At 61.6% G+C, this 49,088-nt stretch carries 46 protein-coding genes (1 of these 46 only partly in view); 26 read left to right on the top strand and 20 right to left on the bottom strand.

Features of this window, described 5'->3' with window-relative positions; translation table 11 throughout:
- Positions 1 to 543 (top strand): cobalamin-dependent protein (locus AC13QO_RS21875; protein WP_488541790.1); only part of this gene is annotated, 543 nt, incomplete at its 5' end.
- Positions 544 to 588: 45 nt separating this feature from the next.
- Here the strand turns inward: AC13QO_RS21875 and AC13QO_RS21870 are convergent.
- Positions 589 to 1,749 (bottom strand): fumarylacetoacetate hydrolase family protein, encoded by a 1,161-nt coding sequence (locus AC13QO_RS21870; RefSeq protein WP_085781584.1) that lies wholly within the window; start codon positions 1,747 to 1,749, stop codon positions 589 to 591.
- Positions 1,750 to 2,117: 368 nt separating this feature from the next.
- Between AC13QO_RS21870 and AC13QO_RS21865 the strand changes: the two genes are divergently transcribed.
- The gene (locus AC13QO_RS21865; protein WP_085781583.1) at positions 2,118 to 3,128 is read left to right on the top strand and encodes a Gfo/Idh/MocA family protein; all 1,011 of its coding nucleotides are present in this window, start codon (positions 2,118 to 2,120) and stop codon (positions 3,126 to 3,128) included.
- Positions 3,129 to 3,138: 10 nt separating this feature from the next.
- Entirely contained in the window at positions 3,139 to 4,233 is a 1,095-nt protein-coding gene (locus AC13QO_RS21860) for a Gfo/Idh/MocA family protein (RefSeq protein WP_085781582.1), read from the top strand.
- A gap of 4 nt (positions 4,234 to 4,237) precedes the next feature.
- Here the strand turns inward: AC13QO_RS21860 and AC13QO_RS21855 are convergent, their stop codons facing one another.
- A complete protein-coding gene (locus AC13QO_RS21855; protein ID WP_085781581.1) occupies positions 4,238 to 4,747 on the bottom strand; it encodes a GNAT family N-acetyltransferase in 510 nt (169 codons plus the stop codon).
- Positions 4,748 to 4,888: 141 nt separating this feature from the next.
- On the opposite strand from AC13QO_RS21855, the gene AC13QO_RS21850 reads away from it, so the two are divergent.
- On the top strand, positions 4,889 to 5,281 hold the full coding sequence (locus AC13QO_RS21850; protein WP_085781580.1) for a VOC family protein: 393 nt from the start codon (positions 4,889 to 4,891) through the stop codon (positions 5,279 to 5,281).
- Positions 5,282 to 5,328: 47 nt separating this feature from the next.
- Here the strand turns inward: AC13QO_RS21850 and AC13QO_RS21845 are convergent, their stop codons facing one another.
- Positions 5,329 to 6,249: a helix-turn-helix domain-containing protein gene (locus tag AC13QO_RS21845; RefSeq protein ID WP_183698295.1), complete on the bottom strand. Its 921-nt coding sequence runs from the start codon at positions 6,247 to 6,249 to the stop codon at positions 5,329 to 5,331.
- A gap of 86 nt (positions 6,250 to 6,335) precedes the next feature.
- On the opposite strand from AC13QO_RS21845, the gene AC13QO_RS21840 reads away from it, so the two are divergent.
- From AC13QO_RS21840 to AC13QO_RS21820, 5 genes are all read left to right on the top strand, one after another.
- Positions 6,336 to 7,610: an extracellular solute-binding protein gene (locus AC13QO_RS21840; RefSeq protein ID WP_097599593.1), complete on the top strand. Its 1,275-nt coding sequence runs from the start codon at positions 6,336 to 6,338 to the stop codon at positions 7,608 to 7,610.
- Between the two features lie 86 nt (positions 7,611 to 7,696).
- A complete protein-coding gene (locus tag AC13QO_RS21835) occupies positions 7,697 to 8,557 on the top strand; it encodes a carbohydrate ABC transporter permease (RefSeq protein ID WP_085781577.1) in 861 nt (286 codons plus the stop codon).
- Positions 8,554 to 9,390, top strand: a complete 837-nt coding sequence (locus AC13QO_RS21830) for a carbohydrate ABC transporter permease (protein ID WP_085781576.1) — start codon at positions 8,554 to 8,556, stop codon at positions 9,388 to 9,390. Before AC13QO_RS21835 ends, AC13QO_RS21830 begins: the two co-directional genes overlap by 4 nt.
- A gap of 25 nt (positions 9,391 to 9,415) precedes the next feature.
- The gene (locus AC13QO_RS21825; protein WP_488541789.1) at positions 9,416 to 10,498 is read left to right on the top strand and encodes an ABC transporter ATP-binding protein; all 1,083 of its coding nucleotides are present in this window, start codon (positions 9,416 to 9,418) and stop codon (positions 10,496 to 10,498) included.
- A gap of 36 nt (positions 10,499 to 10,534) precedes the next feature.
- A complete protein-coding gene (locus tag AC13QO_RS21820) occupies positions 10,535 to 12,538 on the top strand; it encodes an aldo/keto reductase (protein WP_488541788.1) in 2,004 nt (667 codons plus the stop codon).
- A gap of 45 nt (positions 12,539 to 12,583) precedes the next feature.
- On the opposite strand, the gene cydX is transcribed toward AC13QO_RS21820, so the two are convergent.
- From cydX to AC13QO_RS21785, 7 genes are all read right to left on the bottom strand, one after another.
- Entirely contained in the window at positions 12,584 to 12,706 is a 123-nt protein-coding gene (cydX, locus tag AC13QO_RS21815; protein ID WP_085781573.1) for a cytochrome bd-I oxidase subunit CydX, read from the bottom strand.
- 12 nt (positions 12,707 to 12,718) lie between these two features.
- Entirely contained in the window at positions 12,719 to 13,873 is a 1,155-nt protein-coding gene (gene cydB, locus AC13QO_RS21810) for a cytochrome d ubiquinol oxidase subunit II (protein WP_488541787.1), read from the bottom strand.
- A gap of 6 nt (positions 13,874 to 13,879) precedes the next feature.
- The gene (locus AC13QO_RS21805; RefSeq protein WP_488541786.1) at positions 13,880 to 15,460 is read right to left on the bottom strand and encodes a cytochrome ubiquinol oxidase subunit I; all 1,581 of its coding nucleotides are present in this window, start codon (positions 15,458 to 15,460) and stop codon (positions 13,880 to 13,882) included.
- A 77-nt stretch (positions 15,461 to 15,537) separates the two neighbouring features.
- Positions 15,538 to 17,229 carry an amino acid ABC transporter ATP-binding/permease protein gene (locus tag AC13QO_RS21800; RefSeq protein WP_488541785.1) on the bottom strand — a complete coding sequence of 564 codons (1,692 nt, stop codon included), beginning with the start codon at positions 17,227 to 17,229 and terminating at the stop codon, positions 15,538 to 15,540.
- On the bottom strand, positions 17,226 to 18,953 hold the full coding sequence (gene cydD / locus AC13QO_RS21795; protein WP_488541784.1) for a thiol reductant ABC exporter subunit CydD: 1,728 nt from the start codon (positions 18,951 to 18,953) through the stop codon (positions 17,226 to 17,228). The genes AC13QO_RS21800 and cydD overlap by 4 nt, the downstream gene beginning before the upstream one ends.
- Before the next feature lie 4 nt (positions 18,954 to 18,957).
- Entirely contained in the window at positions 18,958 to 19,536 is a 579-nt protein-coding gene (locus AC13QO_RS21790; protein WP_488541783.1) for a GbsR/MarR family transcriptional regulator, read from the bottom strand.
- A gap of 288 nt (positions 19,537 to 19,824) precedes the next feature.
- Complete coding sequence (locus AC13QO_RS21785; RefSeq protein ID WP_488541782.1) at positions 19,825 to 20,424, bottom strand: HupE/UreJ family protein; 600 nt, start codon at positions 20,422 to 20,424, stop codon at positions 19,825 to 19,827.
- 269 nt (positions 20,425 to 20,693) lie between these two features.
- On the opposite strand from AC13QO_RS21785, the gene AC13QO_RS21780 reads away from it, so the two are divergent.
- Complete coding sequence (locus AC13QO_RS21780) at positions 20,694 to 21,725, top strand: hydroxyacid dehydrogenase (protein WP_488541781.1); 1,032 nt, start codon at positions 20,694 to 20,696, stop codon at positions 21,723 to 21,725.
- Between the two features lie 54 nt (positions 21,726 to 21,779).
- Here the strand turns inward: AC13QO_RS21780 and AC13QO_RS21775 are convergent, their stop codons facing one another.
- Together AC13QO_RS21775 and AC13QO_RS21770 are read right to left on the bottom strand one after the other, a co-directional pair.
- Positions 21,780 to 22,793: a Tim44 domain-containing protein gene (locus AC13QO_RS21775; protein WP_085781565.1), complete on the bottom strand. Its 1,014-nt coding sequence runs from the start codon at positions 22,791 to 22,793 to the stop codon at positions 21,780 to 21,782.
- An 84-nt stretch (positions 22,794 to 22,877) separates the two neighbouring features.
- Positions 22,878 to 23,336 carry a YbaK/EbsC family protein gene (locus AC13QO_RS21770; protein ID WP_085781564.1) on the bottom strand — a complete coding sequence of 153 codons (459 nt, stop codon included), beginning with the start codon at positions 23,334 to 23,336 and terminating at the stop codon, positions 22,878 to 22,880.
- A 249-nt stretch (positions 23,337 to 23,585) separates the two neighbouring features.
- On the opposite strand from AC13QO_RS21770, the gene AC13QO_RS21765 reads away from it, so the two are divergent.
- The 7 genes from AC13QO_RS21765 to AC13QO_RS21735 all read left to right on the top strand — a co-directional run bounded on the left by AC13QO_RS21765 (position 23,586) and on the right by AC13QO_RS21735 (position 30,786).
- Positions 23,586 to 24,932 (top strand): extracellular solute-binding protein, encoded by a 1,347-nt coding sequence (locus AC13QO_RS21765; protein ID WP_488541780.1) that lies wholly within the window; start codon positions 23,586 to 23,588, stop codon positions 24,930 to 24,932.
- Positions 24,933 to 24,996: 64 nt separating this feature from the next.
- Positions 24,997 to 26,298, top strand: a complete 1,302-nt coding sequence (locus tag AC13QO_RS21760; RefSeq protein WP_488541779.1) for a carbohydrate ABC transporter permease — start codon at positions 24,997 to 24,999, stop codon at positions 26,296 to 26,298.
- A gap of 2 nt (positions 26,299 to 26,300) precedes the next feature.
- The gene (locus AC13QO_RS21755) at positions 26,301 to 27,143 is read left to right on the top strand and encodes a carbohydrate ABC transporter permease (protein WP_085781561.1); all 843 of its coding nucleotides are present in this window, start codon (positions 26,301 to 26,303) and stop codon (positions 27,141 to 27,143) included.
- Complete coding sequence (locus AC13QO_RS21750) at positions 27,143 to 28,198, top strand: ABC transporter ATP-binding protein (protein ID WP_285194396.1); 1,056 nt, start codon at positions 27,143 to 27,145, stop codon at positions 28,196 to 28,198. Before AC13QO_RS21755 ends, AC13QO_RS21750 begins: the two co-directional genes overlap by 1 nt.
- Complete coding sequence (locus AC13QO_RS21745) at positions 28,198 to 28,968, top strand: glycerophosphodiester phosphodiesterase (RefSeq protein ID WP_285194394.1); 771 nt, start codon at positions 28,198 to 28,200, stop codon at positions 28,966 to 28,968. The genes AC13QO_RS21750 and AC13QO_RS21745 overlap by 1 nt, the downstream gene beginning before the upstream one ends.
- Positions 28,961 to 29,965 carry a LacI family DNA-binding transcriptional regulator gene (locus AC13QO_RS21740; RefSeq protein ID WP_488541778.1) on the top strand — a complete coding sequence of 335 codons (1,005 nt, stop codon included), beginning with the start codon at positions 28,961 to 28,963 and terminating at the stop codon, positions 29,963 to 29,965. Before AC13QO_RS21745 ends, AC13QO_RS21740 begins: the two co-directional genes overlap by 8 nt.
- Entirely contained in the window at positions 29,965 to 30,786 is an 822-nt protein-coding gene (locus tag AC13QO_RS21735; protein ID WP_488541777.1) for an inositol monophosphatase family protein, read from the top strand. The genes AC13QO_RS21740 and AC13QO_RS21735 overlap by 1 nt, the downstream gene beginning before the upstream one ends.
- Here the strand turns inward: AC13QO_RS21735 and AC13QO_RS21730 are convergent.
- The 4 genes from AC13QO_RS21730 to AC13QO_RS21715 all read right to left on the bottom strand — a co-directional run bounded on the left by AC13QO_RS21730 (position 30,783) and on the right by AC13QO_RS21715 (position 35,825).
- Positions 30,783 to 31,652: a glycerophosphodiester phosphodiesterase gene (locus tag AC13QO_RS21730; protein ID WP_488541776.1), complete on the bottom strand. Its 870-nt coding sequence runs from the start codon at positions 31,650 to 31,652 to the stop codon at positions 30,783 to 30,785. The genes AC13QO_RS21735 and AC13QO_RS21730 overlap by 4 nt on opposite strands.
- A gap of 226 nt (positions 31,653 to 31,878) precedes the next feature.
- On the bottom strand, positions 31,879 to 33,276 hold the full coding sequence (locus AC13QO_RS21725) for an LLM class flavin-dependent oxidoreductase (RefSeq protein ID WP_488541775.1): 1,398 nt from the start codon (positions 33,274 to 33,276) through the stop codon (positions 31,879 to 31,881).
- 18 nt (positions 33,277 to 33,294) lie between these two features.
- Complete coding sequence (locus AC13QO_RS21720) at positions 33,295 to 34,344, bottom strand: ABC transporter permease (RefSeq protein ID WP_085781554.1); 1,050 nt, start codon at positions 34,342 to 34,344, stop codon at positions 33,295 to 33,297.
- Positions 34,341 to 35,825 carry a sugar ABC transporter ATP-binding protein gene (locus AC13QO_RS21715; protein WP_085782047.1) on the bottom strand — a complete coding sequence of 495 codons (1,485 nt, stop codon included), beginning with the start codon at positions 35,823 to 35,825 and terminating at the stop codon, positions 34,341 to 34,343. The genes AC13QO_RS21720 and AC13QO_RS21715 overlap by 4 nt, the downstream gene beginning before the upstream one ends.
- Before the next feature lie 232 nt (positions 35,826 to 36,057).
- On the opposite strand from AC13QO_RS21715, the gene AC13QO_RS21710 reads away from it, so the two are divergent.
- Positions 36,058 to 37,104: a substrate-binding domain-containing protein gene (locus AC13QO_RS21710; RefSeq protein WP_085781553.1), complete on the top strand. Its 1,047-nt coding sequence runs from the start codon at positions 36,058 to 36,060 to the stop codon at positions 37,102 to 37,104.
- A 78-nt stretch (positions 37,105 to 37,182) separates the two neighbouring features.
- Complete coding sequence (locus AC13QO_RS21705) at positions 37,183 to 38,391, top strand: acyl-CoA dehydrogenase family protein (RefSeq protein WP_488541774.1); 1,209 nt, start codon at positions 37,183 to 37,185, stop codon at positions 38,389 to 38,391.
- A gap of 72 nt (positions 38,392 to 38,463) precedes the next feature.
- On the opposite strand, the gene AC13QO_RS21700 is transcribed toward AC13QO_RS21705, so the two are convergent.
- Positions 38,464 to 39,681 (bottom strand): SfnB family sulfur acquisition oxidoreductase, encoded by a 1,218-nt coding sequence (locus AC13QO_RS21700; protein ID WP_285192448.1) that lies wholly within the window; start codon positions 39,679 to 39,681, stop codon positions 38,464 to 38,466.
- A 282-nt stretch (positions 39,682 to 39,963) separates the two neighbouring features.
- Between AC13QO_RS21700 and AC13QO_RS21695 the strand changes: the two genes are divergently transcribed.
- Positions 39,964 to 41,298, top strand: a complete 1,335-nt coding sequence (locus AC13QO_RS21695; protein ID WP_488541773.1) for an LLM class flavin-dependent oxidoreductase — start codon at positions 39,964 to 39,966, stop codon at positions 41,296 to 41,298.
- Between the two features lie 18 nt (positions 41,299 to 41,316).
- Here the strand turns inward: AC13QO_RS21695 and AC13QO_RS21690 are convergent, their stop codons facing one another.
- The 3 genes from AC13QO_RS21690 to AC13QO_RS21680 form a co-directional block, all read right to left on the bottom strand.
- A complete protein-coding gene (locus AC13QO_RS21690) occupies positions 41,317 to 41,748 on the bottom strand; it encodes a type II toxin-antitoxin system VapC family toxin (protein WP_085781549.1) in 432 nt (143 codons plus the stop codon).
- Positions 41,748 to 41,999 carry a type II toxin-antitoxin system Phd/YefM family antitoxin gene (locus AC13QO_RS21685; RefSeq protein ID WP_198175596.1) on the bottom strand — a complete coding sequence of 84 codons (252 nt, stop codon included), beginning with the start codon at positions 41,997 to 41,999 and terminating at the stop codon, positions 41,748 to 41,750. Before AC13QO_RS21685 ends, AC13QO_RS21690 begins: the two co-directional genes overlap by 1 nt.
- A 61-nt stretch (positions 42,000 to 42,060) precedes the next feature.
- Positions 42,061 to 43,131: a substrate-binding domain-containing protein gene (locus AC13QO_RS21680; protein WP_488541772.1), complete on the bottom strand. Its 1,071-nt coding sequence runs from the start codon at positions 43,129 to 43,131 to the stop codon at positions 42,061 to 42,063.
- A 110-nt stretch (positions 43,132 to 43,241) separates the two neighbouring features.
- Between AC13QO_RS21680 and AC13QO_RS21675 the strand changes: the two genes are divergently transcribed.
- The 6 genes from AC13QO_RS21675 to AC13QO_RS21650 all read left to right on the top strand — a co-directional run.
- Positions 43,242 to 44,276 carry a Gfo/Idh/MocA family protein gene (locus AC13QO_RS21675; protein ID WP_488541771.1) on the top strand — a complete coding sequence of 345 codons (1,035 nt, stop codon included), beginning with the start codon at positions 43,242 to 43,244 and terminating at the stop codon, positions 44,274 to 44,276.
- A gap of 11 nt (positions 44,277 to 44,287) precedes the next feature.
- Complete coding sequence (locus AC13QO_RS21670; protein WP_285192443.1) at positions 44,288 to 45,187, top strand: sugar phosphate isomerase/epimerase family protein; 900 nt, start codon at positions 44,288 to 44,290, stop codon at positions 45,185 to 45,187.
- A gap of 105 nt (positions 45,188 to 45,292) precedes the next feature.
- Positions 45,293 to 46,555 (top strand): ABC transporter substrate-binding protein, encoded by a 1,263-nt coding sequence (locus tag AC13QO_RS21665; RefSeq protein WP_221127040.1) that lies wholly within the window; start codon positions 45,293 to 45,295, stop codon positions 46,553 to 46,555.
- A gap of 65 nt (positions 46,556 to 46,620) precedes the next feature.
- A complete protein-coding gene (locus tag AC13QO_RS21660) occupies positions 46,621 to 47,529 on the top strand; it encodes a carbohydrate ABC transporter permease (protein WP_488541770.1) in 909 nt (302 codons plus the stop codon).
- A gap of 3 nt (positions 47,530 to 47,532) precedes the next feature.
- Entirely contained in the window at positions 47,533 to 48,420 is an 888-nt protein-coding gene (locus tag AC13QO_RS21655; RefSeq protein ID WP_285192441.1) for a carbohydrate ABC transporter permease, read from the top strand.
- Positions 48,421 to 48,481: 61 nt separating this feature from the next.
- Positions 48,482 to 49,088, top strand: partial view of an ABC transporter ATP-binding protein gene (locus AC13QO_RS21650; protein WP_285192440.1) — the 5' portion only. 470 nt of this gene lie beyond the right edge of the window; only the first 607 of its 1,077 coding nucleotides appear in the window; its start codon is at positions 48,482 to 48,484; the stop codon falls past the right edge of the window.

Here is a 49,088-nt window from a genome sequence, read left to right as displayed (position 1 = left end):
GATGCGATGCGCGCTGCCTTTGGTGATCATGCCGCGACACCTGATGTCATCAGGGGAGTCTATGGCGAAGCCTATGACAATGAGCCGGAACTTGCCGTCCTGAGGGAGCGTATGGCAGGGGTGACGGAAGCGATGGGGTACCGGCCGAAAATCATGGTCGCCAAGCTTGGTCAGGACGGGCACGACCGGGGCGCTAAAGTGATCGCCTCGGCCTTCGGCGACATCGGCTTCGACGTGCTCGCCGGTCCGCTGTTTCAGACGCCTGACGAGGCTGTCGAGTTGGCGCTTGATCGAAAGGTCAATGTCGTCGGCGTCTCGTCGCTCGCCGCAGGCCACAGGACGCTGCTGCCGCAGTTGGTCGAGAGGCTCAGGGAAAAGGGTGGCGACGATGTCATCGTCGTCTGCGGCGGCGTCATCCCACGACAGGACTATGAATTCCTTCATGAACACGGCGTTGCGGCCGTGTTCGGCCCGGGCACGAACGTTCTGGAAGCGGCAAACTCCGTTCTCGACCTGCTAGAGGGCAAACGGCGAAACCAGTAGTTCATAAAATCTGCGCAGCCGGAGGCAAACCGCTGCGCACTTTGCTTAGAGCAACCCGCGCGTCGCAAGGTTGCGCATCAGTGCCGATATGCCGAAGGTCCACGGCGGGCATTCGGTGGAGAGGCGCACGGTATTGACGAGCGTGCCGAGCCCGGCCGAGGAAATCTCGACGACATCGCCGATCTTGTGCGTAAAGCCTTGCTTCGGCGCATCACGGTCCTGCGTTGGCGCAAACAGCGTTCCGAGAAAGAGCATGAAACCATCGGGGTATTGATGATGAGGGCCAAGCGTCTGTTTGACGAGATCGGTCGGGTCGCGGCTGATCTGTGACATCGAGCTTTTCCCATGCATCACGAAGCCGTCCTGACCCGTTACCTTCAGATCGAGTTCGGCCTTGCGCACGTCATCCAGTCCATACCCGTCATCAAACAGACGGACGAAAGGTCCGATCGAGCAGGAGGCGTTGTTGTCCTTGGCCTTGCCGAGCAGGAGCGCCGAGCGCCCTTCGACATCGCGAAGGTTGACGTCATTGCCGAGCGTCGCACCCTTGATTTCACCGCGGCTGTTGACCGCGAGCACGATTTCCGGCTCCGGATTGTTCCATGTCGAGATCGGATGCAGGCCGACATCGGCACCCCAGCCGACCGAAGAGAGCACCGGCGCCTTGGTGAAGACCTCGGCATCGGGGCCGATGCCGACCTCAAGATATTGCGACCACATGCCCTCGTCGATCAGCGCTTGCTTGACCTTGGCGGCCTCGGGCGAGCCGGCCTTGAGGTTGGTGAGACTGCCGCCGATCAGCGCGCTAACGCGCTCACGGATCGAGGCGGCACGATCGGGATTGCCGGCCGCCTTCTCCTCGATGACGCGTTCGATCATCGACTGGGCAAAGGTGACGCCGCAGGCCTTGACCGCCTGCAGGTCGGCGGGCGCTAAGAGGTAGGGTCGTCCGGCATCCGGCTTTCCGGTGCTGTTGGCGGCAATCTCCTCCAGAGGACCGATCTCCTTGCCACTTGCGGCTCGGACGAAGCCCGCGGCATTCTGGCTCTCGACCAGGGCGCTCAGCGTCGGCGCCTCGTGCGAGGTGATGTCGATGAGCATTCCGTCACGAAGCGTCACGATGCTCGGGCCGGCAACTTCGGGATTCCAGACGCGCCCGACAAAAATTCCGCCGGAAGCGGCAGCATCGAGAAGGGGATGAGACATGGTGATCCTCCGTTACAGGCAGCGGCGAGCGCTCTTGAAAGAATTCCGAGATTGTTGCCGCCCTCCAGCCCGGCGGCCGGCGAAATCGATCACATTCGGCCGAGCGGAGCAAGATAGGCGGGGGAAAAAGACTTTTGCCGGATCGGATTGAAAAGCGGATCTGCTGCCTGCATCAAGTCGAATGAAGGTCACAAATAACTATTTAGATACATAATAAGCTTTATTTTTCAGATGGTTGAATACGAACACTGGCGATTTCACCCCCCAGCTTGCCTTGACAGGAGCCTGCTTTCGTTATCTGTTTTGGCCGATATGGAGGATGCCGGCACCAGCCGGCCGCACGAAAATCCCGGGAGGATATTGCAGCGATGTTGAGATTTGCCGTCGTCGGAATCGACCATGGGCATACGTTCGATCACGTGAAGGGACTGCTCGCCGCAGGCGGCGAGTTCGTTGGCTATTGCCCGCAGACCTCCGTGCCGGCATTGCGGGAAGCCTTCGAGAAGACCTATCCCGATGCGCCGCAGATCGACCGGGAGAAACTGTTCGACGATCCCTCGATTGATGTCATCTGCATTTCCGCCATTCCGCGTGACCGGGCCGGACTCGCCATCCGCGCGATGAAAGCGGGCAAGGACGTGATGACCGACAAGCCGGGTGTGACGACCTTTGCCCAGCTCGAGGAGGTTAAGCGCACCGTTGCCGAGACCGGCAAGATCTTCTCCATCTGCTTTTCCGAGCGCCATTGTGTGCGCTCCGCCGTCAAGGCCGGCAAGCTGGTTAAGGAAGGTGCGATCGGCAAGGTCATTCAGACCCTCGGCGTCGGTCCGCACCGGCTGCAGCTGCCGACCCGACCCGATTGGTTCTTCGATCCGGAATATTTCGGCGGCATCATCGTCGACATCGCCTCGCACCAGGTCGATCAGTTCCTGTTCTATACCGGCTCGACCTCGGGCGAAGTCATCGCCAGCTCGATCGGTAATTTCGGCATGCCCGATAAACCCGCCTTCCAGGATTTCGGGGAGGTGCTGCTGCGCTCCGACAAGGCGGCCGGCTATGTCCGCGTCGACTGGTTCACCCCGGAGGCGCTGCCGACCTGGGGCGACGGCCGCCTCACCATCCTCGGTACGGAGGGTTATATCGAGCTGCGCAAATATATCGATATTGCCGGTAGGCCGGGCAAGGATCACCTCTTCCTCGTCAATGGCAAGGAAATGACCCATATCGATTGCAGCAGTGAGAAGCTCGATTATTTCGACGCGTTCACCGCCGATGTCGCAAACCGCACGCAAACGGCGATGACGCAGGATCACGTTTTCGAAGTCTGCCGGCTTTCGCTCGAAGCCCAGACGAAAGCCGCGCGCATCGGCGCTCGCTGAGGAGGATATCATGGCCAGAAAATTACGCGTCGGCGTTATCGGCGCGGGTATTGCCGCGCGGCACCTGACGGGCTTCGGCTGGAACAAAGATCTTTTCGAGGTTCCCGTCCTTTGCTCGCTGGACGAGGATCGCGGCCGGGCGCTGTGCGACGAATTCGCCATTGCGGAATATACGCAGGATGCGGATTCGCTGTTTGCCCGGAACGATCTCGACATCATCGACATTTCGACGCCACCGAGCTCGCATTTCGAACTCTGCCGCAAGGGAATCGAATCCGGCAAGCATGTGATTTGCGAGAAGCCGCTCTTCGGCTCGATTGCCGAAGTCGATGAGATGGGCCGCATCCTCGCCCGCTTCCCGGGCAGGAAGCTGATGCCGATCTTTCAGTATCGCTACGGCTCCGGCCTGCAGAAGCTGAAACTGCTGATCGAGCAGGGCCTTGCCGGCAAGCCGTTCCTGACGACGATCGAGACCCATTGGTGGCGCGGGCCGGATTATTACGCCGTGCCGTGGCGCGGCAAATGGGCGAGCGAACTCGGCGGCGGCCTTCTCGGCCACGCGATCCATGCCCATGACATGCTGAATTATGTGCACGGTCCCTGCGCCGAAGTATTTTCCTATGGGGCGACGCTGGTCAATCCGATCGAGGTCGAGGATACGGCCGCCCTCTCGGTGAGAATGCAGAATGGCTCGCTGGCGACGCTGTCGATGACGCTCGGCTCGCGCAAGGAAATCTCACGGCTGCGTTTCTGCTTCAGCGATCTCGTCGCCGAGAGCATCCTCGAACCCTATACGATGGGCCGCGATCCCTGGGTCTTTACCGCCGGAACCGAAGAGCACCAGGCGCGGGTCGATGCGGCGCTCGCCGCCTATGTGCCGGGCGAGGATGGTTATACCCGCCAGTTCGAGCTTTTCCACAGGGCGATCGTCGAGGACACGGAACCGCCGGTGACGTTGCAGGATGCCCGCAATTCGCTGGAGCTGGTGACGGCCGCTTATTTCTCCCAGCGCACCGGCCGGCCGACGCCGATGCCGATTGCCGCCGATCATCCGCTCTATCGCTCCTGGCTCCCGGAAGAACAGCGTAGGTCCGACGGCCTCTGAACGATTACGCGGTGGATGCCGGGCGGCGCTTGGCATCCACCCTGAAACGCTTCTTGATCCGATCGACCGGCGTTCCGTCCAAAAGCGGGACCTGAATGAGCCGGTCATAAGGCTCAAAGCCCATCTTTGTGTAATAGGCAAGACCTCCGACATTGTCGGCACGAATGGTCGCATTGATGAATTCAAGCCCGAGTTCCTCGGCTGCTGCCAGCGTCGCCGGAAAAAGGGCGCTGCCGACGCCGGAAATTTTGGGGTTCATGCGGGCAAATGTCGCGATATCGGCATAACCTCTCGGTGGATCGCCATAGAGACTCAACGACTGGAAGCCGGCAAGCGACCGATCATGCTCCGCGACATGACAGATAAGGGGGAACTCGCCGTCGATGAACCAATCCGCGAATTCCGCAGCCGTCAACGGCGTCTCGAGTGCGGTTGTTCCGCCGGCCAGAATGAGTTTGTTCAGGAGACTGCACAGTTCCTCCGAGTCGGCGGATACCGCCCTTCGAATATGCATATGGTTCTGACCCGTTTTTACTCCCACCGTACAGGTGACGTCCACAAAGCACAACCGACTGCCTCGTCGACTGCCGTCAACGCCCTTCGATCCTCCTTGAAAGCCTTGGACCTTTTGCAATCCTAACCGAGAGAAGCACCCATGCTGAAATCCTTCGAACATGTCGGCATGACGGTCAGTGACATGGACCGCTCCGTCGATTTTTACTGCAGTCTGCTCGGCCTGCGCCTGCATCTGCGCAAGAGGATGGCCGATGGCGCCGAGATCGCCTTTCTCGATGCCGGCGGCGGCATGCTGGAAATTTTCGCGCCGGCAGAAGGCGCGGCGAGGGCGGTCGACGTGCCGGACGGTGCGGCCGGCCTGCGCCACCTGACCTTCCTGTTCGAAAATGTCGAGGGGACCTTCGCTCGTCTGGAAAAGGCCGGCGTCGCGATCAAGGAGCGGCCGCGTCTGGCAATCAACACCGAGGTTCTGCACAAAGTCGCCTTCGTTCGTGATCCCGATGGCATCCAGATAGAGCTCGCCGAGAGGTAGCTCAGCGTTTGGAGCCGCCGATTACGATCACCGAGGCGAAACATGCGTTAGTTGCGGAAGGCGCCGGCGGGCATCGTCGTCACCAGGCGGATGTCGCGACGGAAATCGGACGGCGACATGCCTGCGATGTGGCGGAAGGATTTGTTGAAGGCGCTGATCGAGCCGAAACCGCTGTCCATCGCCACCTGCAGAACATTGGCGCCTTCGCTCATCAGCATTGCCTGGGCGCGAGAGAGCCTGAGCAGCGTCACATATTTGCTGAGCGTCATGCCTGTCGATCGCTTGAAAAGATTCATGGCATATTTCGGATGCAGATCCGCGGCGCGAGCGATATCGACCGAATCGATGTCCTGGAGGAAATTGGCGGCGATGAAATCGCACATGCGCGCGACGCTTCGCGAGGAGTTGGGATGCAGCTGATCGCCGTCCAGGCTGGCGGTCGTCTTCGATGTCGTCATCGAATAGGGTTCGAATGCGATACGCTCGATGCGCAGCAGCAATTCGTCGACAGCGTGCTGGGCCTTGGCGGAATCACCGGAATTGGCATAGCGAAACCAGCGAGCGAAGTTTTCGTTATCAGCAGCGTCCGTTGCCGAGGTCAGCAACGTCTCACCTTTCATAAGACGACTGGAAATGCTGATCGGCAGGCGCAGCCGGAAGAAATAGACAAGCGGCAGGTGAGCACCGGCATAGAGCGAATCATCTGACGATTCGTCCATCTGATGCGGCTGCCCACCCCAAAACAGGCACATATCACCGGCGTTCAGCCGAAACGCGTGATCGTTCATGCGGTAATGCACACTTCCGCGCATGACATAGTTGATCTCGACCTGCGCGTGCCAGTGCGGCATGGCCATGACGGGCGGGTGCGCGTGAAACATCTGCAGTGCCGTCGGCGAACCCTCGATGCTGCTAGCGCCGGGCTGATAGATTGCGCGCGTGCCGACCTTACTTTCCGCCAAATCAATATTCCCTTTTTAGGAGACAGCCGCTCCCTTGCGGATAGTCTAACCGCGTTCGTGAAAGATCGGCAATTGAAAAGGGAGGATTTTCAATGCGCTTCAAACTTCTCGCTGCGACCGCAGCTGTCGCACTGCTTGCTTCCGGCTCGGCCTTCGCTGAGTCGGCCAATCTCACAATCTGGAGCTGGAATGTCGCCGCATCGGCGTTGAAATCCACGCTTCCCGGCTTCAACAAACAATTTCCCGATATCAAGGTCACCGTCGAAGATCTTGGCAACAGCCAGGTTTTCGACAAGACGCTCGCAGCCTGCGCTGCCGGCGGCGACGGCTTGCCCGACATTGTCAGCATCGAAAATTTCGAGGCTGAAATCTTCTGGAGCCGTTTTCCGGATTGCTTCGCCAATCTGAAGGAGCTCGGCTACACGGCCGATATCCAGGCGAAGTTCCCCGACTTCAAGCGCACCGAACTTGAGGTCGGCGATGTCGCCTATGCCATGCCGTGGGATTCCGGTCCCGTCGCCGTATTCTACCGCCGCGACATGTACGAAAAGGCCGGCGTCGATCCGAGCACGATCAGCACCTGGGACGATTTCATCGCCGCCGGCAAGAAGATTTCTGCCGCCAATCCCGGCGTCGTCATGGCACAGGCCGATTTCAACGGCGACAGCGAATGGTTCCGCATGATCGCCAATGAACAGGGCTGCGGTTATTTCTCGACCGACGGCCAGAACATCACCATCAACCAGCCGGCCTGCGTCGCCGCGCTGCAGAAGGTGAAGGAGATGAAGGACGCAGGCACGCTGACCGCAGCCAACTGGGACGAGAAGATTCAGGCCAACACCGCCGGCAAGGCCGCAAGCCAGCTCTATGGCGGCTGGTATGAAGGCACGGTGCGCTCGACCTCACCCGATCTCAAGGGCAAGTGGGGCGTCTACAGAATGCCGAGCCTAACGGCCGACGGCCCGCATGCCGCCAATCTCGGCGGCTCATCGCTCGCCATTTCAGCGACCTCCGCCAACAAGGAAGCCGCCTGGAAGTTCGTCAACTACGCCCTCGGGACGAATGAAGGCCAGGTCACCATGCTGAAGGAATTCGGTCTGGTCCCGTCGCTGCTGTCTGCCGAGAAGGATCCTTTCGTCAACGAGCCGCAGCCCTATTGGGGCGGCCAGAAGGTCTGGGCCGACATTCTCGCGACCCTGCCGAAGATCGTGCCGAGCCGCGGCACCGCCTTCCAAAGTGATGCCGAAGGCATCTTCAAGGCAACGCAGGCGAAATTCTTCGCCGGCGGCTATCCCGATGCGAAGGCGGCTCTCGACGATGCCGCCAAGCAGATCGCTTCCGCAACCGGACTTCCGATCGCGCAATGAATGACGATGCCGGGCGCTTCCCGCGCCCGGCATTCACCCGCCTGCAGCGCGGCCCGTCATTCATTCGTTCGTGAGGAGGAGGCTCGATGCCGTTCAGAACCCGGAGCGCCTATGCGTTCCTCGCCCCCTATCTGCTTGTTTTCGCCACCTTCTGGGTCTGGCCGATCATCGACTCGTTCCTGATTTCCTTTCAGAACACGCGCATCAATCCGTGGAAATACAGTTTCCAGGCCAATTGGGGCCGGCTCTTCTACGACCCTGCCTTCTATAACGCTCTCTACAACACGCTGATCATCCTGGTGATCCAGGTGCCTGTGATGATCGCGCTGGCGACCGTCATGGCCGTGCTGCTCAATTCGCCGCTTCTGAAAGCGCGCCCGCTTTTCCGTTTCGCCTTCTTTGCCCCCGTCGTCGTCGGCGAGGTCGCCTACGCAGCCGTGTTCCGGCTGATGTTCAGCCTTGATTTCGGCATCATCAACAAGATGATTTCAGCGGTCGGCTTCAGCCCGATCTCCTGGTTCGACAACGCCAATGCCGCGATGGCGGTGATCATCCTCGCCGTCACATGGCGCTGGGCCGGCTATAACGCCATCATCATCCTGGCCGGCCTGCAGGCCATCCCCGACGATGTCTACGAGGCCGCGACGCTCGACCGGGTGAGCAAGACACAGCAATTCTTCCACATCACCCTGCCGCTCTTGAAGCCGATCATCCTCTTCTGCGTCGTGCTCTCGGTGATCGGCACGATGCAACTCTTTACCGAACCCTTCCTCATCACCAATCGTGGTGGTCCGGGCGGCGGCACCGAGACACTCGGCCTCTTCCTCTACCGCCAGGGTTTCACCTCGCTGAACTTCGGTTATGCCTCGGCGATCGCCTATACGATGGCAGCTCTCGCCGTGGTGATCTCCTTTTTCAATCTCTGGATCGGGAGGGACCCGAAATGAGATCCAAGTCGCAATCCCTTCTCGTCCGTCAGATCGCGCTGCACGCCGCGCTGGCGCCGCTGGCGCTGATCTGGCTGTTTCCGCTGTGGATGATGTTCGTCTTCTCGACAATGCCTGACAACGGCATCTTCAATCCCGAGATCGTGCTGTGGCCGTCGACCAATTTCGTCGAGAATTTCAAAAATCTGCAGGCAGATACCGATTTCATCGGCGCAATGGTAATCTCTATCGGCGTGGCGCTTATCTATACCGTGCTCTCGGTGATGCTGACCTCGATGGCCGGCTGGGCGCTGGCGCGTTATCGTTTTGTCGGCCGGTCCGTTGTCATCGCCATCATCCTCGGCACGATCACGCTGCCCTTCTCCGTGGTGGTCATACCGCAATTCATCATGGTGGCGCGCGAGTTCAAGCTGGCAAACACCTGGGTGGCACTGATCGTGCCGCCGCTTTTCAATTCGCTCGGCGTCTTATTCATGCGACAGTCCTTCTCGATGATGCCGGGCGAGCTCTTCGATGCGGCCCGCGTCGAGGGCGTCAAGGAATGGCAGATATTCCTGCGCATCGCCCTTCCGCTGGCGCGCCCGACCATGGCGGCATTGGCGATCATTCTCTTCCTGCATTCGTGGAACAATTACCTCTGGCCGCTGCTCATCAATTCCAGACCGGGGATGATGACGGCGCCGGTGGCATTGGGAACGCTGATCGGCCTCACCAAAGTGTCCTGGGGAGGCATCATGGCCGGCGCGGTGCTGCTGACTGCGCCGATCCTCGTCGTCTTCGTGGCGCTCCAGCGCCATTTCATCGCCGGCATCGCGGCCGGCGCAATCAAGTAATCGGGCAAGTAATCGGGGAAGCCGAATGGCAGAGCTTTCACTTACCAACATCGTCAAACGCTTCGGCGGCTTTGAGATCATCCATGGCGCCAATCTGGAGGTGAAGGACGGCGAATTCGTCGTCTTTGTCGGCCCTTCCGGCTGCGGCAAGTCCACGCTGCTGCGGATGATCGCCGGCCTTGAGGATATTACATCGGGCGAGCTTCGGATCGGAGGCAAGGTCGTCAACGACGTCGAGCCGGCAGATCGCGGCATCGCCATGGTCTTCCAGTCCTATGCGCTCTATCCGCATCTGACGGTCGAGGAGAACTTGAGTTTCGGCTTGCGCATGAACGGCAACCCGAAGGCCGATACCGAGCGGCGCGTGAGCCATGTCGCCGATATCCTGCAGATCACCGAACTGATGAAACGGCGGCCGAAGCAGCTTTCCGGCGGCCAACGCCAGCGCGTTGCCATCGGCCGTGCCATCGTTCGAGAGCCCGAAGTCTTCCTGTTCGACGAACCGCTATCGAACCTCGATGCCGAGCTGCGCGTGCAGATGCGCGTCGAGATCTCAAGGCTGCACAAACAGCTCGGCACGACGATGATCTATGTCACCCACGACCAGACCGAAGCGATGACGCTTGCCGACCGCATCGTCGTGCTGCGCGCCGGCAACATCGAGCAGATCGGCGCACCGCTCGACCTCTATGACGACCCGGCCAACCAGTTCGTCGCTGGCTTCGTCGGCTCGCCGAAGATGAATTTCCTGAAAGCCGCGGTCGTCGAGGCGCGGCCGGGCCAGGCGGTTATCGCGCTGGAGAGCAATCCGGAGACGCGCCTGCCGCTGTGCATCGCCGATCCCATCGAAACCGGCGCGAAAGTGACCCTCGGCATCCGGCCCGAACATTTCGTCGATGGGGGTGCTGGCGATACCGATCTTACCGTTGCCATCGATGTCGCCGAACACCTCGGCAATACCAGCTACATCTATGCCGCCGTCGGCGACGAACAACTGATCGTTGAGCGGCCTGAATCGCGCACATCAGGCAATCGAGAGACGCTGACCGTCGGCCTTCCCGCCAACCGCACATTCCTTTTCGACGGCGCCGGCAAACGGCTCCGCTGAACCAATCCCAAGGCAGAAAGACGAAAGAGGATTCCCATGACTTCCGATCAACCGATCCGCTGGGGCATCATCGGCCCCGGCACCATCGCTCGCACCTTTGCCGATGGCGTTGCCCACTCGCGCACCGGCAAACTGGTCGCGATTGCCACCCGCAATCCTTCCAAGCCAGGACTTGCCGAAAACTTCCCAGGCGCCCGCATCGTCGATGGTTACGAGGCGCTGCTTTCCGACCCTGAGGTCGATGCCGTCTATATTTCCGTGCCCCATACCGGCCACGCCGAATGGGCGATCAAGGCGGCGCGCGCCGGCAAGCACATCCTTGTGGAAAAGCCGATCGCGCTGTCAGCCTATGATGCCGAAGCCGTTTACTACGAAGCCAAGAAAGCCGGGGTCTTTGCGGGCGAAGCTTTCATGTACCGGGTGCATCCGCAGACGGAAAAGCTGGTTCAGCTCATCAAGAGCGGCGTCATCGGCACAATCCGCATCATCCGCTCGAGTTTCGGCTTCAACATGGGCAGCTATAAGCCGGAGCATCGGCTTTTCGCCAATGATACTGCCGGCGGCGGCATTCTCGACATCGGCGGTTATCCTGTTTCCATGGCACGATTGATCGCCGGCGCTGCGGAGGGCAAGGCCTTCCTCGAACCGGAAAAGGTGTCGGGCGTCGCCCATCTTGGAGAGAGCGGCGTCGACGAATGGGCGTCGGCCGTGCTCAAGTTCCCGAACGAGATCATCGCCGAAGTCTCCTGCTCGATCATGGCGCAGCAGGACAATGTGCTGCGCATCATCGGCTCCGAGGGCAGGATCGAGGTCGCTGACTTCTGGTTCGCCTCCGGCCACAAGGGCGGCGTCGGCAAGATTGAAATCTTCAAGGGCGGCAGCCGAGAAATGATCGAAGTCCGGGAAGAGCGCTGGCTCTATTCCTTCGAGGCGGATGCCGCGGGCGATGCGATCCGGGCCGGCAGGACCGAGTTCAGCACTCCCGGCATGAGCTGGACCGATTCGATCGCAAACCTGCGCGTGCTCGACCAGTGGCGGGCCTCGGTCGGTCTCGAATATGGTGTCGAGAAGGCCATCAAACGCACGTCCAATATATCAGGCGGCGCGGTCACGCGCGGCAACAGCATTCCGCAGCGACAGATTCCGGGCATCTCGAAGCCCGCTTCGGTCGTGACCCTCGGCTTCGAGTTCTTCCCGAACTTCGCCGCCGCCTCGCTGACGCTCGATGCTTTCTACGAGGCGGGCGGCAACGCCTTCGACACTGCCTTTGTCTATGGCGCCGGCAAAACGGAGGCAATCTTCGGCGACTGGCACACCAGCCGCAAGGTGCCGCGCGAGGAGATCGTGCTGATCGGCAAGGGCGCGCACTCGCCGCTCTGCTACCCGGACATGATCGCAAAGCAGCTCGACCAGTCGCTCGCCCGGCTGAAGACCGACTATGTCGACATCTATTTCATGCATCGCGACAACACCGATATACCCGTCGGCGAGTTCGTGGATGCCATGGATGCCGAGGTCAAACGCGGCCGTATCCGAGGCATCTTCGGCGGTTCGAACTGGACGCGGGCGCGTTTCGACGAGGCGATCGCCTACGCCGACAAGACCGGCAAGGCGGCGCCGGCAGCGCTTTCCAACAATTTCTCGCTCGCCGAGATGCTGGATCCGATCTGGGCCGGCTGCGTCGCCGCCTCCGACGACGATTGGAAGACGTGGCTGAACGAGAAGCAGATTCCGAACTTCGCCTGGTCCAGCCAGGGCCGCGGCTTCTTTACCGACCGCGCCGGCCGCGACAAGAAGGATGATGAGGAGATCGTTCGCGTCTGGTATTCGGAGCGCAATTTTGGACGCCGCGACCGCGCCATCGAGCTCGCCAACAAGCTCGGCCGCAGCCCGATCCATATCGCGCTCGCTTATGTCATCGCCCAGCCTTTTCCGGTCATTCCATTGATCGGGCCGCGCACGATTGCCGAATTGGAGGACAGCCTCTCGGCTCTCGACATCAAGCTGACGCCCGATCAGGTGAAGTGGCTGGAAGGCTGATGAACGAGGGGAGGGGCGCGGCTTCGGACCGCGCCCTTTCCATGTCTACTTCTGCGCCTCTGACGCCTTCTTTCTGGCGGCATCGTCCATCAGCTCGTACCACATGGCATTGAGGACGGCGAAGGCGGCTGCCAGCGGCAGGCCAAGGATCCATGCGAAATACCACATCGTTTCGTCTCCTCAGTAAGCGTGACTGTTCTTGTCGGTGACGGACTTCTCGTCGACCTTGCCCCACAAAACCTTGTAGACCCAGGCGGTGTAGGCAAAGATGATCGGCAGGAAAATTACCGACACGACGAGCATGATGAACAGCGTCATATGGCTGGAGGATGTATCCCAGACCGTCAGGCTCGATCGCGGATCGAGCGAGGAGGGCAGGATGAACGGGAACATCGAGAGACCGACCGTCGAAATGATGCCAAAGATCGCGACTTTGCTGAAGAGCAGCGTCATCACCTCGCGCCTTGCCCGCATGGCGATGAAGGCCAATGCCGCACCGGCAAAGCCGAGGACGGGTGCCAGGATCATCCAGGAATGGGCGGTGTAATTGGCAAGCCAGGCACTCTTTTCGATCACCACCGTTTTCAGCAGCGGATTGGAAGGTCCGATCGGGCTTATATCGCTGGTGATCCGGTAGCCGCCGACACCGAACCACAGGAAGAGGCCCCCGAGGGCAAACAGCAAGATGGCGGCAAGGGCGGCGATGCTGCCATAAGTCCTCGCCCGTTCCGCAACCGGCCCGCGCGCCTTCAGCACCAGCCAGGCCGCGCCATGCATGGTCAGCATGGCGACGGAGAGCAGGCCGCAGAGCAACGCATAGGGGTTGAGCAAGGCAAAGAACGAGCCTTCGTAGAAAATCCGCATATCGTCGGCGAAGCGGAAGGGCACGCCCTGCAGCACATTGCCGACGGCGACGCCGAAGATCAGCGCCGGCACGAAGCCGCCGATGAAGAGCGCCCAGTCCCAGCCGTTGCGCCAGCGCGAACTGTCCCGCTTTGACCGATATTTGAAACCCACCGGACGAAGAATGAGCGCTAGGAGGATCGCAAACATCGCGAGATAAAAGCCCGAGAAGGAGACTGCATAAAGCGGCGGCCATGCGGCGAAGATGGCGCCGCCACCGAGGATCAGCCAGACCTGGTTGCCTTCCCAGGTGGCGCCGATGGTGTTGATCGCCACGCGCCGTTCCGTATCGGTCCTGGCGACGAAAGGCAGCAGCGTGCCGACGCCAAGGTCGAAGCCACCTGTCGTCGCAAAGGCGATCAGCAGCACGCCGAGCAGCAGCCACCAGATGACGCGCAGGGTTTCATAATCGATGAGTTCGTGAAGGATCATGGCAGGTCACTCCGCGGCCGGGACGAGGGTTTCGGAAATCAGGACGGCTTCCGGCTCGTCGTCCGGCTCCGGTCCCTGGCGGATCGCCTTGATCATCAGCCTCATCTCGATGACGATCAACACCGTGTAAAGCGCGGCAAAACCGATGATCGTCAAAAGCACGGTGCCTGCGCCGAGGCTGGAGACGGCCGCCGCCGTCGGCAGCACGCCTTCGATCACCCAGGGTTGCCGGCCAAATTCGGCGACCACCCAGCCAAGCTCGATGGCGACCCAGGGGAGGGGAATCGCTAGAACGGCAATCCTCAGAAGCAGCGGATACTTGTCGAGGTGGCGCCGCGCCGACAGCCAGAAAAAGGTTGATGTCAGCAGGATGAAGAAGATGCCGAGGCCGACCATGATGCGGAAGGACCAGAAGAGCGTCGGCACATGCGGGATCGTATCGCGCGCCGCCTGAGCGATTTGCGCGTCGGTCGCCTGACGCGGATCGTCGACGTAGCGCTTCAGAAGAAGGGCGTAACCGAGATCATGGCCGAGATCCTCGAAAGAGCTGCGCACTTCCTGGGCCACCTGATCCTGGGCGGGTGCGGCGCGGATCTGCATCAGCGCATCGTAAGCCTTGATGCCGTCGCGGATGCGGGTTTCGGCCAGCTGTTCGAGCTTGTCGATACCGGGAATCTCTGTTGTCAGCGACCGCGTGCCGATCAGGCCCATGACCCAGGGGATATGCACGGCGAAATGTGTTTCACGCGCATCCTGGTCGGGGAAACCGAAGGCGGTGAAGGCGGCCGGAGCCGGCTCGGTCTTCCACATGCCTTCGATCGCGGCAAGCTTCATCTTCTGGTTCTCGGTCGCGAGATAACCGCTCTCGTCGCCAAGCACGACGACTGACAGCGCCGAGGCGAGGCCGAAGGATGCCGCCACCGTCATCGAGCGCTTGGCCAGTTCGATATGCCGGCCCTTGATCACATACCAGGCCGAGACGCCGAGCACGAAGATCGAAGCGCAGACGTAACCCGCCGACACCGTATGTACGAATTTCGCCTGGGCGACGGGATTGAAGACCACGTCGAAGAAGCTTGTTATCTCCATACGCATCGTCTGCGGATTGAGCGCCGATCCCACCGGGTTCTGCATCCAGCCGTTGGCGATGAGGATCCAGAGTGCGGAGAAATTCGAGCCGAGCGCCACGGCCCATGTGGCGACGAGGTGGCCGACCTTCGACAGCTTGTCCCAGCCGAAGAAGAACAGTCCGACGAAGGTCGCCTCGAGGAAGAAGGCCATCAGGCCCTCGATCGCGAGCGGCGCGCCGAAGATGTCGCCGACATAGTAACTGTAATAGCTCCAGTTCATGCCGAACTGGAATTCCATGACGATACCGGTTGCCACGCCGAGCACGAAATTGATGCCGAACAGCGTGCCCCAGAATTTCGTCATCTGCCGCCAGATCTGGCGGCCGGTCATGACATAGACGGTTTCCATGATTGCCAGCAGCACGGACAGGCCGAGCGTCAGCGGCACGAACAGGAAGTGGTAAAGCGCCGTCAGCGCGAATTGGAAGCGCGATAGCGCGACGATGTCTAATTCCATTGTCTTTCTCCCACGGTCCCACGGGGTACGGAGCGTTCCTCAGCGCCGGCTGGCGCCTGAGGGCATGCGGGTCTGGCTCAATCCGGCCGAAGCCGGTCGAGCGCCTTTTCGAACGCCGCCTCTCCGCGGCGCGAAATCTCTGAAATGCGGCCGCCTTCGATGACGGCGATGCAGTCTGCAATCGCGGCCTCGCGGCGGATATGGGTCGCGATGACAAGCGAGCGGCCCGCTGCCATTGCCGACAGGCGCTGGAGCACATCGCGGGCGGTGGCGCCGTCGAGGCCTTCGGTGGGCTCGTCTAGCAGCCAGAGCGGCGTATCGCGCAGGAAAAGTCGGGCAAGCGCCAGCCGGCGCGATTGGCCGCCGGAAAGGCCGAGGCCGCCTTCGCCGAGCCGCGTCTCAAGCCCTTGCGGCATGGCATCGACATCGGCCAGCAGGCCGGCGGCGGCAAGCGCATCGTGCAGATGGCCATTGCTCGCATCCGGATCGGCAAGAAGCAGATTGCCGCGCAGACTATCCTCGAAGAGTTCCGTCCGTTGCGTCAGCAGGGTCGCCGTCACTGCGGCGACGCTTCCCGACCTCGCCCGCAATTCGCCGGAAAGCAGAGCCAGCAGGCTTGATTTGCCCGCGCCGCTCGCGCCGATGACTGCCAGCCGTTCGCCCTGCCGTAGCGCAAGCTTGATGCTCTCAAGAGCAGGCACCGCGGAATTTTCATGGAAGGCGGACGCGCCAGCAAGTGCAAAGGCATATCCGGGCATCGGTAGCGCCAATGGCTCCGTTGCCGCCGCGGCGGCAAGCCTTGGCGAGATGCGTCTCGCTGCCAGCAGCGTCCGGCCGAGTTCCAGGGCGCCGCGACGCAGCGCCGCGAAGGGTTCGACGGCCGCCAAGGCGACGAGCAGGCCGAGGGCCGCGACAGGCGCGGTGATCGCCTTCGTCTCTCCAAGCGCCGCCACGGCAAGCAACGAAGCCGTCAGCAGCAAGGCCGAGACGAGGCCGAAGCCGAAGATCAGACCGGTTTCGACGCGATTCAGCCCGTCATCGGCATGAGCGGCATAGCTGTCGGCAGCAGCAATCGCGCTCCTCTGGGCCTCAAGCCGGCCGGCCATCAGCAGGTCGGTCTGGCCGGCGACGAGATCGATCATCCGCGAGCGCAGTGCCTCGATGCCATGGGCGCGCCGGCGGGCATGCTTGCGCGCCGCGCGGCCGCCGATCCATGGCAGGCCGAGGCCGGCGCCGGCGAGAAAGAGGCCGAAGGATAGGCCGAACAAGGGATGCATCAGCCCCAGCACCACGATCGCAGCCAGTGCTGCGCCGATTGCGACGGCGGCCGGCACGAGAATGCGGAGATAAAGGGAATCGAGCGCATCGATATCGGCCGTCAGCCGGAAGAGCAACCGCGCGGGGCGGCGCAAGAGAGCCCGGGCGGCACCCGGTTCGGCAAAGCCGCGAAACAGCCTCTCGCGGATCGCGGCGAGCACACCGAGCGTCGCCTCATGGGTGGCAAGTCTTTCACCGTAGCGAGCCGCTGTCCTGATGATGGCGAGCAGGCGAATGGCGGCAGCCGGCGCAAAGACGTCGAAGGTCATGGCAGCCGCGGCCGAAAGGCCGGCAAGCGAGGTGGCTGTGATGAACCAACCGGACAGGCCCAGCAGTGCAATGCCCGCCGTCACCGTCGCTGCCGAAAGCGCAGCACCGAGCAGCAGCGCGCGCCGGCGCTCGGCAAAGAACAGAATGAGGATCGGTCTGATGTCTGCAACAAGGAAACTCATTCGGCCGCCTCCCTCATGACGAAAGCGGCGTCGACGCGGACAGTTCGCTGCATGCGAGCGGCAAGCTGCGGATCGTGTGTCGCAACGACGAGGGTACGGCCCCGTGCGAGCGCAAGCAGGCTCTCTGCCACATCAGCCGCGGTGGCGGCGTCGAGATGGGCGGTCGGCTCGTCGGCCAGAATGATCTTCAGATGCGGATTGCAGGCCGCGCGCGCGATCGCAAGCCGCAGCGCCTCGCCGCCGGAAAGCCCGATCCCGCCTTCTCCGAGCGGCCGGCTGCCATAGGCGTCGGCCACCTTTCCGAGGCTGGCGGCATCGAGCGCGTCCGCCACATTGCCGCGTGAGATGCCGGGCCTTCCGAGCGCAATGTTGGCCGCGACGGTGCCGGCAAAGATATGCGGCTTCTGGCCGATCCATGCCATCGCACCCCTCAGGCTGGCGGCAGTTTCATCCCGAAGCTCGATGCCGCCGATGACGATGCTGCCGCCACATGGCGCCAGCCCTGATATCAGCGAAAGAAGCGTCGACTTGCCGCAACCGCTGGCGCCGAGCAGCGCCAGATGTTCACCGGCAGCGATTTTTAGGTTGAAGCCGTCGAGGACAAGCGGCTCGTCGGCGCCGTAACGGAAGGCAAGATTTTCGAGGTAGATGTCAGGAGCCTCGCCGCCAGCGGTTAACACTGCCTCAGCCGCCCCGGGGATCGGCAAAGCATCGGCAGCAAGCGCATCCAGGGCTTTCAGCGCCGCTTCACCGGCCGCCCGGTCATGCCAGACGGCCGAGAGTTCGCGCAGCGGCTCGAAGAAGGCGGGCGCGAGCAGCAGGATGAACAAGCCTTCTTGCAGATCGAGCCCGCCTGACCAGGTTCCGAAGCGGATTTCGCCGAGCAGGCTGAAGCCGACATAGACGGCTATCATCGCTACGCCGAGTGCGGCGAAAAGCTCGAGCACAGCCGAGGACAGAAAGGCGATTTTCAGCACGGACATGGTGCGCGCGCGCAGCAATTCCGCCTCGTGACGCAGCCCCCCGGCCGTTGCATCGACTGCGTCGAGCGCGCGGATCGTCGTCAGTCCGCGCAGCCGATCGAGCAGGAAGCCGTTGAGACCGCCGGTTGCGACAAGCTGTCTTTCGCTTGCCGCTTGGGCGCGCCAACCGATCAGCGCCATGAAGATGGGGATCAGCGGCGCGGCAAGCAGCAGGAGCAGAGCGGCGACCCAGGAGACCGGCATGATAAAGACAAGGATGACGAACGGCACAAGGCTCGCCTTGATGCGTGCCGGCTGGAAGCGCGCGAGATAGGGCACGATGAGTTCGGCCTGTTCGCCGATGACGCTTGCGGCTTTGCCTGATGCCGGCCGGCCGCGGTCGGTCGGCGACGATTGGGAAAGGGCAGCGACAGCGAGTTGGCGCTTGCGAGTGAGTTCCGTGCGTGCGGCGCGGAAGGCCAGACGGCCTCCAGCCGCCTCCAGACAGCTTTTTATCAATCCTAGGGCGAGGATGCCGAAGGCCAGCCAAAGCACGTCGTGCAGCCCGCCGCCATCGGCAATACGATCGACCGACACGGCCAGCAATCCCGCCTGCGGGATCCAGAAGGCGGCGGCCAGCGCCTGCAGCATCGCCGCATTGCGCAACTGGCCTTTTCCCGCGTCGGCGTGCGGCGATAGCGGCTCGCAATTGCGCGGCCGGATTTCCACTTCGTTTGTCGCGTCGAAGAAAGCAGTGCCCATGGCGCTAACTCTTGTTCGCAGGATTCGGCCGGCGGGCTCGGCCGAGCGAGACGATCCGGTCCTTGGCCTCCAGAAGCTTTGTCACTTTCGCGCCAAGCGAGAGTAACGTTGCGAGCCTTTCCGTTTCAAGTTGTTTCACATCTTCATACCAATGGGTCAGTTGTTCGATCAGCGTGTGCATCTCGCCCATGCGCTCCTGGGCATAGCGCTCGGCTTCGCTGGTAGGGCGCTGCATCAGGATCTCGCGCAGAACCGACAGCGTCGGATCGACTTCCCGCTTCTTTCGCTCCTCGGCGAGCGTCCGCAGTATCTGCCAGACATCATCCGGCGTGGTGAAGAAATCGCGGCGGTCATCCGGCTTGTGCTTGAGCAGGACGAGGTTCCAGGCCTGCAATTCACGCAGGCTCATCGACACGTTGGACCGCGAGATGCCGAGAGAATCGGCGATCTCTTCCGCGCAAAGCGGTGCAGGGGAGACGAAGAGCAGGGCGTAGATCTGGCCGACTGTGCGGTTGATCCCCCAGCGCGAGCCCATTTCGCCGAAATGGAGAACAAAGGACTGGACAAGAGGCGGAAGATTCATGGTCGTTTCCGTGTCGTCTGTGATTTCAGAAATTTCTGAAGCTACTATACAGACTTTCGGACCCGGCCGACAATCTGCAAGACGGCCCTGCGTCAATTTGGATGCCTGTCGGTTCGTTGCTCGTGCGCCATATATAGCCTGCCCCGGCGCCGATGGATTTGACTTAAATCAAGTCTGTAGCAATTTGCGAGGCGACGAAAAAACGCCCGGCAAGGTGTTACCGGGCGTTTGGTGACTGCGATATCAGGTGCGGACGCCCCTGCGGGGCCGGCTGGGATGGCGTCAGGCTCAGATCAAGCCGGACAGGAGGCCGACGCCGGCGAGGGCAGCAATGCTGCCGGCCGTGCGCGTCACCAACACGCCTTGACGTTTGCCGGCGTGCCCGACGGCGTAGCCAAGCGCGAGGCCAGCGGCGTGCAACAGTGCCGTGGCGACCATGAAACCGGCGGCATAGGCGCCGCCCGCAGCATTTTCCGGCATTTCAGCGCCGTGCGCATGACCATGGAAAATGGCGAAAAGGCCGATGATACCGGCCGCTGCGGCGAGCGGCGCCTTGACATTGAACGCCACAACGGCGCCAAGCACGACGACTGAAAGCGCGATACCGGTTTCAACAAAGGGGACATTGATACCGGAGACGCCAAGGAGACCGCCGAGTGCCATCACCAGAACGAAGGTCGTCGGCACAAGCCATACGGCGCGGCCGCCGAGCTGAAAGGCGAAAATGCCGACCATCACCATGGCGAGGATATGATCGAGGCCGGATATCGGATGGGCAAAGCCATGGCTGAAACCCGCCGCTTCGCCGATCGCGGGATGGGCGGAGGCGACGGCAGGAAGCGCGATGGCGGCCAAAGCCAGCAAGCTGCTCTTGAATGCTGATTTCATTGCTCGATCCCCTCTTAAGTTTTCCGGTATGTGGCGGCGGCCAGTAAAGACGTGCGCGCAGGCTAGTTCAAGGAATTTACGTCGTCAACGAAAACTCTAAGAAATAGCAAGGCAATTCAATTGCTTATCTGATAGGCAAATGCCGCTTTCGACAGCGTCGCCGCTTCCACCCGATGTAGCGAAGCATCACGAACTGGAAAGCGTTTCGCACAGAAGCTATCAATCGAAGAGCCGAGGCGGCGCCTACCGCCGCGATGGAGGAGATGTCCATGACGAATGCCGAACGACCGCTGGCGATCAGCGCGCCCGAGCCGCGCACGCTCGACCTGATCTTCAGCGACAAGGCGCGCACCGAACTGCATGCGAAATACGAGATCGTCGAAGCCGATCCGGAGAATATCGCCGGTCTCGGAGACGAAATCCTCGGCCGGGCCCGCTACATCATCGGTCAGCCGCCGCTTTCGGCCGAAACGCTCGCCAGAATGCCGGCTCTGCGCTCGATCCTCAACGTCGAAAGCAATCTTCTGAACAACATGCCCTATGACCTGCTCTTCGAGCGCGGTATCCATGTCGTGACGACAGGCCAGGTCTTTGCCGAGCCGGTCGCCGAAATCGGGCTCGGCTTTGCGCTGGCACTGGCGCGCGGGATCATCGATGCGGACGTCGCCTTTCGCGAAGGCAGCGAGCTTTGGGGCGGGGAGGGCAATGCAGGTGCGCGGCTGATCGCCGGTTCCGAGATCGGCATCGTCGGCTTCGGCGATCTCGGCAAGGCGCTGCGCCGGGTCCTTTCCGGCTTCAGAGCGCGCATCAGGGTGTTCGATCCCTGGCTGCCGCGCTCGATCCTCGAGGAAAACGGCGTCGAACCTGCGAGCCTTGAAGATGTGCTGACGAAGAGCGATTTCGTCTTCGTCGTCGCGGCCGTCACCAGTGAAAACAAGGGTTTTCTTGGCGCTGACGCCTTTGCCAGCATGCGCAGGAGCGCCGCCTTGATCCTGCTCAGCCGCGCCGACGTCGTCGATTTTGATGCGCTGATGGCGGCCGTGGCGTCCGGCCATCTCCTTGCGGCGAGCGACGTCTACCCCGAGGAGCCACTGCCGTCTGATCATCCGGTACGCAGCCTGAAAGGCTTCATCCGCTCGGCGCACCGGGCCGGAGCGCTCGACAGCGCCTTCAAGAAGATGGGCGACATGGTACTGGAAGACATGAACCTGATGGATCGCGGTCTGCCGCCGATGCGCTGCAAGCGGGCCGAACGCGAGACCGTCTCCCGCATGCGCTCCAAGCCGGTGGCAGTGAATTAGAAATGCCGCCCAAGCTGGTTGTCAGCTTGGCGGCATCCATAGTGGCTGGTTTTTTTAGGCGGCGCGCTGGCCGGTGCCCTGAATCGCAGCGAGCTTCCAATCCGCGCCCGGCTTGCGCACGAAGGTCCAGATTTCGATGCTTTCACTCGGACGGCGGTCGTCGCCGGAAACGACACGACCGCTGTCGCGTTCGACCATGGCATCGATGGAGGAATAACGCATGGCAAGCGTCGCATATTCCTGGCCGTTCTCGCGCCAGGCCTCGGCAATATCGCCCTGCAGCAGCCTGACGTCGGAGACACGGTTGCGCACGCCGTTGGTGGCGTTTTCTCCCAGTTCCTCGGCCAGGTAGGACATGGCCTCGGGCGTCGTCAGCCGGCGCAACGTGCTGTAGTCTTCGGCGCCGTAAGCGGTCTGCACCTTAGTCAGCAACTCCTCGAACTGGTCGAGATCCGACTGGGTCAGCCCGATCTCGTCGCTCGGGTGATCGCGGCGCGACTGCCCGCCGTAACCGGCGCCCGAGCCGATCGCCGGAATCTGGAACGACGAATTGTTCGTGGGCGCCATGTTGAAGGACTGGCCGGCGGACCGGCTCTGGCCGCCGATGCCGTAAGAGGGCTGGCGGCGGTTGGCGAAATAGCGCATGGCGAACATGATGGCGCCGCCGATCAAGGCAATCTGCAGCAGCATGCCAAGGAAGCCGAAGCCGCCGCCGAAACCATGGCCGAGCAGCATGCCGAGAAGGCCGCCGGCGATCAGGCCGCCGATCATCGACCGGCCGAAGCCATTGAAGAAACCCGGGCGCTGCTGGGCGTAGCCGGGCTGCTGCGTGCCATAGGGGGCGGTCGTTTGCGGGCGCGGCGTCATCGAGCGTTCAATGGGGGCAGCCGGGGCAGGCGCCGTGCGGGTAACCGGAGGCGCGCTGAAAGTACGGGTGCCACGGCTTCCGAACCCGCCGAAGCCGCCGGCGCGGCGCGCATCGGCATCGCTGATCGTGGCAAAAACGGTAGCGCTCGTCAGTACGGCAATGGCCGCCATCTTGGCAAAACGCGAAACGGTACTCGGCATTCCTGGTCTCCTGTCATGCACAATCACGGCATGTCGGGATAGAATATAGGTCGTCTTTCTTCTGTTTGAAGTTTTTCGGCCGCTTTATTGGCAGACGTCGACCCAGCTGGCGCCGGTCAGCTCGGCCAGCCTTCCTGTGGCGATGCGCACGGCCGAATTGGTCGAGCCGGCCGCCGGCACCACTTCATCGAAGCGTTTCAGCGAAATATCGCAATAAATAGGCAGCGGTGAGGGCAGGCCGAACGGGCAGACACCGCCGACGGGATGGCTGGTGACCGCCATGACCTCTTCGGCATCGAGCATGCGCCCCTTGGCCCCGAAAGTGTCCTTGAACTTGCGATTGTCGAGCCGTGCCGTACCGCCGGCAACGACCAGCATCATCTGCTCGCCGACGCGCAGGCAGATCGTCTTGGCGATCTGGGCGGGCTCAACGCCATGGGCTTCGGCGGCAAGCGCCACCGTCGAGGAGCTCTCGGCGGTTTCGATGATTTCGATGTCGGGTGCGTGGGTGCCGAAGAAGGCGCGGACGGATTCAAGGCTCATGGGTGGGATGCTAGACCAGGAAAGGCGCAATTTGAAGCATAAAAGATGCTCGCCGAACACCGCCGCTTGCAAGTGCCGCGGACATCGTCATAATAATTTTGCACACGTGCTCAATTTTGTCATTCGGCCGTTACAACAAGCCCATAGAGCGGGACTCGTCACGTTTTCGCGGGCTTTCGAAGCGGTCGTCAACACCAGTGATGACCCGTCAAAGAGGCCTCACACTGGTCTTCTGGGGAGATGAAGAAGATGACCATTTTGCCGACGTTGAAATCCCTTACTATCGCGGCTGCCATCCTGGCCTCGACCTCCGTATTCGCACTTGCCAAGGACGTCACCATCAGCGTCTGGGCCGGCGGCACCGGCCCGAACGACGTCTATCGTCTCGATGCCATCGAGATCGCGGCTCAGCAGTTGCAGCGCGAAGCCGCCCTCAAGGGCGAAGATCTGAAAATCACCGTCGAGAAGAAGCCCTATAGCGCCTGGGAAGACTTCAAACAGGCCTTGACCCTTGCCGCAGAAGCAAAGACCGCCCCGAACATCGTCGTCAGCGGCCATGAGGACATCGCGCCTTGGTCGCAATCCGGCCTGATCGTTCCGATCGAGGATTATGTCGACCTCGATTCCTGGCCGCTCAACGGCATCTACGAAAATCTTCTGAAGATCGCCTCCTACAACGGCACCGTCTACGGCATCCCGCAGGATGCCGAATCCCGACCGATGTTCTTCTGGAAGCCTTACATGAAGGCGATCGGCTACAGCGACGCCGATCTCGACGCCCTGCCTCAGAACGTGCAGGACGGCAAGTATACGATGAAGAACCTGCTCGAAGACGCCAAGAAGATGCAGGACAAAGGCCTCGTCCAGCCCGGCTACGGCTTTTATCCGCGCACCAGCAACGGTCCGGATTACTGGCAGTTCTACACCAGCTTCGGCGGCACGATGGAAGACGGTGGCAAGCTCGTTTTCGACAAGGCCGCGATGACCCGCACTTATCAGTTCTTTGCCGACGCCGTTAAAGCAGGCGTCACCAAGAAGAACCATATCGGCATGCCGGGCGATCAGTGGTGGAAGGAAGTCGCCACCGGCAAGGCCGGCATCTGGGACGGCGGCACCTGGCACTATGCCCGTCTCGTCAACCAGGAAGGCCTCAAGGATTTCTTCGGAAACGTGATCTTCACGCTGATACCGGCCGGCGAAGGTGGCAAGGCCAATACGCTGACGCATCCGCTCGTCTATCTCCTGACCGCAGGTCACAGCCAGGATGATACGGAGATCGCTGCCCAGCTGGTCAAGATCGCCTCTGAGCCCCGCACCAACGCGTTGCATGCGGTCAAATCAGCCCATCTCGGCATTTCCGAGGCGGAGTCCCAGGTCGATTTCTATTCCGCCGACCGCTGGACCCGCGAAGCCACCGAACGCCTGCTGCCGCATGCCAACGCGATGCCGAACAATTCCGATTTCGGCACCTATTGGAACATCATGTGGAAGAACCTCGAAGCTTCCTGGACCGGCGCCAAGGCAGTCGACGCCGCAGTCGGCGACGCCGAAAGCGAGCTGAAAAGCACGCTCGGCGACAAGATCGTCATCCGCTAAGATCGAAGCGTCCCTCCGGGCGGCGGCGACCCGCCGCCCGATCGATCCCTTCGAGGAGGCTTCCATGAAATCGTCCAGAACGCTCGGCCTGGTGATGATCGCGCCTGCGGCGATTATGATCGTGCTTTTCTTCCTGATGCCGGTCGTTCTGACGGCAGTCTTTTCTATGACGAACATGACCACGGCGACCGGCATTTCAGGAGGTGTCTATCAGATCGCACCCAATTCGTTGATCACGCTGAAATCGGTAATGCCGGAGATCGCGGCCGAGTTGGCCGAGCCGCGCTACACGATCGACGAAGCCGGCCTCAAGGCCGTGGAGAGCCTCGGCCTTGCGCCTGCGATCGCGGCGGAGTTGCGCGCCAAGCACGCCGGCGAGGTCTTTGCGACGCGGCGCGAGGCCGAACGTATGATCAAGGATCTTGCCGAACGACCTTCGACGCGCGAGGTCAAACAGATCTCCGAACAGTTCAACCGCTCCGTCCTCAATACGCGCTTCGACAGCAAGGAACAGCTGTTTTCGTCGCTGGACGGACTGGGGCTCAAGCTGACGCCGGAGCAGAAGGAAACCGTCGCCAAGACCACCTATACCGGCTGGACCTGGACGACCGACAATTTCTCACGCATGACCAGATCGCCCGACATGGCGCGTGTGCTTTTCAATACCGTGCTCTATGTCGCGCTGGTATTGATGCTCTTCAACGTCGGTTATGCTCTGCTGCTTGCCATCTGGACGCATTACATGCCTGCGACGCCGGCCTCAATCTTTCGCGGCATCTGGCTCCTGCCGCGCATCACGCCCGTCGTCATCTACGTCATGTTGTGGAAGTGGCTTGCCTGGGACAGCGGCTTCATCTCCATCCTGATGGGCAAATTCGGCTACCCCCCGAAGAACTATCTGCTCGATACCGCCTATAATGCCTGGTCTTTCGTCGTGCTGATCAACGGCTTCATCGGCGCCTCGATGGGCATGCTGGTGTTCTCGTCGGCGATGAAGGCCATTCCGAAGAGCCAGTTCTATGCGAGCGAGGTCGACGGCGCCTCACGCTGGCAGCAGATCCGCTACATCATCCTGCCCCAGATGCGCTGGCCGATCCTCTTCGTCACCTGCTATCAGACGCTGTCGCTGCTCGCCTCCTTCAATGAAATCCTGCTCGCCACCAATGGCGGGCCGGGCAACGCGACCGAGGTCTGGGCGCTCTCCGCCTATCACACCGCGCTCAGGAATTATGCCGGCAATCTCGAATACGGGCTGGGAGCCGCCATGGCGCTGGTGCTCGTCGTCATCGGCGTGATGCTGTCGCTCCTCTATCTGCGCGTCTTCAACTACCGCACGCTTGTCGCCAAGCCCCTGATCGAGGATTGACCATGGCCGAACGATCCCAACCCTCGGCAAATTACAGCAGCTGGCCCGTCATGGCGGCGCTTACCATCGTCAGCCTGCCGCTGCTATTGATGTATGTCTATCTCTTCCTCGACACCGTAACAATAAAGCAGCAGGACGCGTTGCTGCCGTCGGGCCTGACGCTCGATCACTGGCGTTTCCTGTGGCAGACGACGCCGGGTAAAGCCAACATCTGGCAGGTGACCGTGAATACGCTGCTCTTTGCAGCCAGCACCACCAGCGTCGTGCTCATCGTCTCGTCGATGGCCGGTTACGTGCTCTCGCGCCTGAACGTGCCGGCGCGTGGCTTCTTCCTTGCCGGCGTCATGGTGCTGCATGCCTTCCCCTCCGTGACGCTGATCATCGCCATCTTCATCGTGCTGCAGATGATAGGCCTCTATAACTCGCTGATCGGCGTCATCCTGGTGAAGGCGGCGATCGACCTGCCGCTCGGCATCTGGCTGATGAAGGGGTTCTACGATACCGTGCCCTGGGAAATCGAAATGGCCGGCGTCGTCGACGGCGCGTCGCGTTTCAGAGTTTGGCGCAGCCTGGTGCTGCCGCAGGTCAAGCCCGGCATCATGGCGCTGGGCCTGTTCTCCTTCCTGTCCGGCTGGGGCGAGTTCATCCTGCCGCAGGTGCTGGCGCCGGGCAACCAGGTGCAGGTGCTGTCGGTCTATCTCGCTGGCTTCCTTGCCGACGACAACAATTACGATTTCAACATGTTCAAGGCGGTCGGCCTCTTCTACCTCATTCCGGTGCTGATCGCTTACGCGCTCTTCAATAAATACCTCATGAACATCTACGGCGGCGGGAGCAAAGGCTGATGCGCATCCTCCTCGACAATTTCTCGAAGAGCTTCGGCTCCACCAAGGTCATCGAGAACATGCAGCTCGAGGTCGCCGGCGGCGAGATGCTGGCGCTGCTTGGCCCGTCCGGCTGCGGCAAGTCGACGACGCTTTTTGCAGTCTGCGGCATCCACCGGCCGACCGGCGGACGCATCCTTTTCGGCGATCGGGATGTCACGGACCTGCCGAGCCAAGCCCGCAATGTCGGTGTCGTCTTCCAGTCCTATGCGCTCTACCCGCATATGACGGTTGCCGAGAACATTGGATTTCCTCTGAAGGTCAAGGGCGCGCCTGCCGCCGAGATCCGCAAAGAGGTCGATCGTATCGCAGCCCTGGTTCACATCGGCAATCTGATGAGCCGCCGGCCGGCCGAGCTTTCCGGCGGCCAGCAGCAGCGTGTGGCGCTGGCCCGGGCACTGATCCGGAAGCCCGACGTGCTGCTGCTCGACGAACCCCTCGCCAACCTCGACGCCAAGCTGCGCCTCGAAATGCGCTCGGAGATCCGACGCCTGCAGCGCGAGACCGGCATCACCGCCATCCTTGTCACCCATGACCAGGTGGAGGCGATGAGCATGTGCGACCGCATCGCCATCATGAAAGAGGGCGAGATCGTCCAGATCGCCACGCCGGCCGAGATGTACAACGATCCGAGGACCGCCTTCGTCGCCGGCTTTCTCGGCAATCCGCCGATCACCTTCCTGCGCGGCGTCATGGAAAACGGCGCTTTCGCAATTCCGGAAAGTGAGATCCGGGTGCCGTTGCCCGACGCGATCGGCGCCGCCGAAGGCAGCAAGCTGATGCTTGGCGTCCGGCCGGAGCATTTTACGCCGGCCGGCGACATCACCGTGACCGGCAAGATCACCTTCGCCGAAACGCAAGGGCGAGAGAATCTTTACGACGTGCGTCTTGCCAGCGGGCCGCTGCTACGCTCGATCCAGCCGGCGCGCAACGATATTCACGTCGGCGACGATGTCGCCTGGGGGATCGACAGCCGCGGCGTGTTCGTCTTCGACGAGAACGGAACGAGGCTCTGATGACCCGCGATTTTTCAGCCTTCTTCCAACGTTACGGCTGGCCGACGGCCAAGGGCCGGCTTCCCTTCTGCATCGGCCATCGCGGCGCCAGCGGCCATGAACGCGAAAACACGCTCGCCGCGTTCCGCCGCGCAGCCGAACTCGGCGCGGAGATGTGGGAGCTCGACACGCAGCTGACCGGCGACGGCGTGGTGGTCGTCTCGCATGACGACCATCTGGACCGGGTCTACGGCATCGACCGGCGCATCTCGGAAATGACGGCGGCGGAGCTTGCCGACCTTGACGGCGTCGACGTGCCGAGCTTTTCAGAGGTCGCCGCTCTCGCTCGAGAGACGGGGACCGGCCTCTATGTCGAGCTCAAGGCGCCGGGGACCGGCATCCGATGCTGGCAGCACCTTGTCGAAATGAACCAGCGCTTTGCCTCCCTTGGCTCCTTCGATACCGCTCAGGTGCGCGAACTCAGGGACGCTGCCTGCGATTTTCCGCTCTCGGTGCTGATCCGCGTCGGCCACGATCCGCATGCTCTCGGTGATGAGGCCGGCGCAGATATCCTCCATCTCTGCTGGGAAAGGGCAGGGGAGCGTCCGCAGGATCTGGTGACCGAGTCGCTGCTGCATCGTGCCTTCGAGGTGGGCCGCGAGATCGTGCTCTGGCACGAAGAGCGGCGGACCATTCTCGATGACCTCATGAAACTCCCGGTTCTCGGCATCTGCACCGATCTGCCCGATCTGATGCGGCCGCCGACGACGAAGGAGAAAGCACTTGGCTGACAAGGTCAAGGGACCGCGCAAGGTAACCTCCTTCGACGTGGCGCGGGTGGCCGGCGTCTCGCGCGCCGCCGTGTCGCGCGCCTTCACGCCGGATGCCAGCGTTTCGCCGAAAACGCGCGAGAAGGTCTATCAGGCCGCCAAGGAACTCGGCTATCGAGTGAATTATCTTGCGCGAAGCCTCACCAACAAGCGTTCCGATCTCGTCGGTCTCGTCGCCGCGGGTTTCGACAACCCGTTCCGCACGCTGCAGATCGAGCATCTATCTCGGGCGCTGCTCGCCCGTAACTTCCGCCCGATCCTGCTGCCAACCTCACAGGAGGCGGATACTTCAACGGTCATTGGCCAGTTGCTGCATTACGCCGTGTCAGGCGTCATCGTCACATCGGACGCACCGCCGACCGAAATCTGCGAACAATGCGCGGCCGAAGGCGTGTCGATCGTGCTGATCAACAAGGGCAACGACATTCCTTTTGTCGACCGCATCATCTCCGACGACAGCATGGCGGGTCATCTGGCGGCCAGCCATCTGATCGATAGCGGCGTGCGTAAGCCCGCCGTGATGGCCGCCCCGGCCAGATCCTATACGGCGCGACGTCGCAGCGAGGCCTTCATCGCCCGTTGCAAGCAGCTTGGCGTTGAGGGGCAGTTCCTGCAGGTCAAAATCAACGACTATCGGAGCGGTTATGACGCGGCAACCGACCTGGCCGCATCCGGCGTCGATGGGCTGTTCTGCGCCAACGACTATATGGCCTGCGGGGTGATCGACGGCGTCATGCAGGGCAGGAGCCGCGACGAGGCGCCGCCGCTCCGCATGATCGGCCATGACGACATCCCCCAGGCCGCGTGGACCGCCTACGACCTGACGACCATCCGCCAGCCATGCGACATCCAGGCAGAACAAACCGTCGACCTGCTGATCAGCCGGATGGCCGAACCGGAGCTGACGGCGCGTGTCGAGTCCACGCCGGTGACATTGATAAGAAGAAGGACCGCCTGATGAATGCCGCATTCGACGCCGCTGCCATCCGTGCACGGGCTGAGGCCGCCACTGCTGTCGCGCTCGAGGTTGGACGGGAGGCAGCCAGGTTCCGGCGCGAGTCGGATCCCGGCACTCTCGCCGTTCAAAGCAAGGGATTGCAGGACTTCGTCACCATCGCCGACGGGAGAGCGGAGCAGGCGATCCGCCAGGGGCTCATCTCGCGCTTCCCCGGCGATACCTTCATGGGAGAAGAGAGCGGCGGGCAATCGGAAGGAGCCGGCACCTGGGTCGTCGATCCGATCGACGGCACGACCAACTATATTAGGGGCTTTAGTTATTGGGGCGTTTCGATCGCCTTTGTCGTCGGCGACAAGGTCGAGATCGGCGTCGTTTACGACGCTGCTGAGGATAAAGTCTTTCACGCTGTTCGCGGCGGCGGCGCCTTCAAGGATGGGCTGCCGATCCATGCGGCGACGACTGCCGATCCCGCCAGTGCGCTCATCATTCTCGGGCATTCGCGCAAAACGAGCTTCGACGAGTATCTCGCGCTCTCCAGGCGACTACATGAGCGCGGCATGGATTATCGGCGCATGGGCGCAGCCGCCATCGACCTTGTGCGCGTCGCCGAGGGCGCCGCTGACCTCTGTTACGAACGTCACCTCAATGCCTGGGATATGCTCGCCGGTGCGCTGATCGCCGAAGAGGCCGGCGCCACGGTTGTGATGCCGCCGGTCGGCAGCCTACTTGCCGATGGCGGCCCTGTCGTCGCCCATGCGCCGGGGCTCGCAGGTGAATTTGCCTTCATCCTTGAGAGCGCGGGACTGACGCTCGCCAGTTAGCCGGGGATGCGACGGCGCCATGCGCGTTCGGTCGCCGGCGCTTCGTCGGTGGTGATCTGGTCCGGCTTCAGGGCCATCAGCGCCGAAAAGTTCCGCCATTCCGCATCGCTGAATCCAGCCTCCGGATCCTTCAAGGTGAAGGTCCATGCATCGACGCGTTTGCCTTCGTCCCGGCAGAGTCCGATCAGGTCGAAGCCATCCTCGGCGGCATCAAGGATCAGCTGCCAGTGGAGATAGACGGTATCAGGTTCGGTCGGACCGCGAAGGTCGGCGCGCAGTTCCATTTCGGCCGCCCTCCAGCCGCTGGCCTGACAGATATCGTGAAGTTTCTCGGTCGGATCGATGCCGCGCAGCAGATGTGGAAGCTTTTCCTTGACCGCCACAATGAGGTCGAGACTGCCACCGCTGACGATCACCGAGGCGGTGATGTCACGGAAATGCACCGCAAGATGCTCGATGCCGCGGGTGCCGACAGCTTCGTAATCGTCCTTCATGTCGAATTGCAGCAATGCGGCCGGATGCGTTGACTGCATCATGTCGGCAAGATCCTCGCTAAGGATCAGCGGCCGGGCGCCGTCCTTCATCCTGACATCGCGGAGGTCGGCAACGTTCTTGGCAGCGATTGGTCCGCGGCCCGTCGTTTCACCTTCGAGCTCCCTGTCGTGCAGCACGGCGAAGCCGCCGTCGGCACGCACGCGCAGATCGAGTTCCATCGAGGCGCCTGCCGCAAAACCTTCCGCCATCACTTCGGCGGAGAACAGGGGATCGGCAACGCGCTTGCGCAGCCGGTGCCATTTCAGACGGGTGTGATGCCCCTCGTGCGAAATCTCCAGGCCCTGCGAATCCGCCAATGTCGTCATCTGCATCCAGTCTCCGCGATGCCACTCTCCTGCCTTGCGAGCACGCGATTATCAAGAGCCAAATATTCAGCGGCCGAATGCTGCCACATCGCCTCTGAAGCGGCGGCGGCACCCGCGGACGACCCGCTTACCTAAGCGCTGTGGGGGTCGGCGTCGCATGGCTCGGTGACGGCCTCAATAAAATTCGAATGATCGGGGTTCGCGAGACATTTTTTCAGCAGCTATTATTTGTTCAACCGTTGGCGGCCAGGCGCGCCGGTTCGCTAAACAGATTGCGGTAGGCCGCCCCCGGATGCGGCGCGACAAGCCGTGGGCCTGCTCCTCCAAGCTTTTCCCGCAGCGTTCCTTTGGCATATTCGGTCTTGTAGACGCCGCGCTTCTGCAATTCCGGCACCAGCAGGTCGACGGCATCCTCGAAACTCTCGGGCGTCACGGCATAGGCGAGGTTGAATCCGTCGACATCGGTATCCTCGATCCATTCCTGCATCAGATCAGCGACTGTCTGCGGCGAGCCGACGAAAACTGGACCGAAGCCGCCGACGCCGACCCAATCGGCCATTTCGCGCACCGTCCATTCCTTTGTGGGATCAATCGTGGTGAAGGTCTCGACGGCCGATTGCACCGCATTGGTATGACGATGCCGCAGCACCTCATCGGGTGCGAACTGACCGAAATCGATGCCCGTCCAGCCGGAGATCAGCGTCAATGCGCCCTCGAAGGAGGCGTATTTGCGGTATTCGTTGAACTTGCGCTGCGCCTCGGCATCCGTCTCGCCGAGCACCACAGTCTGCAGGTTGAAGGCAAGGATTTCGCGTGGGTTGCGGCCGACGCGCTCGGCTGCCTCGCGGACATTGGCGACATAGCGTTTCAACACGGCCTTTGACGGCGAGGCGACGAAGATGCATTCGGCGTGGGCGCCGGCGAAATCCTTGCCGCGGCTGGAGGCGCCGGCCTGGTAGAGTACCGGCGTGCGCTGCGGTGAGGGTTCGCTCAAATGGATGCCGGGCACGTTGAAATGCTTGCCGGAATGGTTGATCGGATGGACCTTGTCCGGATGGGTGAAGATACCGCTTTCCCGGTCGCGAACGACGGCACCGTCCTCCCAGCTGCCCTCCCACAGCTTGTAGCAGACCTCGAGATATTCCTCGGCGAGATCGTAACGATCGTCATGCTTCGTCTGCGCGGGCTGGCCGATATTCAGCGCGCCGCTGTTGAGATAGGAGGTGACGATGTTCCAGCCGACACGCCCCTTCGTCAGGTGGTCAAGCGTCGAGATGCGCCGGGCGAAAGTGTAGGGATGCTCGAAGGAGAGTGAGGCGGTCAGGCCGAAGCCGAGATGCTCGGTCTCGTGAGACATCGTCGGGATGAGCTGCAGCGGATCGTTGACCGGCACCTGCGCGGAATGGCGCAGTGCCGCATCGACATTGCCGTTCAGCACATCGTAGACGCCGAGCACGTCGGCGATGAACAGCCCGTCGAACTTGCCGCGCTCTAGCGTCTTTGCCAGATGCACCCAATAGTCGAGATCCTTGTAGGTCCAGGACTTGTCGCGCGGATGGCGCCAGAGCCCCGGCGACTGATGTCCGACGCAATTCATATCGAAGGCGTTCAGCCTGATTTGGCGGGTCATGTCTTTTCTTCCTTGAAATTAAGGATTGCTACGGCCGAGGCCGTAGGTCAGGGCCAAGGCCCCGACGAGCACGGCGCCCTTGACGAAATCCTGGGTGTAGTAGGGGGCGTTCAGCATGGTGAGACCGTTCAAGAGCACGCCGACGAAGACGGCGCCGGCGATGGTGCCGAGCACGTTCGGACGCCTGAGATTGAGGACGGCGAAACCGATCAGTGCGGCAGCGACCGAATCCATCAGCAGCGAGCCGCCGGAAGAGACGTCCCCGCGCCCGACACGGGCGGCGATGACGATGCCGCCGAGCGATGCCAGCGTGCCCGACAGGACATAGGCAAGGGTCTTCAGCTTGACAGTCGAGGCTCCCGCAAGCCGGGTGGCGACCTCATTGCCGCCGGTCGCAAACAGCAGCCGGCCTATGCGGGTGCGCTCGGTGAGGATGAAAAGGAGAACAGCGACGGCGGCCATCAGCACCACGGAAACGGGCAGGGTGCCGAGGATGCTGTAGCGGCCGATCAGCAGGAAGGCCGGGTCGTAGGCCCCGGTTGCCTTCGAGCCGTCGGGCAAGGTGAGACCCGCAGAAATCGACCGGCCTGCCGTCGGGATCAGCTGCAGGCCGGAGAGCAGGAACATCATCGCCAGTGTCGCCAGCAGGTCCGGCACCTTCAGGCGGACGATGAGGAAGGCGTTGACGAGACCGACCAAGGCGCCGAAGGCGAGGACCAGCGGCACCGTCGCATAAGCGTCGAAGCCCCACACGATCATCGCGTAACTCGCCGCCATGACGCTCGATGCGGCGACTGCGCCGATCGACAGATCGAAGCCGCCGACGGCGAGCGTGACGGTGACGCCGGCGCCAAGAATGGCGACCACGGAAACCGCCTGCAGAATGCTCATCAGATTGGCGATATTGATGAAGGCGGGCTCGGCGATGGTGAAGCCGACGACGAGGAGCGCAAGCAGGATGAAGACCGCGCCCGCACGCAGAAACGCGCCGAGGGCGGCCAGTGGATTGCGGTCGGCCCGCGGCACGGCGCCTGCCTGCGGCACGGTTTCTTCGTCGATCGTCGTCATACGGATATTCCCTGGATCTCAGGATGAGGGGCGGCATCGTCGGCCGCAGGTCTCAACACGTGGCGGTCGATGACGAGAATGCGGTCGGCCACCTCATAGGCCTCCTCCGGATCGGAGGTCGCAATCAGCGTCGCCCGGTCGGTGCGGGCGCGGATGGCCCGGATAATGTCGCGGCGGGCGCCGACATCAACGCCCTGGAAGGGTTCGTCGAGCAGCAGCAGCCGGCTTGGCTCCGCCTCCCATCGGGCGATCACCGCCTTCTGCTGGTTGCCGCCGGAGAGCGACCAGATCGATGCGAGCGGCCCGGCGGCCTTGATGCCCAGACGGGTGATCGCCTGTTCGGCCTGGCGGCGTTCACGCCCGCCGACAAGGAAACCGCTGGGATACCATTTTCCAAGATGCGGCAGGCTGATCGTCGCCGATAGTGAATGGCCAGGCCACGCCGGGGGCATGAGCGAAGAGCGATGCCGGTCTTCGGCAGCCATGGCGACACCCGCCGCGATTGCTTCGGCCGCACTCTTCGGCCGGTACGGCCGGCCGTCGAGAAACATCGCGCCACGCTGAAGCGCCGTCACGCCGAAGATCGCCCGGAGCAACCTGCTCTTGCCGGCGCCGAGCACGCCGGTGACCGCCACCACCTCGCCCTCATGCAGCGACAGGTCGAAGGTCGCGCCTTCCGGCAGCAGGCTGATATCGCGCATTTCGAAAATCGCCGGGCCGATCGCGGGCCGCGCATCAGGCCGCGCCGCTTCCAGCTTGCGGCCGATCATTGTCTCGATGGCACTCGAAAAATCGATCGGCCGCGAGAAGGTTCCGACGACCCGGCCGCCGCGCATGACGAGCGCACGGTCGGCGATCGCTTCGAGATCGGCTGTACGATGCGAGATATAGAGGATCGCTAGGCCCCGCTTGCGCAGCCTCAGCAAAATATCGAACAGCCGTCGGCTTTCCTCGCCGGAAAGGCTTGCCGTCGGCTCGTCGAGAATGAGGAGATCGGCGCGATTGGCAAGTGCGCGGGCGATTGCCACGAGTTGCCGGTCAGCGCTGGTAAGTTCCCCAAAATCACGGTCGAGCGGCAGGCTGAAGCCGGCGGCATCGAGCATCGCCTGTGCGGCGCGGCGGATGCCGGCGCGTGACACGAAGAAGGGTGTGCTGCAATCGGCGAAACGATTAAGCAGCAGCGCATCGGCAACGGTCAGTCCCGCCGCGCCGACAATATCTGTCGATTGGTGTACGGTGACGACACCGGCTTTCGCCGCTTCGGCCGGGCTGCGCGGCGCGAAAGGGTGGCCCTCGAGATGGATCGTGCCGCCATCAGCCGCGAGCACCCCGGAAAGGATCTTTACCAGTGTCGATTTGCCGGCGCCGTTTGCACCCATCAGCGCCACGATCTCGCCGCGCTCTATAGAAAGATCCGCGCCAGCCAGCGCCCGCGTCGACCCGAAACTGCGGGTGATGTTTCCAATGTGAAGAAGCGGCATCGACAAGATCCGGAACTGCATTCGAAGCGGAATTGTGCCCCGTTCGTGGGAGCGAATTCCAGGCACGCATTTCCCTGGTGAACTATGCCCGGGAAACAAAGAATCTCCCGCAGCCGGCAAAATCGGATCATTTAATCTACTAAAAGTATAGATATTATATCTAATAAATCGACGCGTCGCGAGGGCTGGAACCTGTCAGACGACGCCTCCGATTGTTAGAAGGAACGCGACGATGAAATCCCTCGCACGGCTCGCACTCTCCGCCGCCGTCATTCCGTTTATTCTCATTCAAGGCGCACACGCCGACGGCCTGTCCGGTGCTCCGGCACCCTTCGACAAGGGCGGCGTCAAGGTGGCGCTGATCAGCTATATCTCGGCGGGCGATTTCTTCCAGGCATATCAGGCCGGTGCTGAGGCCCAGGCCAAGGCTCTGGATATCGACCTGCGCGTCTTCCCCGGCCGGCAGGATGCCGCCGAGCAGCGAGAACAGATCCTGCAGGCGATCAATCTCGGCGTCTCCGGCATTGTCATCGACCACGGCCTGCCGGAATCGCTCGGCGACGTGGTCCAGCAGGCGCTCGACAAGGGCATCAAGGTCGTGGCCTTCGACGTCAACCTCAACAACCCGAAGATTCCGCAGGTCGAGCAGAGCGACCATGAACTCGCATCCCTCGCTCTCGAGCAGGTGGTAAAGGACAACGGCAAGGAATTCAAAGCGGGCTATGTCTATGTCGCCGGCTTTGCGCCCCTCGACCGCCGCAACGAAGTTTGGGACAAATTCAAGTCGGAGAATAAGGGCGTCGTAGAAAAGGCCCGCTTCGGCAATGTCAGCGACACGACGGCGACCTCGACCGCCGACCAGGCCAAGGCCGCGCTGGCCGCCAATCCGGATATATCTGTCGTCTTCGCGCCCTATGACGAATTCGCCCGCGGCGTAAAACTTGCCGCAAACGACCTTGGCATCGCCAAGAAACTCAAGATCTATTCGGCCGACGTTTCCACAGCCGATATCCAGGAGATCACCGAGGAGGGCAGCCCCTGGGTCGCAACGGTGGCGACCAATCCTGCCGTCGTCGGCGCCGTCTCCATCCGCGCTGCGGCGCTGGAAATCGCCGGACAGACGGTTCCCCATCAGATTACCGTCAAGCCGACCCTTCTGACGCAGGAAAGCCTGCGCGCCGCTGGCGTCAAGACGATCGAGGACCTGGCGGCCAAGATCCCGGCCTTCAGCACGAGCGATGCGGCGACCGCGAGCTGGATCCCGGACAAGCTGTTCTAAGGCTTTTCAGCGCGATCCTTCCGGCGGGAGCACTCGGCTCCCGCCGGATCATCTTTTTGGAGAATTGGAGCCCCGTCCATGAGCCAGTCCAATGTCGTCTTCGCGGTGAGCCGCAACCCGACGCGAGAAGACCTCTTTGCCCGTGCCGAGGAGATTTCGGCCGACCTTTCCCGCCGCGCCGCAGACCTCGATCGCGACGGTCGTCCGCCGCTCGCTGAAATCGTCAAGCTGAAGAATGCCGGGCTGCTGAATGCGCTGCATCCTACCGAGATTGGTGGCGGCGGCCTCGACTGGGTCGGCGGTCTGAAGCTGGTGCGCATCCTCGCCCGGGGCGAGAGCTCGATCGGCCAGCTGCTCGGCTACCATTATGTCAACAGCCAGTACATTTACTGGGCGCTCGATCCGGCGCGTGCCCATGCACTCGGCAGCGAAACCGTCGCCAGGAACCTCTACTGGGGCGCCGCCGTCAACCCGCGCGATCCCGGTCTGGTGCTTACCCGCCGCGGCAACGGCTACGTGCTGAACGGACGCAAGTCCTTCTCCACGGCGGCGCGTGTCTCCGACTACATCAACGCCAATGCGGCGCTCGACGACAAGATCGCCGGCTTTGCCGTGCCGACCAATCGGCCGGGCTATGTCGCCAATGACGACTGGGACAATATCGGCCAGCGTCTCTCCGACAGCGGCAGCGTCGAATTCCGCGACTTTCCCGTCTACGAGGAGGATTTCGTTGGCGCCCCCGCCGCACCTGATGCCGCCGCGCCGGTGCTTTCAACCTTCAACACGCCCTTCATCCAGCTGGTCTTCGTCAACTTCTATCTCGGCACCGCCGAAGGCGCGCTGCAGGCGGCGGTGGATTATGTCCGCACCACCACCCGGCCGTGGATCACCTCGGGCGTAGAGCGGGCGGCCGACGATCCCTATATCCTCGAACGTGTCGGCGAATTCACCGCGGCGCTCAAGGCCTCGGCAGCCCTTGCCGACAGCGCAGCCGTTGCGGTGCAGGCTGGCCTTGCCCGTGGCCTGAAGGTAACTGAACGCGAGCGCGGCGAAGCGGCGGCCGAAGCCTATGCCGCCAAGGTTCACGCCACCCATGTCTCGCTCGACATCACCTCGCGCGTCTTCGAGCTGACCGGTGCACGCTCGACGGCCGACAGATACCGCTTCGACCGATTCTGGCGGAATGTCCGCACCCATACGCTGCACGATCCCGTCTTCTACAAGGCCAAGGAAGTCGGCGAATTCGTGCTGAACGATAAGATACCGGAGGTCAGCCTCTACAGCTGAGGCGACCACGCCCCCCATGAAAGCAAACCCACCGCCGGCGCGCCGGCGGCGGGTTTTTATGGGGGCTCGAATTCAGAGCGCGCCGTTCTTTGGCGGCCTGACGCCGTTCAGGTGATAGTTGCCGACGACATGGTACTTCCACCGCACGGGATCGTGCAGCGTATGGGTGCGGGCATTGCGCCAATGACGGTCGAGATTGAGGCCGATCTGCACCGACGAGGTGCCGGCAAGTTCGAAGAGCGTGTTGGAAGCCTCGAGCGCCACCTCGGTCGTCAGCACCTTGGCGGCGGCAACGGCAAGTGTCGCCTCGACCACCTTTTCCTCCGTCGTCTCGACCTGCGCGGCGTCAACCTTGTGACCGGCACGTTCCACCAGTGCCGTCGCCGCCTCCAGCCGGATGGCAATCTGCCCCACCTTGGCGATCGTATGGGGATCGTCTGAGGCGCGATCGAGGCCGCTATCCATCCAGGGGCGCGATTTCGTCCTGACGAAATCCAGTGTTGCGGCGAAGGCTGCCCGCGCGATGCCGAGATCCACACCCGCGTGGATGATCTGCCCCACCGAGCCGATCGTCGTCGGCCGCTCGAAGCCCTTGTGATGGAAAACCACGGAATCGGCGTTGACATAGACATTGTCGAGGATCGTCGTGCCGCTGCCGGTGGTGCGCTGGCCGAAGCCGTCCCAGTCGTCGACGATTTCAACGCCTTCGGTGCCCTTCGGCACGAAAGCCATGGTCAGCCGGTCTTCCGGATCAAGCGCGAAGACGGTGATCCAGTCGGCGAAGAGGACACCGGTCGAATAGAATTTGCGGCCATTGATCCGGTAGCCGGGTCCGTCACGGGTGATGCGCGTGTTGTAGTGGCCGACGGTCTTGGTGCCGCGCTCGGAAAGGGCATTGCCGAAGCGATCACCGGCCAGTACGCGGCCGAAGAAATAGCGCTGCTGCTCCTCGCTGCCATCGGTTCGCAGCGCCTCGAGAATATAGAAATGATTCTGCGGGATCTGGCCGATCGAACCGTCGGCCTCCGACAGGATCGCAGTGATCTCGGCAAGCACGGCGTTGGAAACGTCGAGCCCGCCAAATTGCGCGGGCACGGTGATCGCGAGGAGTCCGGACTGGGCGAGGAGATCAAGCTCAGCGAAAGGCAGGATCCGGTCGGCGTCACGTTCGGCGGCGCGCGCCGCAAATAGCGCAGCCAGCTTCCGCGCGGTGGCGATCGCCTCCTCGTCGCTGCCGATACGTGCGGCCACTGGCCGAATCTGGTCTGCTTGCCTCAGCACGCTGTTCATCGATGCCTCCAATACTGACGATGCTATCGGTGAAAGAAATCGGGCGCCGAGATAAGAGTACAAATTCTATAGATGTCATCGAAAATAAAAATTGTTTGCTTATCAGCCTCCCGCCCGCGCCATTACGGTCTGGGAGGAAGGGTCGCGCTGCGGTGCCACTTGGAACGCCGGAAAAGTTTGCGGCTGAAAATGCCGCTTGCGGCCTCGATTTGATTTCATCGCATTCCTACGTATCCGAGATCCGGGGCAGGCGTCCGCCGTGCCCAATCCATGAGGAACATCATGACCCCACGGCAGTTGCGCCTCGGCGCTTTCATGCGTCCCGTCAGTCTGCACACAGGCGCATGGCGCTATCCCGGCTCCTATCCCGACGCCAACTTCAATTTCGCACACCTGAAATCCTTCGCGCAGGCGTTGGAACGGGCGAAGTTCGACGCCTTTTTCATGGCCGATCACCTCGCCGTGCTGAATATGCCGGTCGAGGCCCTGAGGCGCAGCCACACCGTGACCTCCTTCGAGCCGTTCACGCTGCTGTCTGCGCTGGCGGCGGTGACGGAGCGCATCGGCCTCGTCGCGACCGCTTCCACCACATTCGACGAGCCCTATCACATCGCCCGGCGATTTGCCTCGCTCGACCATATCAGCGGTGGCCGTGCCGGCTGGAACATCGTCACCACGTCCAATCCAGACGCCGCGCTCAATTTCGGCCTAGACGAGCACGTGGAGCATGGCGAGCGTTATCATCGTGCGCGCGAATTCTTTGATGTCGTGACCGGTCTTTGGGACAGCTTCGCCGATGATGCCTTCATCCGAGACCGGGAAAGCGGCCTGTTCTTCGATCCGGAAAAGATGCACGTGCTTAACCACAAGGGCGAGGAACTGAGCGTTCGCGGGCCGCTTAACATTGCCCGCCCGCCGCAAGGCTGGCCTGTCATCGTGCAGGCCGGCCAGTCCGATCCCGGCCGTCAGCTCGCAGCCGAGACCGCCGAAGTGGTTTTCTGTTCGCCGCGCGAACTGGCCGCGGGCAAGGCGCTCTATGCCGATATCAAGGGGCGCATGCAAGCGATCGGCCGTGATCGCGACCATCTCAAGATCCTGCCGGCCGCCTTCGTCATCGTCGGTGACAGCATCGAGGAGGCCCGCGCCAAACGCGCCACCCTCGACAGCCTTGTGCATTACGACAGCGCCATCGCCTCGCTGTCGATCGCGCTCGGCCATGATGTTTCCGGCTTCGATCCCGACGCGCCGCTGCCGGCCGATATTCCCGACACCAATGCCAGCAAGACTGGCCGGGCACAGGTGCTGAAGCTCGCCGCCGAGGAGAAGCTGACCGTTCGCCAGCTGGCGCAGCGTTACGGCGGCTATGCCGGCCTCGCCTTCGTCGGCACGCCGGCAAGCATCGCGGACGAGATGGAACTATGGCTGGAGGAAGAAGGCTCGGATGGCTTCAACATCGTCTTCCCCTACCTGCCGCAGGGCCTCACCGACGTCACCGAACGGCTGGTTCCCGAGTTGCAGCGCCGCGGCCTGTTCCGCAGCGAATACGAGGGCACCACACTGCGCGAGCATCTCGGATTGCCACGGCCGGAGAACCGGTTTTTCGCCGCAGGCGCATGAACAACGGCTCGCGAGTGCTCAACCCGGCGTGCCGGCAAAGCGCCAGGGATCGATGCATTCGACCCCGAGCGGGATGAAATGCACAACATTGCGCGTCACGAGTTTCAGCCCGTGCTCCAGCGCCGTGGCGGCGATCATCGCATCGGCGGAGGGACGCTTATCTGCGGTCGGCAGGAGACCGGCTCGGCTTGCCGTCGCGGTATCGAAGGGTAGGATGCGTCCGGCGAATTCCGCCAGCACGATCTCGTCCATCCAGCGGCGAAGATCCTCGGCGAAGCCAGGATCCCTTGTCCGCTCACGCTGGATGCCGAACTGGATTTCCATGATCGTGATCGCCGAGAGATAGGCTTCGGCAACGGAAAATTCCTTCATGAAGTCTTGGAATTCCTGCGCCTGCCGTTCGACCCTGCGCGCAGCGGAAATGATATTCGTATCGAGCAGGAATGCCATCAGAACTCGACGGTCCTGCCGTCGAAGCCAAGCCGCTCAGGCTCGAATTCTCGCTCATCCGCCCGAGGATCGCGCAATGCCGCAAAGAGCGTCTTCGGCGCTTTCCAATTCGCCTGGAATTCGGCGTAGCTGACAAGCACATAGGCTGCCTCGCCATGATCGGTGATCACGAGCGGCCGCTCATTCGCCTCTTTCTTCGCCTTGCTCGGATTCTGGTTGAAGGCGGCGCTGGTCATGAAGGACATTCTCATCGAAAGATCCATACTACATTTATGCTCAAATATACTACATCGTGTCTACTTTGCAAGACGATCAGGCTGGAGCCCCGACCTCAAACGTGTCGCTCTCGCCCGGTACCAGTTCCAGCGGCCAGATGATGTTGCGGCCGCCATCCGGATAGGAGGCGCGATAGGCCGGCATGCTGGCGAGAAGCGTCTGGCCGATCGCGATGCCGAGATCATGGAGCGACATGCGGAAGCAGCTGAGCGAGGGCTGCAGGAAGCGTGCGCGCGGGGCATCGCGGAAACCTATAACCGCGAGGTCGCGACCGGGGAGGACACCCGACTCCATCAGCCGTCGGTAGAGGCCGATCGCCATGATCTCGTAGATCAAGATGACTGCGGTCGGCCGGTCTTCAAGCTGCAGCAGTTCATGCGCTGCGTGGTAGCCGCCTTGTTCACTCGACTTGACGCGAATGACCAGCAAGGGATCGAAACGGATGCCGTGACGTTCGAGCGCACGGCGATAGCTGTCTACAAAGAGGTAGCCGAGATTGGCCTCGGTCGACGGCGCCGTGATGGCGATCCGGCGATGGCCGTGCGCAACCAGCCGTTCGACAGCACGTTCGGCGACGCCCTCGAAATCGAGATCGACCCAGGGAAACTTGCCGGGCGAAAGGCTGCGGCCGACAGCAACGAAGGGAATCTTCGCGCGCGAGAGAAGATCGATGCGCCGATCGATTCGCTGCGTGTTGGAGATGATCATCGCATCGACGACACGTCGCGCCACCATGCGCTTCAGATATTCGCGCGGGTCCTCATCGGCCGGGCAGGGGAGCATCAGGAGGTCGAGCTTATGGCGGGCAAAGCAATGCTGCAGCCCGCTGGTAACCCCAAGGAAAAAGTTGTCGGCATTTTCGACCACTTCCTGGCTGGATTCAATCATCAAGCCGATGACCTTCGTTTCTCCCTGTCGAAGGCTCCGTCCCGACTGATTGGCGACGTAGCCGAGGTCTTCGGCCGCCGCCAGCACGCGCCGGCGGGTTTCCTCGTTCACGTCAGGTTTGTTGTTCAGCGCGCGGGAGACCGTGCCGATCGAGATATTTAGGTGTTCGGCAAGCTGGCGGATGCCTCTCGCTGCTGGCGCTTTTCCTCTGCTCCGCATTTTCGCTTTTTGCCTCTATTGACAGCATAAAATGTTTTCGCCTACAGTCGTAAACGTTTACGGGATGCGTGTCACCAGGAGAGTTGGGCGCCATTCCCTCGGAGGAAATCGTGAAATTCAGTGCCATTCTGTGCGGGTGCGGAGCTATGTCCAAAGGTTGGTTGCGCGCCATCGCGTCCAATCCACAACTCGCCGAGTCCATCACCATCGTCGGCCTCGTCGACCTGAACCGGGAGACGGCGGAAAAGCTCGCGGCCGAGTTCGGCCTGGAAGGCGCTGTCATCGGCTCTGACCTGTCCGAAGTTATTGCTGTCACGAGGGCCGATCTCGTCTTCGACATCGTCATTCCGTCCGCCCGGTACGATGTCGTTTCGATCGCACTCAAGGCCGGCTGCCACGTACTCAGCGAAAAGCCGATGGCGGCCTCGCTCGACCAAGGCGCTGCGCTGATCAATCTCGCCGCAGAGACCGGCCGTATCCATGCCGTCATCCAGAACCGACGCTTCATACCGGGGGTCAGGCGCCTGCGCCGTTTCGTGGACAGCGGTGCGATCGGCGAGCTTACCGCCATTCACTGCGACTTCTTCCTCGCGCCGCATTTCGGCGGCTTCCGCGAGGAGATGGACAGTGTGCTGCTGCTCGACATGGCGATCCATACCTTCGATGCGGCGCGCTACGTCGCGGACAAGAAGCCGCTCGCCGTCTATTGCGTCGAGCGCAACCCGAAGGGTTCCTGGTATCGGCATGGCGCCTCGGCAAACGCGATCTTCGAATTTTCCGATGATATCGTTTTCACCTATCGCGGCTCCTGGTGCGCCGAAGGCGAGCGCACCAGCTGGGAAAGCCAATGGCGTCTCGTCGGCTCGAAGGGAATGCTGACCTGGGACGGCGAAGAGAATTTCGAGGCAGCCGTCGCCGGCGAAGAACCCGGTCTCCTGCGCGGCTTTGTTTCCGTAAACGTTTCCGGTCCGGAACATGATGAGGAAACCCACGGCCATGCCAGCGTCATCGCCGATTTCATCGCCGCGATCCGCACCGGCAAGCAGCCCGAGACCGTCAATTCCGACAATATCAGAAGCCTTGCGATGGTCTTCGGAGCTATCGAAAGCGCCAAGACAGGCCGGCGCATCGAAATTTCAGCATAGGATGAAGTGACGTGAGCAACCCTGCAAAATCCATTCGCATCGGCACCATGGTCAGCGGCAACAAGGGTGATGCCGCCGCGCGCATCAGTCAGATTGCCGACCTGGGCTTCGAAAGCTTCGAGCCCTTTTTCTGGCAGACGACGAAGGGACAGAACCTCGCCGAGCTCGGCAAGCGCTGCCTCGATGCGATCGGCGACCGCGACATCACCATTTCGACGCTCGGCATGTTCGGCAATCCGCTGGAAGAGGACGCGATCGACCGGGAGACGTTGCAGGGCTGGAAGGACTGCATCGACAACGCCCATCATTTCGGCGCCACCTGCGTCGCCGGCTTCACCGGACGCATTCGCGGCAAGCCGCTGACCGACAGTCTGCCGCGCTACAAAGAGATCTGGAGCGAACTCGCCAAGCGCGCCGCCGACAAAGGCGTCAAGATCGCCTTCGAGAATTGTGCCATGGATGGCAATTGGGCGAGTGGCGACTGGAACATCGCTCACAACCCGGATGCCTGGGAATTGATCTTCAACGAGACGCCGGATGATCATATCGGGCTGGAATGGGAACCCTGCCATCAGATGGTCTATCTGATCGATCCCATGCCGCAGATCCGCAAATGGGCGCACAAGTTTTTCCACGTCCACGGCAAAGACGCGACCATCCGCTGGGAGGTCATCAAGGAACACGGCATCTTCGGCAAGGAAAAGTTCGTCTTCATGCGCACGCCGGGCTTCGGCGACAGCAACTGGACCGACATCATTTCCGAGCTGCGCCTTGCCGGCTGGTCCGGCTCGATTGACATCGAAGGCTGGCACGACCCGGTCTATCGCGACGAACTTGAGATGACTGGCCAGGTTCACGGGCTCAACTATCTAAAGAAATGCCGGGGCGGAGATTTCATTGTTGATCCCTGATCAACCGCCTAAAATGGAGCGCTGCCGGGCTGGGAGGCCGGGGCGGGGCGCCATGACTGACTAACTGGTCTTTTCGCGGCGCAGCCGCTTTTTTGGGAGGAAGGCATGAAAAGAATTGCAACACTTGCGCTAGCACTCGGTACGGCGATGCTGATGACATCGATCGGCCATGCCGAACAGAAGACCTTCAAGATCTGGTGGTTCGAGGAGCCGACCACGGCTCAGGGCATTGTCTGGAAGAAGGCGCTCGAGGAGTTCAAGGCGAAACATCCTGATATCAACGTCAGCTTTGAGCAGAAGACCTTTCAGCAGTTGCAGGCCTCAGGTGGCATGATCCTCAATTCCGATCAGGCCCCCGACGTGCTCGAGTACAATAAGGGCAATGCGACCGCTGGCTTGGTTGCAAGCCAGGGATTGCTGACCAATCTGGATGACTATGTGAAGAAGGAGGGCTGGGACAAGATCCTTAACGAAGGCGATTTTGTCCTGAGCCGTTATGACGAAAAGGGCATCTATGGCTCCGGCCCTGTTTGGGGCGTCTCTGTCTTCGGCGAATATGTTTCGTGCTTCTACAATATTGACATGTTCGAAAAGGCAGGCCTCAAGCCGCCGACGACGCTTGAAGAGTGGGTCGCTGACTTGGAAGCCTTCAAGCAGAAAGGTATCACGCCTCTCGCGCTCGGTGCCATCGACACCAGTGGCCAGCACTTGCTTGCCTCTCTCGCCTACACCAAGGCCGATGACGCCTGGATCCAGAATTATCAGGGTTTAAAGGCTCCTCTCGACGGCGCGCCTTACCTCTATGCGGCGCAGACATTGGTCGACTGGGTTAGCAAGGGCTACATCAGCAAGGACTCCACGGGCATGAAGGACCCGGACGCTGCTTTGCTGTTTACCTCCGGCAAGGCACCGATGTACGTCTCGGGCACGTGGAATCTCGGCACCTTTGCCTCGACGATCAAGGACTTCAAGTGGGGTCAGTTCGTGATTCCGACGCCGAAATATTCTGTCGGCTCGACAGGCAATCTCTGGGTCGTTCCCAAGAGCAGCAAGAATCCCGACCTCGCCGCCGAGTGGATCAGCCTGACCTTGTCGCCGAAGTACCAAGCTGAACTCGGCAATGCGGGCGGCGTCCCGATCGCCGCTGATCTTTCCGCCATCACCAATCCCATCGGCAAGAACGCCGCAGCGGTTTTCAAGCAGATCTCTGACAAAAACGGCCTCGGCTTCTATCCTGACTGGCCGGTCCCCGGCTACTACGACGTGCTCAATCAGAAAGACACCGGCCTCTTCCAGGGCAGTCTGACTGCGGAGCAGTTCGTCGAAGAGATCAAGCAGGTCTACGACGACGCGCAGGAGAACCAGTAGCGCGACCTTGAACGCTGGGCTGCGCTCCGGCGCAGCCCATTGTGGTAGGCTGAAGGAAGAATGACATGGCCATATCCAGCCAGCGATCGACCGACGGGTCACAAAGCTATAGCCTCTACCTCATCCCGGGGGTGATCGGCTTCATTCTGATCGTGCTCATACCGCAGCTTGCTAATATCGGGCTGAGCTTCACGGCATGGAAAGGCGTTGGCACGCCGCGACCGGTCGGCCTGCAGAATTATCATCGCCTACTTGCGGACGATCAATTCTGGGGATCGATGTATCACACGCTGCTGTTCATCGTCTCGATGACCGTGATACCCGTGTGCATCGGCCTGGTCCTGGCCGCTCTGCTGTTCGACTATGTCAGGGACCAATTCGGGGAATGGGTCTCAAGCTTCTTCAGGGCCGGTTTTTACTTGCCGCAGATCCTGCCAGTAACGGTCGCGGGCGTGCTCTGGGGCTGGATTCTCAACCCAGTCGGTGTCATCAACATCACGCTAAAGGCCATCGGCCTTGATAATCTTGCCCAGAACTGGATCGGCGATGCGACATACGCGCTTGCTGCCGTCTCGCTCGTTATTGTCTGGATACAGGTCGGTTATTGCCTGGTGGTTTTCATGGCCGGTCTTTCGCGCATCGACCCGTCTCTCTACGAGGCTGCCGACCTCGACGGGGCAAACTGGTGGAGCCGGCTGGTGACACTCACGATCCCACTCCTGGCGCCGGAGATTTTGGTCGTCGTGCTGACCACGTTGATCGCAGCACTTAAAGTCTTTGCGCCAATTTTTGTCATCACCGCCGGCGGCCCCGACAACTCCACGCTCGTGCCATCCTATCTGACCTACTACCACTTCTTCACAACACAACGCGTCGGCTATGCTGCAGCTATCGCGGTCGTGCAGACGACTCTGACGATCGCTTTGGCTGTGATTTTCCTACGCTTCCAGAGCCGGCAGGAGTCGAAGGGGTAGATCATGGCTTACTCAGTTCTCAGCGATGGTAAGACCAAGGCAAAGGCGACGGCGGCAGCCGATGGTGCGCGACGCGACCCCATGCGGTGGGTGGTGCTGGCCATCCTCATTCTACTTCTCGCCTTTACACTCTTTCCCTTTTTCCTTGCTCTGCTCAATGCCTTCAAGGCGAGCGCCGAATACGCAGTCGGCGGACCGCTTTCGATTCCTCGGTCGATCGATCTCACGGCGATCGAGAAATTCTGGACGGTGTCGGATTTCAGCCGCAAGCTGCTCAACAGTGTGGTGATCAGTCTCGCTGTTTCGGTATTAGGGGTACTGATAAGCCTGTTCAACGCCTATGCGATTGGAGTCGGCAAGGTGCCGGGCTCGCGCGTGATTTTGGTGGTCTTTCTTCTCGGCATCATGGTGCCGCAGGAGTCTATCATTTACCCGCTTTACTACATGGCGAAAGCGAGCGGCCTCTACGATACACAGCTTTCCGTGATCATCATTTTTGCGGTCCTGCAAAGCGCTTTTGGGACTTACCTGCTCTCGACCGTGCTGAGTACCTTTCCCAAGGAAATCCTTGAAGCGGCGGAGATGGATGGCTCGACCCACTGGAAGACGCTTTGGTTCGTAGTCGTCCCGGTGCTGAGACCTACGCTCATGGTCCTCGGAACCTTCTTTTTCATCTGGACCTGGAACGAATTCTTGATCCCGCTCGTCATGCTGGTGTCCAACAACAACCAGACGGTCTCGGTTGCCATGGGCCTTACCCGCGGACAGAACATGTCGGACCCGGTGCTGCAGGCCTCGGCCGCTTTCCTGGGTATAATACCGACCGTGATCTTCTTCTTGATCTTCCAGCGTACCCTAACACGCGGCATCGCCGCCGGAGCGGTCAAGTGACCACGTTTTTCACCCTTGACCATCTCATCGGTCCCGTTTGGGGGCCAGCAAGGTTTTCGGTATGAGCCAGGACATCCAAATCGAACTCTCGGGCGTCGAGAAGCACTACGGCGCTTTTCACGCGCTTAAGAACGTCAACCTTTCAATTCCCAAGGGCACGTTCGTGGCGCTGGTCGGCCCGTCCGGATGCGGTAAGTCCACGTTGCTCCGTTCGCTCGCCGGGCTGGAAAAAATCACCGGCGGTACGCTGAAGATTGCCGGCAAGGTGATGAACGACGTGCCGCCGCGGTCACGCGATATAGCCATGGTTTTTCAGAGTTACGCCCTCTATCCACATATGACGGTAGAACAGAATCTGACCTATTCACTGAAAATGCACGGCGTCCCTAAGGCCGAAGCAAAAAAGAAAGCCGAGGAAGTCGCTGTTATCACCGGTCTTTCCCGGCTGCTCGACCGTTATCCGCGCCAGCTTTCCGGGGGCCAACGGCAGCGCGTCGCCATGGGCCGCGCCATTATCCGCAATCCCCAAGCCTTCCTGTTCGACGAGCCGCTTTCCAACCTTGATGCTGCGCTGCGTGTCTCGATGCGCAAGGAAATCCGCGCCCTGCACGACCGGCTGGGCGCAACCTTCGTTTACGTCACGCACGATCAGGTCGAAGCGATGACCA

It is taken from the genome of Rhizobium sp. CNPSo 3670, assembly GCF_057784555.1.
Note: the sequence above shows the minus strand (reverse complement) of the source record. Positions and strands in the feature narration are given on the sequence as shown.

Coding starts and splice junctions, on each gene's coding strand:
- AC13QO_RS21750 (WP_285194396.1), top strand. CDS start 27,143: ATGCGCATCCTCCTCGACAATTTCTCGAAGAGCTTCGGCTCCACCAAG.
- AC13QO_RS21800 (WP_488541785.1), bottom strand. CDS start 17,229: ATGAGTTTCCTTGTTGCAGACATCAGACCGATCCTCATTCTGTTCTTT.
- AC13QO_RS21860 (WP_085781582.1), top strand. CDS start 3,139: ATGGCCAGAAAATTACGCGTCGGCGTTATCGGCGCGGGTATTGCCGCG.
- AC13QO_RS21825 (WP_488541789.1), top strand. CDS start 9,416: ATGGCAGAGCTTTCACTTACCAACATCGTCAAACGCTTCGGCGGCTTT.
- AC13QO_RS21785 (WP_488541782.1), bottom strand. CDS start 20,424: ATGAAATCAGCATTCAAGAGCAGCTTGCTGGCTTTGGCCGCCATCGCG.
- AC13QO_RS21710 (WP_085781553.1), top strand. CDS start 36,058: ATGAAATCCCTCGCACGGCTCGCACTCTCCGCCGCCGTCATTCCGTTT.
- AC13QO_RS21835 (WP_085781577.1), top strand. CDS start 7,697: ATGCCGTTCAGAACCCGGAGCGCCTATGCGTTCCTCGCCCCCTATCTG.
- AC13QO_RS21870 (WP_085781584.1), bottom strand. CDS start 1,749: ATGTCTCATCCCCTTCTCGATGCTGCCGCTTCCGGCGGAATTTTTGTC.
- AC13QO_RS21735 (WP_488541777.1), top strand. CDS start 29,965: ATGAATGCCGCATTCGACGCCGCTGCCATCCGTGCACGGGCTGAGGCC.
- AC13QO_RS21780 (WP_488541781.1), top strand. CDS start 20,694: ATGACGAATGCCGAACGACCGCTGGCGATCAGCGCGCCCGAGCCGCGC.
- AC13QO_RS21695 (WP_488541773.1), top strand. CDS start 39,964: ATGACCCCACGGCAGTTGCGCCTCGGCGCTTTCATGCGTCCCGTCAGT.
- AC13QO_RS21660 (WP_488541770.1), top strand. CDS start 46,621: ATGGCCATATCCAGCCAGCGATCGACCGACGGGTCACAAAGCTATAGC.
- AC13QO_RS21715 (WP_085782047.1), bottom strand. CDS start 35,825: ATGCCGCTTCTTCACATTGGAAACATCACCCGCAGTTTCGGGTCGACG.
- AC13QO_RS21820 (WP_488541788.1), top strand. CDS start 10,535: ATGACTTCCGATCAACCGATCCGCTGGGGCATCATCGGCCCCGGCACC.
- AC13QO_RS21850 (WP_085781580.1), top strand. CDS start 4,889: ATGCTGAAATCCTTCGAACATGTCGGCATGACGGTCAGTGACATGGAC.
- AC13QO_RS21680 (WP_488541772.1), bottom strand. CDS start 43,131: ATGCGGAGCAGAGGAAAAGCGCCAGCAGCGAGAGGCATCCGCCAGCTT.
- AC13QO_RS21855 (WP_085781581.1), bottom strand. CDS start 4,747: ATGCATATTCGAAGGGCGGTATCCGCCGACTCGGAGGAACTGTGCAGT.
- AC13QO_RS21690 (WP_085781549.1), bottom strand. CDS start 41,748: ATGGCATTCCTGCTCGATACGAATATCATTTCCGCTGCGCGCAGGGTC.
- AC13QO_RS21830 (WP_085781576.1), top strand. CDS start 8,554: ATGAGATCCAAGTCGCAATCCCTTCTCGTCCGTCAGATCGCGCTGCAC.
- AC13QO_RS21760 (WP_488541779.1), top strand. CDS start 24,997: ATGAAATCGTCCAGAACGCTCGGCCTGGTGATGATCGCGCCTGCGGCG.
- AC13QO_RS21705 (WP_488541774.1), top strand. CDS start 37,183: ATGAGCCAGTCCAATGTCGTCTTCGCGGTGAGCCGCAACCCGACGCGA.
- AC13QO_RS21685 (WP_198175596.1), bottom strand. CDS start 41,999: ATGAGAATGTCCTTCATGACCAGCGCCGCCTTCAACCAGAATCCGAGC.
- AC13QO_RS21765 (WP_488541780.1), top strand. CDS start 23,586: ATGACCATTTTGCCGACGTTGAAATCCCTTACTATCGCGGCTGCCATC.
- AC13QO_RS21730 (WP_488541776.1), bottom strand. CDS start 31,652: ATGCAGATGACGACATTGGCGGATTCGCAGGGCCTGGAGATTTCGCAC.
- AC13QO_RS21655 (WP_285192441.1), top strand. CDS start 47,533: ATGGCTTACTCAGTTCTCAGCGATGGTAAGACCAAGGCAAAGGCGACG.
- AC13QO_RS21790 (WP_488541783.1), bottom strand. CDS start 19,536: ATGAATCTTCCGCCTCTTGTCCAGTCCTTTGTTCTCCATTTCGGCGAA.
- AC13QO_RS21700 (WP_285192448.1), bottom strand. CDS start 39,681: ATGAACAGCGTGCTGAGGCAAGCAGACCAGATTCGGCCAGTGGCCGCA.
- AC13QO_RS21755 (WP_085781561.1), top strand. CDS start 26,301: ATGGCCGAACGATCCCAACCCTCGGCAAATTACAGCAGCTGGCCCGTC.
- AC13QO_RS21725 (WP_488541775.1), bottom strand. CDS start 33,276: ATGACCCGCCAAATCAGGCTGAACGCCTTCGATATGAATTGCGTCGGA.
- AC13QO_RS21665 (WP_221127040.1), top strand. CDS start 45,293: ATGAAAAGAATTGCAACACTTGCGCTAGCACTCGGTACGGCGATGCTG.
- AC13QO_RS21865 (WP_085781583.1), top strand. CDS start 2,118: ATGTTGAGATTTGCCGTCGTCGGAATCGACCATGGGCATACGTTCGAT.
- cydX (WP_085781573.1), bottom strand. CDS start 12,706: ATGTGGTATTTCGCATGGATCCTTGGCCTGCCGCTGGCAGCCGCCTTC.
- AC13QO_RS21805 (WP_488541786.1), bottom strand. CDS start 15,460: ATGGAATTAGACATCGTCGCGCTATCGCGCTTCCAATTCGCGCTGACG.
- cydD (WP_488541784.1), bottom strand. CDS start 18,953: ATGGGCACTGCTTTCTTCGACGCGACAAACGAAGTGGAAATCCGGCCG.
- AC13QO_RS21745 (WP_285194394.1), top strand. CDS start 28,198: ATGACCCGCGATTTTTCAGCCTTCTTCCAACGTTACGGCTGGCCGACG.
- cydB (WP_488541787.1), bottom strand. CDS start 13,873: ATGATCCTTCACGAACTCATCGATTATGAAACCCTGCGCGTCATCTGG.
- AC13QO_RS21770 (WP_085781564.1), bottom strand. CDS start 23,336: ATGAGCCTTGAATCCGTCCGCGCCTTCTTCGGCACCCACGCACCCGAC.
- AC13QO_RS21840 (WP_097599593.1), top strand. CDS start 6,336: ATGCGCTTCAAACTTCTCGCTGCGACCGCAGCTGTCGCACTGCTTGCT.
- AC13QO_RS21720 (WP_085781554.1), bottom strand. CDS start 34,344: ATGACGACGATCGACGAAGAAACCGTGCCGCAGGCAGGCGCCGTGCCG.
- AC13QO_RS21775 (WP_085781565.1), bottom strand. CDS start 22,793: ATGCCGAGTACCGTTTCGCGTTTTGCCAAGATGGCGGCCATTGCCGTA.